Below are 46,013 nucleotides of genomic sequence, written 5' to 3'. Positions count from 1 at the left end.
GACCCCGACCACCGGCCCCTCGCCCCCCTCCAGGGCCTGCGCCACCCGCAGCGCCCCGGCCAACACCGGATCGCTGACCTGGGCGATCTCGCCCGGATCGTCGACCCGCCCGGGTCCGCCGTCGAGCACCGACGAGGCGCGCGCCGCCCGCAGCGCGGCTTCGGCGGCGGTGACCGGCCAGCCCCGCAGGTTGGCCCGGTGCCGGTGCGCCCGGCTCAGCGCGTCGCGGACGTGGTCGCTGGCCTCGGCCACACCGGGCAGCCCCATCAGCGGGGCCAGCGGGTCATCGGTCACGGGTTCTCAACCTAGCCGGGCCGCACGGGATGGCCTCCAGCAACTGCCGGGTGTACGCGTGGCGGGGCCGGTCGAAGATTTCGTCGGTGGGCGCACACTCGACCGCCCGGCCGGCCCGCATCACCAGCACCTCGTCGGCGATCTGCCGGATCACCGCCAGGTCGTGGCTGATGAACAGGTAGGCCAGGCCGAGTTCGGCCTGCAGATCGGCCAGCAGGTCCAGGATCTGCGCCTGCACCACGACGTCGAGCGCCGAGACCGCCTCGTCGCAGACCAGCACGTCGGGCCGAAGTGCCAGGGCCCGGGCGATGGCGACCCGCTGGCGCTGACCACCCGACAGCTCGCGGGGCAGCCGACCCAGCACCGACGACGGCAGCGCCACCTGGTCGACGAGGTCGCGCACCGCCCGCGCCCGCCGGGCGCGGTCGCCGATCCGGTGGATCCGCAGGGGCTCCTCGATGGCGCGGAACACGGTGTACCTGGGATCCAGGCTGCCGTAAGGGTTCTGGAAGACCGGCTGCACCCGTCGGCGAAAGGCGAGCTCGGCGTCGCGGGCCAGGGTGCCGTCGATCCGGGTGCCGTCGAACACCACCGTGCCCGCGGTCGGTGCCAGCAGACCGAGCACCATCCGCGCCAGTGTCGACTTGCCGGATCCCGATTCTCCGGCGATCGCGAGCGTGCCCGCCCGGCGTAACCGGAACGACACGGCGTCGACGGCACGGAACTCGCCCCGCCGCCACGGTGCCCCTTGCGACTCGCGGTAGACCTTCGTCAGCTCCGACGCGACGAGGATGTCGCCCCCGTCGCCGCCCGCCTTCCGGCGCGGGCTGCGGACCGTCAGCGACGGGGCCGCGGCCACCAGCCGCCGGGTGTACTCGTGCCGCGGATTTTGCAGGATCTGCGCTGCGGCACCGGATTCCACGACGGAGCCACGGTGCACGACGACCACCGACTCGGCGCGTTCGGCGGCCAGCGCCAGGTCGTGGGTGATCAACAGCAACGCGGTGCCCAGTTGCCCGGTGAGCCGCTGCAGGTGGTCGAGCACCTGGCGCTGGACGGTGACGTCCAGCGCGGACGTCGGCTCGTCGGCGATCAGCAGACGCGGTCGCCCGGTGAGCGCGATCGCGATCAGCGCCCGCTGGCACATGCCGCCCGAAAGCTGGTGTGGGTACTTGCCGGCCTGTTGCCCGGGGTCCGGCATCCCCGCCTCGGCGAGCAACTCCACCGCACGCCGGCGCGCCCCTCGGCTGCCGGTGTTGGCCCGCAACGCTTCCCGGATCTGGAAACCGACGCTCCAGACGGGGTTGAGGTTGGTCATGGGGTCCTGGGGCACGTAGCCGATCGAGCGGCCCCGGATCGACCGCAGCAGCCGGCGGTCGGCGCCGCGACCGGCCGACACGATGTCGCGCCCGTCGAAGACGATGCGCCCGGACGTGATTCGCCCACCGGGCGGCAGCAGCCCGAGGATGGCGGCGGCCGTGGTGGACTTCCCCGAGCCCGACTCACCGACGACGGCGACGGTCTGCCCGGGCAGCACGCTCAGGTCCAGCCCGTGGACCACCGGCCGGTCACCGAACGTGACCTCCAGCCCCTGCACCGACAACAGCGGCGATGCCTGGGCGCTCACGGTCGCCACGCCCGTGACGCCGGATCCAGCGCGTCGCGCAGCGCGTCGCCCATCATCATGAAGGCCAGCACCGTGACCGCCAGTGCGCCGGCGGGGTAGAACAAGATGGGCGAGCCCGACCGCAGCCGGGTCTGCGCGACGCTGATGTCGCCGCCCCAGGAGACCACCGACGCCGGCAGCCCGATCCCGAGGTAGGACAGCGTCGCCTCGGTGACGACGAACAGACCCAGGGCTATGGTGGCCACCGCCACCACCGGGCCCAGGGCGTTGGGCAGGGCGTGCCGCAGCAGTATCTGAAAGTTGTTCATTCCCAACGCCTTGGCCGCAAGAACATAGTCGGAGGCCCGGACCTCCATTACCGCGCCGCGGGCGATCCGGGCGACCTGTGGCCAGCCGAACAGAGCCAGGATCGCGATCACCGTCCACACCGTGCGCTGGCGGAGGACCTGCATCAGCACGATGGCGGCCAACAGCAGCGGCAGCCCGAAGAACACGTCGGTGACGCGCGAGACCACCGCGTCCACCCAGCCGCCGTAGAACCCCGCCAGCGCGCCCAGCGCGCCACCGACGACCAACACCACGAGGGTGGCCCCGAGCCCCACGGTGACCGAGGCCCGCGCCCCGTAGACGGTACGCGCGTAGATGTCGTGGCCCTGCAGGTCGGTGCCGAACCAGTGGGCCGCCGAGGGGGGCAGCAGGCTCTGGGCGGGGTCGGCATACTGCGGGTCGGCTCCGGTGAACAATCCCGGGAACGCGGCGACGGCGAGGATCAACAGGATCAGCGCGGCGGCGACCACGAACTTGGGACGCCGGCGCAGGCCGCCCCAGGTGTCGCGCCAGAGTCCGCCCTCACCCATACCGGATCCGCGGGTCCAGGACGGCGTAGAGCAGATCCACCGCCAGGTTGGTGACCAGGTAGATCAACACCAGCACCGTCACGATCGACACCACCGTCGGCGCCTCCTGCCTGGTCACCGCCTGGTACAGCACGCCGCCGACGCCGTGGATGTTGAAGATGCCCTCGGTCACCATCGCCCCGCCCATCAGGGCCCCCAGGTCGGCGCCCAGGAACGTCACCACCGGGATCAGCGAGTTGCGCAGGATGTGCACCGTCACGACGCGGGGCCGGGACAGGCCCTTGGCGGTGGCGGTGCGGACGTGGTCGGTGTGGGCGTTGGCCGCGACGGCGGAACGGGTCAACCGCAGCACGTAGGCGAACGACACGGATCCCAGGACCATCCCGGGCAGCAACAGGCGCGCGAACGTCGACCTCCCGCCCACCGTGACCGGTGCGATGCCCAGCCAGATGCCGAACACGAACTGGGCCAGGAAGCCCAGCACGAAGATCGGGATCGCGATCAGGATCAGCCCGCCCAGCAGCGCGGTGGCATCGAAGATGCCGCCCTGGCGCAGGCCGGCGACCACCCCGAAGCCCACACCCAGCACCGCCTCGACGCAGACCGCGATCAGCGCCAGCCTCAGGGTGACCGGAAAAGCATGCGCCAGAACGTCGCTCACCGGCAGGCCCGAGTAGGAGCGCCCCAGGTCGCCGTGCAGCACGCCGCCCAGGTAGCGCAGGTACTGCAGCAGGAAAGGGTCGTCGAGGTGGTAGCGGGCCCGCAGCTGCGCGGCCACCTCCGGTGTCAGCGGCCGGTCCCCGGCGATCGCGGCCACCGGGTCGCCGGGCAGCAGGAACACCATGCCGTAGATCAGCAGCGTGGCCCCGAGGAAGACGGGCACCATGGCGGCGATCCGGCGCGCGACGTACCAGCCCATCTCGTCAGGCCTTGACGATGCGCTCGTAGTCGGGCAGGCCGTTCCACGTGACCGCCACGCCGCGCACCTGCGACGACCACCCCACCACGCCGATGTAGTCCCACAGCGGGACGACGGGCATGTCGTGCAACAGGATTCGCTGCGCGTCGTTGGCCAGCGCGTCCGCCCGCCGCAGGTCGGGCGCGGCTTCGGCGGCCGCCAGCGCCGCGTCGAACCTCGCGCTGGAGTAGCCGACGTCGTTGGACCCCGCCCCGGTGGCGAACAGCGGCGCCAGGAACTCGATCATCGATGGGTAGTCGCCCTGCCATCCGGCGCGGAAGGCGCTGCCGATGGTGCGGTTGGTGATCTGGGTGCGGAACCCGGCGAACGTCGGCTGCGGCGCTCCGGCGGCGTCGATGCCCAGCACGTTCTTGATGCTGTTGGCCACCGCGTCCACCCACTCCCGATGGCCGGCGTCGGCGTTGTAGGCGATCGCGTAACGGCCGCGCCACGCCGACACCCGGTCGGCCTGTGCCCAGAGTTTGCGCGCCCGGTCCGGGTTGAAGTCCAGTGCGTCGTCGCCGGGCAGGTGCGGGTCGAATCCCGGCAACGATCTGGCTGTGAAATCGCTTGCCGGGCTGCGTGTTCCGACGAAAATCTGCCGGCAGATCTGCGGCCTGTTGATGGCGGCCGACAACGCCAGGCGCCGCAGCCGGCCCTCCTCACCGCCGAAATGCGGGAGCCACAGCGGGGTGTCGAGGGTCTGGTTGACCGCCGCGGGACCGGCGGCGACGCGGTCGCCCAGGTCGCGTGCGTAGATCGGCAGCGCGCTGGGCGGCATCGTGTCCAGGACGTCGAGGTTGCCGGAGAGCAGATCGGCGTAGGCGGTGTCGAGGTTGGAGTAGAACTCGAACCGCAGCCCCTTGTTGTGCGGCTTGCGGTTGCCGTGGTAGCCGGGGTTGGGCCGCAGGTCGATCCGGACGTTGTGCTCCCAGGCCGGGCCGCCCGGACCGTCGGCCAGTCGGTAGGGACCGTCGCCGACGGGGTGGCGGCCGAAGGCGGCCATGTCCCGGAACGCCGCGGCCGGCAGTGGATAGAAGGAGCTGTGGCCCAGCCGCAGTTCGAAGTCGATGGTCGGCGCCTTCAACCGCACGGTGAACGCCAGGTCGTCGACCACGTGCAGCCCCGACATGGTGGTCGGCCCCGTCGTGCCGGCTGCCCGGCCGGCGACCTCGTCGAACCCCTCGATCGGGCTGAAAAAGCTCTGTTGCAGTTGGGCGTTGGCGCCCAGTGCCCCGTAGTTCCACGCGTCGACAAAGGAGTGGGCGGTCACCGGGGAGCCGTCGGTGAACGTCCATCCCGGTTTCAGGGTGATCCGGTAGTTGATGGTGTCGGTGGTGTCGATCGAGGCGGCCACCTCGTTGGCCGGTGTCCCGTTGGCGTCGTAGGACACCAGCCCGGCGAAAATCCGGTCGATGATCCTGCCGCCGTTGCTGTCGTTGGTGCCGGTCGGGACGAGCGGGTTGGGTGGCTCACCGCCGTTGACCACCACCAGGTCGGGGCTCAGGATCCCGCCGCCACAACCGGCCAGCGAGCCCAGCGGCGCCAGCGCCAGCACTCCGGCGGCGACCAGAACCAGCCGTGCCCGCATCCGACGCATGACACCCGACCCTAAGCGAAGGGCGGCGGCGCACCCGTCACTCGGGGGTGAGGGGGTGCACCTGCAGCAGGCAGGCATCGATGCTGACCGGTATCGTCAGCACCTCGGTGGTGTCGGGCGGGTTGACGAGCAACTCGGTGTAAGTGGGGCACGGGCTGCCGTGCTCGTCGACGGCCAGGCTTTCCACGACGGCCCGGCCCCCACTCGACAGCGACAGGGTGACGGCGGGCGGCACGTCGATGCCGGACGGCAGGCCGCCCATGTACCCGCGCAGGGTGGGTTCGGCATGGACGAGCGGGCCGCCGGCGCCGGTGTCCACCCCGGGATAGCCGGTCAGGGTGCACGGGTCCGCCCCGCCGGCCAGGGTGAAGATCAGGGTCAGCGCCCGGTGGCCCACGGCGCCCTCGGCCGGGGTGCCGTTCACCGCGATCTGGTCCGACCAGCACGGCGGCGGCTCGTCGGTGCCCTCGGCCGGCGCGGCCCAGGCCGGGCCTCCCAGCTGGGTGGTGGCCGCGCAACCGGCGGCAGCCACGGCAAAGCTGGGAATCAGGCGGCGAGTGGGCCGCGCGTGGTGTGCCGGCACACCGGTGATTATCCGCTATCGGGGCCCCCTTTGACCTCGGAATGACGCGCGCGGCCGTATCATCGCGGGGCTAGGCTCACATGACGGTTGACGGGCCCGCCCACGCTGAGGCGAATCGCGAGCCCAGCAAACGGCCGTACCTCGACCCAGGAGTAAGCCAGTGACCGCCACCGGTACCGAAGGCCCGGCGTCGTATCCGCCACCACCGCAGTTCGCCGGGCAGGCCAACGCCCGCGCGCAGATGTACCGCGACGCCGAGGACGACCGGCTGGGTTTCTGGGCCGCGCAGGCCAATCGGCTGTCCTGGGCGGCCCCGTTCACCGAGGTGCTGGACTGGTCGGAGGCGCCGTTCGCCAGGTGGTTCGCCGACGGCAAGCTCAACGTGGCCTACAACTGCGTGGACCGCCACGTGGAGGCGGGTCACGGCGATCGGGTCGCCATCCACTGGGAGGGCGAACCCGGCGACAGCCGCAGCCTGACGTATGCCGATCTGCGCGCCGAGGTGTGCCGGGCGGCCAACGCGCTGACCCGCCTGGGCCTGGTCGCCGGCGACCGGGTCGCGATCTACCTGCCGTTGATCCCCGAGGCCGTGATCGCGATGCTGGCCTGCGCCCGGCTGGGCCTCATGCACAGCGTGGTCTTCGCCGGTTTCACCGCAAAGGCGTTGCAGGTCAGGATCGCCGACGCCCAGGCCAAGCTGCTGATCACCAGTGACGGGCAGTTCCGCCGCGGCAAACCGGCGCCGCTCAAGGACGCGGCCGACGAGGCGGTCGCGCACGGCCCGGACGGACCGACCCCGGTGCAGCACGTTCTGGTGGTGCGCCGCACCGGGATGGACGTGTCGTGGAGCGACGGCCGTGACCTGTGGTGGGACGAAGTCGTCGATTCTGCACCCGCCGAACACATCCCGGAGCCCTTCGACGCCGAGCAGCCGTTGTTCCTGCTCTACACCTCGGGCACCACGGGCAAGCCCAAGGGGATCGTGCACACCACCGGCGGCTACCTCACGCAGGCCTCCTACACGCACCACTACGTCTTCGACATCAAACCCGAGCGGGACGTGTTCTGGTGCACCGCGGACATCGGGTGGGTCACCGGGCACACCTACGGGGTCTACGGTCCCCTGTCCAACGGGGCCACCGAGGTGCTCTACGAGGGCACCCCGGACACGCCAACTCAGCACCGACACTTCGAGATCATCGAAAAGTACGGCGTGACAATCTATTACACCGCACCCACCCTGATCCGCACGTTCATGAAATGGGGACGCGAGATCCCCGACGCGCACGACCTGTCCAGCCTGCGGCTGCTCGGGTCGGTCGGCGAGCCGATCAACCCCGAGGCCTGGCGCTGGTACCGCAAGGTGATCGGCGCGGACCGCCTCCCGATCGTGGACACGTGGTGGCAGACCGAAACGGGCGCCGCGATGATCTCCCCGCTGCCCGGGGTCGCCGCGACCAAACCGGGTTCGGCGATGACGCCGCTGCCGGGCATCTCGGCCAGGATCGTCGACGATCACGGGGACCAACTGCCGCCCGGGGGCAGGCAGGGTGAGCACGCCACCGGCTACCTGGTCCTGGACCAGCCGTGGCCGTCGATGCTGCGCGGTATCTGGGGGGACCCGCAACGCTACGCCGAGACCTATTGGTCCAGGTTCGCCGAGCGCGGCTGGTACTTCGCCGGCGACAGCGCCTGGTACGACGCCGACGGTGACATCTGGGTGGTGGGCCGCATCGACGACGTGATGAACGTGTCGGGGCACCGGCTGTCGACCGCCGAGATCGAGTCGGCGCTGGTCGGCCACACGGCGGTGGCGGAGGCGGCCGTCGTCGGGATGACCGACGAGACCACCGGGCAGGCCATCTGCGCGTTCGTCGTCCTGTGCGCCGACGTCGCGGTGCACGACGGGATCGTCGACCAGTTGCGCGTCGAGGTGGCCCGGGAGATCTCCCCCATCGCCCGGCCGCGGGAGGTTCACGTGGTGCCGGAGCTGCCCAAGACCCGCAGCGGCAAGATCATGCGCAGGCTGCTGCGCGACGTCGTCGAGAACCGCGAGCTGGGCGACACCTCGACGCTGCTGGATCCGGGCGTGTTCGACGCGATCCGTTCCGACAAGTAGCTCAGGCCGCCGAGATCGGCGCGAACCCCGCGCCGGCCCGGTGTTTGGCGTTGATGTCGGCCATGATCGCGCTGAACGACTGCACCACCGCCGGGGTGTGCAGCGGGATGTATTTGATGACGCAGGTCGGCAGGGTGTCGGTGAAGGCTCCGTGGATCATTCCGACCAGCATGTTGTTGACGGTCACCGGTGCACCGGAGTCGCCGGGCCGGCCGCAGACCTGCATGACGATGGTGCCGGGGTCCTGCCCGGGGCCCCAGGTGACCCCGCAGGAGTTCCCGGTCGTGCGGCCCTGTTTGCACGCGATCTGGCCGAAGGCCGGGTCCTCGCCGATGCCGTCGATCGGGAACCCGTTGTAGTCGGCCACCGGTGTCACCTTCGCGGGATCGAACTTGATCACCGCGTAGTCGAGGTTGTCGTTGCCGGCGACCATGGTGCCCAGTTGGCCTCTGTTCTCGGCGGCCTCGGCGGCGACCTTGGCACCCGGACCGCCGCAGTGCGCGGAGGTGAAGCCGATCAGCTCGCCGGCGGCATCGTTGCCGATCGTCGTCAGGGTGCACATCGTGTCGCCGTTGATGACGATGCCCGCGCCGCCCCCCATCGGGACCTTGCCGTCGGCGATCGCCGGGCCGGCCGGCAAACCGATGGCCAGGAGCACGGCCACCACCGCCGCCGGGATGCAACGGTGCACCGTCTGCAAAGCAAAACTCCCATCAACCGGTCCCACATTTCGCGGGGCTGGGTCAGTCTAGTCTGCGGGCCGCCGGACCCGCGGCGTCGGCACACCCAGCAAACAGGACCCTAATTCGGTTCCTCCGCAAAGGGGTTCGGCGCCAACGCTGATGTCCTCGGCGAGGTCGTCGCTGTCCGCGCCGTGGTGCGGTACCCTTCGGCATCGAGGAAAGCCGAAACCCGAGGCGGACGAGTATCGAAGTAGGCGGTCGGAAGAGAATGAACGAAGGCGGAAGGCTTGGCAACCCGATGCATCGGACGGCGGAGACGTTCCTGCAGCATCGGCCCACAGAGTTCTCTCAGATTGAGCGCGGCGCAAGCGGGAATTTATTGAACATGAGTTCATCGCGCATCATGCAATTGCTGTCCGTTGCCGCCCTGGCGGCGTGCGGGCTGGTCGGCGCGCCCGCTCCGTCGGCGGCTGCCGCCACCTGCCCGGCCTCGCAGGTTGTGTTCGCCCGGGGCACCGGTGAGCCGCCCGGGATCGGCCCCGTCGGCGAGGCATTCGTCAACCAGCTGCGTTCCCGCGTCGGCGCACGGTCGCTGGGGGCGTACGCGGTCAACTACCCCGCCAGCGACCAGTGGGACACCGGCATCGACGGTGTCCGGGATGCGGGCGCGCACATCGTCTCGATGGCCAAGGACTGCCCCAACACCAAGATGGTGCTGAGCGGGTACTCGCAGGGCGCGGCCGTGATGGGCTTCGTCACCTCGCCGGCGGTGCCCGCCGGCGTCGACCCCGCCACCGTGCCCAAGCCGCTCTCGCCCGACCTCGCCGACCACGTGTCCTCGGTCGTGCTGTTCGGGTTGCCGAACGAGCGGGCCATGAACTTCCTGGGCGAGCCGCCGGTGACCATCGGCCCGCTGTATCAGCCGAAGACCCTCGAGCTGTGCGTCGACAACGACCCGGTGTGCTCCGAGGGGCTCGACTTCGCGCTGCACAACGTGTCCGCGTACCAGGACGGCATGGTCGCCAGGGGAGCCGACTACGCCGCGAGCCACCTCTGACCGCCGGCCCGGGGCCGCGGTCGTCGCGGCTCATCCGCGGTTCTCGCTGATCTCGGCTGACCTCGTCCGGCCGCGCGCCGCATGGCAACATAATCCGCGACGACGCACGCCGGGCGACCGAAGCAATGTGAGGAAAGAGGACCGTCTGTGAGCAGAGCCGATCGCAAGAACGGTGTGCCCAGCACGCTGACCACCATTCCGTTGACCGATCCGCACGCCCGGCCCGCCGAACCGTCGATCGGTGACCTGATCAAGGACGCGACCACCCAGGTGTCCACCCTGCTGCGCGCCGAGATCGAACTGGCCCGCGCCGAGATCACCCGCGACGTCAAGAAGGGCCTCACCGGCAGCGTGTTCTTCATCGCCGCCCTGGTGGTGCTGTTCTACTCCACGTTCTTTTTCTTCTTCTTCCTGGCCGAACTGCTCGACACCTGGCTGTGGCACTGGGCGGCCTACCTGATCGTGTTCGCGATCATGGTGGTGGTCGGGGCGGCGCTGGGGCTGCTGGGCTTTGTGAAGGTGCGCCGGATCCGCGGACCGCGCGAGACGATCGAATCGGTCCGCGAGACCCGCACCGCCCTGACCTCCGGCCACGACAGGGGCCACGACAAGGCGGGCGCCGAGCCGCGGGGCAGGCACGAGACGCCGCCCGGCGGCGCCCCCGCCGACACCTCGGGCTGGTAGGTGGCACCACCGGATCCGTCGATGACCCGAATCGACGGGCCGTGGCGGCATCTGGACGTGCACGCCAACGGCATTCGATTCCATGTCGTCGAAGCGCTGCCGGCCGGCCGGGACGCGAACACCCCGGCCACGGCGCGGCCGCTGGTGATGCTGCTGCACGGTTTCGGGTCGTTCTGGTGGTCGTGGCGTCACCAGCTGCGCGGGCTGACCGATGCGCGCGTCGTGGCGGTCGACCTGCGCGGCTACGGTGGCAGCGACAAGCCGCCGCGCGGCTACGACGGCTGGACGCTCGCGGGTGACACCGCGGGACTGATTCGCGCGCTGGGGCACTCCTCGGCGACCCTGGTCGGCCACGCCGATGGCGGGCTGGCGTGCTGGACCACCGCGCTGCTGCATGCACGCCTGGTGCGCGCCATCGCGCTGATCAGCTCGCCGCATCCGGCCGCGTTGCGCCGGTCCGCCCTGAACCGGCGGGACCAGGGTCACGCGCTGCTGCCCATGCTGCTGCGCTATCAGCTGCCGCTGTGGCCGGAGCGCCTGCTGACCCGGGACGACGCGGCCGAGATCGAGCGCCTTGTCGCCAGCCGTAGCAGCGCGAAATGGGTTGCCTCCGAAGACTTCTCCCAATCGATGCGCTATCTGCGGACGGCGATCCAGATTCCGGCGGCCGCGCATTGCGCCCTGGAGTACCAGCGCTGGGCGGTGCGCAGCCAGCTGCGCACCGAAGGCCGGCGGTTCATGGCCTCGATGTCGCAACAGCTCGGCGTGCCGCTGCTACATCTGCGCGGCGACGCCGACCCCTATGTGCTGGCCGACCCGGTCGACCGGACGCAGCGGTACGCCCCGCACGGGCGCTACCTATCGGTCGCCGGCGCAGGGCATTTCAGCCACGAAGAGCTGCCCGCAGAAATCAACAGGCACCTGATGCGCTTCCTCGAGCAGGTGCACGGGGTCAGCTGACGCAGGCCCCGGTGCCCACCGGCTGGGTGTCACCGATGCGGGACAGCTGCCCGGCCACCTCATCGGCCGTCAGCACGAAGCCGGTGTCGGGGTCGTCGACGGCCGCGCCGAACACCACGCCGAGCACATGGCCGTCGAGGTCGATCAGCGGGCCACCCGAATTACCCTGCTCCACATCGGCTCTGATGGTGTAGACGTCGCGGGTGACCGGTGTGGGATCACGATAGATGTCGGGGCCGGTGAGCTTGATGACCTCGCGGATCCTGGCCGGGGTCGCGGTGAAGTTGCCGCCACCCGGATACCCCAGCACGACGACGCCGGCGCCGGTCTTGGCCTGCGTCTGGGCGAAGGGCAGGGGCGGCGGCGGCAGGTGCGGGACGGCGAGGATGGCGATGTCGACCGAAGGGTTGTACGACACCACGGTGGCGTCGAGCGGATTCCCGCTGGCGTACACCTGGACGCTGTTGGACCCGGCCACCACGTGCGCGTTGGTCATCACCCGGTCGGGCGCTATGACGAATCCGCTACCCTCGAGCACCTTTTGGCAGCTGGGTGCCAGGCTGCGCACCTTGACGACGCTCGGCGCGTCGGCCGTCACCGCCGGATTGGTGGCCAGGGCGGGATCCGGTGACGCGACCGGGATGACCGGGGTGCGGCTGAACGGCTCGAGCACCGCGGGCAGCCCCGAGGTGTTCAGCAGGGCCGACAGCCGCTTGGGCACCGTCTTGAGCCAGGGCGGGGCGACCTCGTTGACCTGCGCGAGCACCCGCGAGCCCCGGACCGCGGCCGCCAGCTCCGGCTGGTCTTTCGACTGGGTCAGCGGCGTGGCCAGCAGCCAGGCCGCGGTCAGCACCACGACGAGCTGGACCCCCACCCCGATGACCGAGTCGACGGTGCGGATGACGCGGCTGTGGATGGCGCCCCGGACCGCCCGGCCCAGCACCACGCCGGCCACCTCGCCGACCACCACGAGCGCGAGGATCAAGAACAGCGCCGTGAACAGCTTGGCGCGGGGTGCGGCGATGTGGCTGACGATGTGCGGCGCCAGCAGCACCCCGGCGATCGCGCCGAGCAGCACACCGGCGAACGACAGGACGGAACCCAGTGCGCCCGAACGCCATCCCGAGACCGCCGCGATGAAGGCGACCGCCAGGACGGCGACGTCCAGCCACTGCGACGGGGTCATCGAGGTCAGGTTCATCGGGGCGGCTCGCCCTGCTCGCCGACCAGCGACATCGCCTCGTCCAACTCGCGCAGGTCGGTGGTCTCCCAGGGCCGGGCCCAACCGGCGACGTCGAGCAGCGCGGCGATCACCTGGCCGGTGAAGCCCCAGACCAGCATCTCGTTCAGCAGAAACGCCGGCCCGGCCCAACGGTGGCCGAGGTCGCCGCGGTACACCATCAGCCGGTTGGCCGGGTTGACGAACGCGCGCACCGGAACCCTGGCCACGACCGCGGTCTCGGCGCGGTCGATGACGGCCACCGGCCCGGGATCCGGCGAATAGGCCAGCACCGGGACCACGTGGAACTGCGACGGCGCGATGAACATCCGCTCCAGGGTGGCCAGCGGACGCAGCCTGGCCAGGTCGAGGCCCGTCTCTTCGCGCGCTTCACGCAGGGCGGTGGCCACCGGCCCGTCGTCGGCGGGGTCCGAGGCGCCGCCGGGGAACGCCGCCTGGCCGGCGTGATGGCGCAACGTCGCGGCCCGCACGGTGACCAGCAGGTCGGCCTCGTCGGGCACGCCGCCGTCGTCGGGTCCGGACTCCGGGCCGGAGAACAACACCAGCACGGCGGCGTCCCGCCGCTCGCCGGCCGCGGACGCCGCCCCGGAGGTCAGCATCGCCAGGACGTCGGGCGGCAGCCGGCGCCGATAGGCGTCGGGAATATGGCCGAGGTTGTCGAGCAGGGGGCGCAGCCAGCGCGGGCAGAGTTCGGGCGGCACGGGGTCCGACCCGTGCGCGCGGGCGGTACCCCATGCACTCACCGCCACCTCCACTGGCTCCCCTGGCCGCCCGTCCGTCTCGAGCTGCCGTCTCATTCCGCCTGGTCCCCGACCGCAGCGGCGATCTCGTCGGCGCTGGCGAAAGCGCGCGGCAGCGTCTGGGCAACGCTACCGTCCGGTCGCAGCACCACCGTCGCGGGCATCACGTTAACCACCCGCAGGGCCGCCGCCACCCGGCGGCGGCCGTCCTGCAGGGTCGGCAGCCGAACCCCCAGCTCGGCCAGCCGCAGCAGGGCGGCCGCCTCGTTCTCGTCCTGGTGCACGGTCACCACGGTCACGGCCGGGCCGGCCCGGCGCTGGTACTCGGCCAACGCGGGCAACTCGGCGGTGCACGAGGCGCACCAGTACGCCCAGAAGTTCAGCACCACCCGCCGCCCGGCCAGCGCCCGGCCGACGTCGACGACGGTCCCGTCGGCGGCGCATTCCACCGTGACCCCGCGCAGCGCCGCGGGGCCGGGACCGCCGGCCGGAGCGGGACAGGGCCGCAGGTTCGCCCGCTGCCGCGGGCCGGCCAGCGCGGCCGGGGTGTCGGCGTCGCGGTGCTCGCGTGCGGCGCCGATGCCGGTCGCCGCGGGCCCCGGGGCGTCGTCGCGCAGCTGGGCCACCAGCGCGGCCGCCAGCGCCACCACCACCGCCACGATCGCGACGGTCCAGCGCGTGCTGCGGGTCAAGGTCGTGCTTACAGCCCGGCCAGGGCCAGCAGGTGCCCGGCTTCGGGGCCCTGCACCAGCGGCGCGGCGAGCAGCGGTTCGGTGGGCCCGAGCCCGAAGGACGGGCAGTCCCTGGCGAGCAGGCAGACGCCGCAGGCCGGTTTCCGTGCGTGACACACGCGGCGGCCGTGGAAGATCACGCGATGGCTCAACATCGTCCACTCGGCGCGCTCGATCAGCTCACCGACCGCGTGCTCGATCTTGACCGGGTCCTGTTCGGCGGTCCAGCGCCACCTGCCCACCAGCCGCTTGAAATGGGTGTCGACGGTGATGCCCGGAACGCCGAAGGCGTTGCCGAGGATGACGTTGGCGGTTTTACGCCCCACTCCGGGCAGCGTCACCAGTTCGGCCAGCGTGGCCGGTACCTCACCGTCGAACCGCTCGACCAGGGCCTGCCCGAGGCCGATCAGGGAGGTCGCCTTGTTACGGAAGAACCCGGTGGGACGGATGAGGTCCTCGAGTTCGGCGCGGTCGGCCTGCGCATAGTCCAGCGCCGAGGAGTAGCGCGCGAACAGCGCCGGCGTCGTCAGGTTGACCCGTTTGTCGGTGCTCTGCGCCGACAGGATGGTGGCCACCGTCAGCTCCAGCGGCGTGGTGAAGTCCAGTTCGCAATGCGCGTCCGGAAAGGCCCGCGCCAGCGTGCGATTCATCCGGCGGGCCCGTCGCACCAGCCCGGTCCGGGTTTCTTCGGTCCACCGCCGCCCGGCCACGGCCGCCGTTGACCTGGTGCGCCGGGACGGCTCTGCCGCTGTCACCTACGACAGAGTACTGATTTCGTGACCTCGCCGAGACCTCGTGTTGAGGCAAGGCCATGTTTACTCTCGCTGTGTCATGGTTGCTGGTGGCCTGCGTTCCGGGGCTGCTGATGCTGGCGGCGTTCGGCCTCGGGCGGCTCGAACGCGACCTGTCGCACGGGCCGGTCGCGGCCGCCGCGGTCGACGAGTTCACGGAGTCCGCCGGGGCCATGGACATGCACACGCCGGCCCGCGAGGGCATGCCCGAGGCGCTGGAACACCTGCACGGGCGCCGGGAGCAGCGACGACCACAAGCCCCGGCGGCCGGGGCGCGTCACGCCGCGCCGACGTACGCCGCCGACTTCTCCCACATGGGCGAGGTGGTGTCGCCCACGCCGCGACACTCCGATCCACGCGGCAATCCGCAATTTACGACCCCTGGACGTGTCAAGCGTGTGTAGCGTTGGCACGTTGAACACTCCGGTGCGCCTCTAGACTCACGACGCGAGCAAGAGGTTAGCCTGTCTACATCACATCGTTGGAAAGCTGAAGAGGGCAACGTGGACGAGATCCTGGCAAGGGCAGGAATCTTCCAAGGGGTCGAGCCCGGCGCGGTCGCCGCGTTGACGAAGCAACTGCAACCCGTCGACTTCCCCCGCGGACACACGGTCTTCGCCGAGGGAGAACCCGGCGACCGGCTGTACATCATCATCGCCGGCAAGGTCAAGATCGGCCGCCGGTCACCGGACGGCAGGGAGAACCTGCTGACCATCATGGGCCCGTCGGACATGTTCGGCGAGCTCTCGATCTTCGACCCCGGGCCCAGGACGTCGAGCGCGACCACCATCACCGAGGTGCGCGCGGTCTCGATGGACCGCGACGCGCTGCGGGCGTGGATCGCCGACCGGCCCGAGATCGCCGAACAGCTGCTGCGCGTGCTGGCCCGGCGCCTGCGCCGGACCAACAACAACCTGGCCGACCTCATTTTCACCGACGTGCCCGGACGGGTGGCCAAGCAGTTGTTGCAGCTGGCCCAGCGATTCGGCACGCAGGAGGGCGGTGCCATGCGGGTCACCCACGACCTGACCCAGGAGGAGATCGCCCAGCTGGTGGGCGCGTCCCGCGAGACGGTGAACAAGGCGCTGGCCGACTTCGCCCACCGCGGCTGGATCCGCCTGGAGGGCAAGAGCGTGCTCATCGCGGATTCCGAGCGGCTGGCCCGCCGAGCGCGCTAGGGAGTCCGCAGGTAGTCCAGCTGCGCCTGGACGGACCATTCGGCCGCGTCCCACAGCTTCTCGTCGACGTCGACATAGACGTGTTCGACGACCCGGCGCGCGCTGGCGTCCTCGCCCAGCTCGCGCAACGCGGCGCGCACCTGCTCGAGGCGCTCCCGGCGATGCATCAGGTAGCCCGACGCGGCGGCTTCCAGGTCGGCCAGCTCCGGCCCGTGCCCGGGCAGCACCGTGCGCCGGCCCAGACCGCGCAGCCGCCGCAACGACTCCAGGTAGTCGCGCAGGCTGCCGTCCTCCTTGTCGATGACGGTGGTGCCGCGCCCCAGCACGCTGTCGGCCGTCAGCACCGCGTCGTCGAGCACGAACGTCAGCGAGTCGGCGGTGTGGCCGGGGGTGGCCAGCACCGTGATCCGCAGCCCCGCCGCGTCGATCACCTCGCCGTCGGTGAGCTCGCCGCCGAGCCCGCGCAGGAAGCCGCTGCCGGCCGAACGGACCGTCGCGCCGGTCAGCTCGACCAGCTTGTCGATGCCGTCGGTGTGGTCGCCGTGGCGGTGGCTGATCAGCACCAGCGCCACGCGGCCCAGCGCGGCGATGCGGGCGATGTGCTCGTCGTCGTCGGGACCCGGGTCGACGATCACCAGCTCGTCGCTGCCGGGGCCGCCCAGCACCCACGTGTTGGTGCCCTCGAGCGTCAGCGGCCCGGGGTTGTCGGCCAACAGCACCGAAGCCGTGTCGGTGACCGCCCGCAACCGCCGGTAGGCGGGATGGGTCAGCGGCTCGTGCGCCCCGGTCGCGGCCGTCAGGCCACCTCCACGATCAGTTCGACCTCGACCGGCGCGTCCAGCGGCAACTCCGACACGCCGACCGCCGAACGTGCATGCGCGCCGCTGTCGCCGAACACCTCGGCGAGCAGTTCGGAGGCCCCGTTGACCACGCCCGGCTGGCCGTTGAAGCCCGCCGCGGACGCGACGAACCCGACCACCTTGACCACCCGGGTCACCGCGTCGATGCCGGCCAGCGCATGCACGGCCGCCAGCGCGTTGAGGGCGCAGACCCGCGCCATCGCCTTCGCCTCCTCGGGGGTGACCTCGGCGCCGACCTTGCCGGTCCCGGCCAGCTTGCCCGCCTCCATCGGCAGCTGGCCCGCCGTGTAGACGAGGTTTCCCGTCCGCACCGCCGGTACGTAGGCGGCCAGCGGCGTCACCACCTCGGGCAGCGTGACGCCGAGTTGGTCGAGCCGGGCCGAGGCACTCATCCCTTGGGGCGCTTCAGATACGCGACATGCTGCTCGCCGGTGGGCCCGGGCAGCACCGACACCAGCTCCCAGCCGTCGGCGCCCCATTGGTCCAGGATCTGTTTGGTGGCGTGCGTCAGCAGCGGCACCGTTACGTACTCCCACGCGGTCGGTTGACTCATGGCGTGAGCCTATCGGTCCACCCCGATCTGCGGGGGGCCGGAGTCGCTCGGGCTAGCATGCGAAGGTGGCAACCACTTCCGGCGCCCCCGGTGTCCGCGGCGGTAGTTCCGTGGGCTGGACGGCGCGCCTGTCCAAGGCCCGCTTGCATTTCGTCACCGGCAAAGGCGGCACCGGCAAGTCGACGGTGGCGGCCGCACTGGCGCTGACCCTGGCCGCGGGCGGTCGCAAGGTGCTGCTCGTCGAAGTCGAGGGCCGGCAGGGGATTGCGCAGTTGTTCGACGTCCCGCCCCTGCCGTACCAGGAGCTCAAGATCGCGACGGCCGAGCGCGGCGGCCAGGTCAACGCGCTGGCGATCGACATCGAGGCGGCGTTCCTGGAATACCTGGACATGTTCTACAACCTCGGCATCGCGGGCCGGGCGATGCGCCGCATCGGTGCCATCGAGTTCGCGACGACGATCGCCCCCGGCCTGCGCGACGTGCTGCTCACCGGAAAGATCAAGGAGTCGGTGGTGCGCGTGAACAAGGGGGGCAGGACCCCGGTGTACGACGCGGTGGTGGTGGACTCACCGCCGACGGGCCGCATCGCGCGCTTCCTGGACGTCACCAAGGCCGTGTCCGACCTGGCCAAGGGCGGGCCGGTGCACTCGCAGGCCGAGGGCGTGGTCAAGTTGCTGCACTCCGACCAGACCGCGATCCACCTGGTCACCCTGCTGGAGGCGCTGCCGGTGCAGGAAACGCTGGAAGCCATCGAGGAGCTCGCGGAGCTGGCGCTGCCGATCGGCAGCGTGATCGTGAACCGCAACATCCCGGCGTACCTGGAGCCGCGCGACCTCGCCAAGGCCGCCGAGGGGGCGGTCGACGCGGACTCGGTTCGGGCCGGCCTCGAGATCGCCGGGATCACGCTCGGCGACGCCGACTTCGCCGGCCTGCTCACCGAGACCATCGAGCACGCGACCCGGATCAGCGCGCGCGCCGAGAGCGCCCAACAACTCGAAGCCCTTCACGTGCCCCGGCTCGAATTGCCGGCGATCTCCGACGGCGTGGACCTCGGCAGCCTGTACGAGCTTTCGGAATCGCTTGCCCAACAGGGGGTTCGATGAGCGTCACACCGACAGTCCTTGACATGAAGGCGATCCTGTCCGACATGTCGAACCGCGTCGTGGTGTGCTGCGGCGCCGGCGGCGTCGGCAAGACCACCACGGCCGCCGCGCTGGCATTGCGTGCGGCCGAATATGGCCGCAACGTCTGCGTTTTGACGATCGACCCGGCCAAGCGGCTGGCACAAGCGCTGGGCGTCAACGAACTCGGCAACGTCCCGCAGCGGGTGCCGCTGGCTCCCGAGTTCACCGGCGAGCTGCACGCGATGATGCTCGACATGCGCCGCACGTTCGACGAGATGGTGATCCAGTACTCCGGACCCGAACGGGCGCAGTCGATCTTGAACAACCAGTTCTACCAGACCGTCGCCACGTCGCTGGCCGGCACGCAAGAGTACATGGCGATGGAAAAGCTGGGGCAGCTGCTGGGCCAGGACCGCTGGGACCTGGTTGTGGTCGACACGCCCCCGTCGCGCAACGCACTGGACTTCCTGGACGCGCCGAAGCGGCTGAGCAGCTTCATGGACAGCAGGCTGTGGCGGCTGCTGCTCGCGCCCGGCCGGGGCATCGGCCGATTGGTAACCGGTGCAATGGGTTTGGCGATGAAAGCGCTCTCCACCGTGCTCGGTTCCCAGATGCTCGGCGACGCCGCCGCATTCGTGCAGTCACTGGACGCCACATTCGGCGGGTTCCGGGAGAAGGCCGAGCGCACCTACGCGCTGCTCAAACGGCGGGGGACGCAGTTCGTGGTGATCTCGGCGGCCGAACCCGACGCGCTGCGCGAGGCGGCGTTCTTCGTGGACCGGCTGTCACAGGAGAGCATGCCGCTGGCCGGGCTGGTCCTGAACCGCACCCACCCGATGCTGTGTTCGCTGCCCGTCGAGCGGGCCGTCGACGGCAGCGAGACGCTGGAGGCAGCCCTCGGTGCGGGGCAGGATTCGGAGGCTGCCGCGCTGGCGGCGGCCGTCCTGCGGATTCACGCGGACCGGGCGCAAACCGCCAAGCGCGAGGTGCGGCTGCTGTCGCGATTCACCGGGGCCAACCCGCACGTGCCGATCGTGGGAGTGCCGTCGTTGCCGTTCGACGTGTCGGACCTCGAGGCGTTGCGCGCGCTTGCCGACCAGCTCACCGCCGCGGCGGCGTGACGGTCAGCGCTCCCTGTTGGACCCGCGCACAGTTGGACCCGCGCACAGGGTCGGCCGGCAATGGAAGGGGTCAGCCGACGCTGCGGTTGCGGCGCTTGTCGAAGAATTCCGCCCAGGACACGACGTCGGGGTGCTGCCTGAGCAGAGCCCGGCGCTGACGCTCCGTCATGCCGCCCCACACGCCGAACTCGACCTTGTTGTCCAGCGCGTCCGCGCCGCACTCCTGCATCACCGGGCAGTGCCGGCAGATCACCGCGGCCTTGCGCTGGGCGGCGCCCCGGACGAAGAGTTCGTCGGGATCGGTGGTCCGGCACAGCGCTTTCGAAACCCAGGTAATCCGTTCTTCGGCATCGACACTGCGGAGTACGCCTTGTGCAGCCGCAATGTTCGTTCGACGCGCGGCGGGCCGTGTTCCTGACACGAGTCGTTCCCTTCCTGCCCGGCCGCCCTTCGCGACCGACCTCCTCGGGTGCAGACCCGACTGCGGTCTACGCCACACTGTGCACAGTGGTGTTAGCTGAATCTCACCGTGTGTATAAGTTAGGTGGTGAGGTGGCAATTGCGCAACAGTCTCATAACGCTTTTTTTGGGACGCGCGTGCCGTCCTGGTCGGTAGCCTAGGGCCCCACGTAGCATGGCGCACCCCGGCGGGCCCGGCCACCCGGTGAAGCCGGCGCGGATATCGCCCGAGGCGGGGACAACGTCGCTGGTCACGGGCCTGTTCGGTGGTTCTGCCGGCGCGACCGGGGGTCGGGGTGACCGCGGCCCGCTACTCTAGTACGCATGCCAGACCGCCCGCCAGCAGGCCTCACGGTTCTCAAGCTTGCCGGATTCTGCCTGTTGGCCAGTGTGGTCGCCACCGCCCTGATGTTCCCGGTGGCCGGCGGTGTCGGCCTGATGTCCAACCGCGCCTCCGAAGTGGTCGCCAACGGGTCGGCGCAGCTCCTCGAGGGTGAGGTGCCGGCGGTCTCGACGATGGTCGACACGAAGGGCAACACCATTGCCTGGCTGTACTCGCAACGCCGGTTCGAGGTGCCCGGCGACAGGATCGCCAACACGATGAAGCTCGCGATCGTGTCGATCGAGGACAAGCGCTTCGCCGAGCACAACGGGGTGGACTGGAAGGGCACGCTGACCGGGCTGGCCGGGTATGCGCGCGGCGACGTCGACACCCGCGGCGGCTCGACCATCGAGCAGCAGTACGTGAAGAACTACCAGCTGCTGGTGACGGCCCAGACCGACGCGGAGAAGCGCGCGGCCGTCGAGACCACCCCGGCGCGCAAGCTGCGCGAGATCCGGATGGCGCTCACGCTCGACAAGACCTTCACCAAGCCGGAGATCCTGACCCGGTACCTCAACCTCGTGTCGTTCGGCAACGGGTCCTTCGGCGTGCAGGACGCTGCGCAGACCTATTTCGGCATCAACGCCTCCGAATTGAACTGGCAGCAGGCGGCGCTGCTGGCGGGCATGGTGCAGTCCACCAGCACGCTCAACCCCTACACCAATCCCGAGGGCGCCCTGGCCCGGCGGAACCTGGTCCTGGACACCATGATCGAGAACATCCCGCAGGAGGCCGCCGCCCTGCGCGCCGCCAAGGCGACGCCGCTGGGGGTGCTGCCGCAGCCCAACGAGCTGCCGCGCGGCTGCATCGCCGCCGGTGACCGCGCGTTCTTCTGCGACTACGTCCAGGAGTACCTGTCGCGCGCCGGGATCAGTAAGGAGCAGGTGGCCCGCGGCGGCTACACCATCCGCACCACGCTGGACCCGGACGTGCAGACCCCGGTCAAGTCGGCCATCGACAAGTTCGCCAGCCCGAACCTGCCGGGCATCTCCAGCGTGATGAGCGTGATCAGGCCCGGCAAGGACTCCCACAAGGTGATGGCGATGGCCAGCAACCGCAAGTACGGGCTGGACATCGACGCGGGCGAGACCATGCGGCCGCAGCCGTTCTCGCTGGTCGGCGATGGCGCCGGGTCGGTGTTCAAGATCTTCACCACGGCCGCCGCACTGGACATGGGCATGGGCATCAACGCCACCCTCGAGGTGCCGGGCCGGTTCCAGGCCAAGGGCATGGGCAGCGGCGGGGCCAAGGGGTGCCCCAAGGACACCTGGTGCGTGATCAACGCCGCCAACTACCGCGGCTCGATGAACGTGACGGACGCGCTGGCCACCTCGCCCAACACCGCGTTCGCCAAGCTGATCCAGCAGGTCGGCGTGACGCCCACCGTCGACATGGCCATCAAGCTCGGGCTGCGGTCCTACGCCGAGCCGGGCACCGCACGCGACTACAACCCCGACAGCAACGAGAGCCTGGCCGACTTCATCAAGCGGCAGAACATCGGTTCGTTCACGCTGGGCCCGATCGAGGTGAACGCGCTCGAGCTGTCCAACGTCGCGGCCACCCTGGCCTCCGGCGGCGTGTGGTGCCCGCCGAGTCCGATCGACAAGCTGATCGACCGCCACGGCAACGAGGTGTCCGTCACCACCGAGACGTGCGACCGGGTGGTGCCCGAAGGGCTGGCTAACACGCTGGCCAACGCGTTGAGCAAGGACGCGCTGGGGGGCGGCACGGCGTCCGGTTCGGCCGGCGCGGCGGGCTGGGACCTGCCGGTTTCCGGCAAGACGGGCACCACCGAGGCGCACCGCTCGTCGGGCTTCGTGGGTTTCACCAACCACTACGCGGCGGCGAACTACATCTACGACGACTCCACCAACCCGACGGACCTGTGCTCGTCGCCGCTGCGCCACTGCAGCGAGGGCGACCTGTACGGCGGTAACGAGCCGGCGCGCACCTGGTTCACGGCGATGAAGCCGATCGCCACCATGTTCGGCGACGTGCACCTGCCGCCGACCGATCCCCGCTACGTCGACGGCTCCCCCGCGTCGCGGGTGCCGAGCGTGGCGGGGCTGAAGGTCGACGCAGCCCGCCAGCGCCTCAAGGACGCGGGTTTCCGCGTCGCCGACCAGACCGCCTCGGTGAACAGTTCCGCCGAGTACGGGGAGGTCGTCGGGACCACGCCCAGCGGCCAGACGATCCCGGGTTCGATCATCACGATCCAGATCAGCAACGGCATTCCTCCGGCGCCACCGCCGCCGCCGGAGGGCGCGCCCGTGCCGATCGGGTCGCAGGTCGTGGAGATCCCGGGCCTGCCGCCGATCACCATTCCGTTGCTGGCCCCACCGCCGCCGCCGGGCGCACCGCCCCCGTAGACGCCGCGGCCCCGGAATGCGCTGCCGTCCCGGGAGCGGCAGTAGGCTGCCTTCATGGCTGACGTTTTGCCCGTCCTGATACGCACCGGCGTCGCGGCGGTCGGCTCGGCGGTCGCCGGCATCGGTTACGCGGCGGTCGTCGAGCGCAACGCCTTCGTCCTGCGCGAGATCACTATGCCCGTGTTGAGCCCGGGCTCCACGCCGCTGCGGGTGCTGCACATCAGCGACCTCCACATGGTGCCGAACCAGCGCCGCAAGCAGGCCTGGTTGCGCGAGCTGTCCGGCTGGGAGCCCGACCTGGTGGTCAACACCGGCGACAACCTGGCGCACCCCAAGGCGGTGCCCGCGGTCGTCCAGGCGCTGGGGGACCTGCTGTCGCGGCCGGGCGTGTTCGTCTTCGGCAGCAACGACTACTTCGGGCCGCGCCTGAAGAACCCGCTGAACTACCTGGGGAACCCGTCGCACCGGGTCCGCGGTGAGCCACTGCCCTGGCAGGACCTGCGGGCGGCGTTCACCGAGCGCGGCTGGCTCGACCTCACCCACACGCGGCGCGAGTTCGAGGTGGCCGGCCTGCACGTCGCCGCCGCGGGCGTCGACGACCCGCACATCGACCGGGACCGCTACGACACGATCGCGGGCCCGGCCGGCCCCGCCGCCAACCTGCGGCTCGGTCTGACGCACTCCCCCGAGCCGCGGGTGCTGGACCGCTTCGCCGCCGACGGCTACCAGTTGGTCATGGCGGGCCACACCCACGGCGGGCAGCTGTGCCTGCCGTTCTACGGCGCGCTGGTGACCAACTGCGGCCTGGACCGCTCCCGCGCGAAGGGACCGTCCCGGTGGGGTGCCACCATGCAGTTGCACGTCTCGGCGGGGATCGGGACCTCCCCGTTCGCGCCCGTGCGCTTCTGCTGCAGGCCCGAAGCCACCCTGCTGACGCTGATCTCCGCCCCGATGGGAGGCCGGGACGCGACCAGCGACGTCGGGCGCTCCCTGCCCGCGGCCTCGATGCGTTGACCGAGCGGACCCGGATCGCGGTCCGAGCCGCTCCCGGCGCCGCCGCGGCGCTGGCCGAGTCCGGACGCTCGTCTCTGCGGGCGTGCGCCTCTGTTGGTTCCGCGGCAGGCCATTTGGCCAGCGGACGGGCCGGTGCGATACGCTGTCGTGGCTTCACACGGGGTGTGGCGCAGCTTGGTAGCGCGCTTCGTTCGGGACGAAGAGGCCGTGGGTTCGAATCCCGCCACCCCGACCAGGAAAACAGGGTTCCCACCGGCAGCAACACGGTCGGTGCTGCCCGGTATCAGGAACTGGCTCGCGCATCCGTCCGAAGCGCCGGCGGCTTGTGTACCGGCGTTGACGTCCACTACGGCCTGGCCGAGGCAGTCCGCGACAAGCGTGCCGACGTACTCGACGCCGCCTACGCCGCACACCCGGAACGGTTCGTCCGCAAACCGCCCGAACCGCCGACGATCCCCGAAGTCTCGTGGATCAACCGACCCGGACGACCAGAGGAGGACGCTCGGTAAATACCGCGCAACGGTGCCTCATTCAGGTTGACAGATTCAGCAGGCCCGGTCCGGGCCACTTTATTGGGTCCGATCGCGGCTTGCGCCGTGAGGACCACGTCGGCACAACGGATTACGAAATCGATGCGAAGAATGAGATCGCCTCGCCACCCTCGAACGCGAGCACTCTTGCCGGCGAGCCGTCGAGGTTGACCAGAGGAAGCGGCGTTGCTATAAGGCCTACGAACGGCTCCGCAATACGGTAAAGGTTTACAACGTATTCGATGTTGTAGATGTCGTTGCCCAAGATCGTGTGGTGGACAACAGCGTCCTTGCCGTCCCAGGGGTCCTTGCGGACGATCTCTTCCTCGGGGAAGTCATAGACAACCGCCTTAACACCATGGTCAACCAGCCAGCGCGCGCCATCGCCGGTCAGGAAGGGTGCTGCGGTCAAAAACTCCGGTGCTCCCCACATGCGGTCCGTCCAGTCGGTGCGCAGGATCGCGATGTCATTCGCCGCTAGTCCGGGGTCACGTTCAGCCAGGTTGTCAGCGTCGATCGGGCGGTAGTTCCGAAAATCGGAGAGGTCGAAGACGGCTCCACGGCCCATCAGTCGCTGAGGCGGTATCTCATCAATGGTGTCGCCACCTTGGATGAAGTGACGCGGCGCGTCCACGTGTGTCCCAAAGTGCGCAAACATTTTGAACGTCGAGGATTGAACGCCATGCTCCTCGAACGTATGCGGCTCGGGGTAGAAAGTATTTCGAGAGGTGTAGCGGCCGTCGTTTTCCCGAATTGGCATCGTCAGGTCGATCATGGTGCGGTCCTACACAAACCTAGAGAGGAACTCAACCGCCCGGGCGTGGCCCTTGCCGGGGATGCTCCAAGGATCGTCTGGCCTCCATCCGACCGATGACGCCACACGCTGCCACGGTAGTAACCAGCGATGACAGTTGAGCTTAAACAGATGCCCCGCCCGTTACTCAGCGGGGGTGTCGGAGAAGGGATCACTGACCTTCCGTGGTCGCTAGATGAGGCGCCCGCCACCGTACTACCGAAGTGCCAGGCCCCAGCGCCTTGGGGGGCCTTCGTGGTGTTCTCATTACTAGACAATCGGGACGTCTTCAGCTCCTGCGTAGAAGGTCAGAGGTGGTGGTCAACGTCCATACGTTGGTGCAGGATGCGCACGACGTCGATGACGTCCTCGGCGGTCACCCGGTAGAACAGCGTGTGTGAACCGGCGGCAAGCTTGCGGTAGCCGGGGCGGATCTCGTCGCAGGCTCGACCGATCCGCGGGTTTGCCGCGATGCGGTTGACGGCGCGTTGAAGTTCGCGCAAGTAGTCCTCGGCCTGGTCAACGCGCCAACGGTCGTGGGTGTAGTCCCAGATTTGTTCCAGATCTGCTTGCGCGGCAGGTGAGAGAAGGTATCGGCCTTTCACTGGCCATGCGGTACTTGAGCCCGCTTGCGATCGAGGAAGGCGTCGAAGTCGAACGGTGTCGAACTGCCGCTGCGTTCGCCGGCCTCGAGGGCATCGCGCAATGCCCGCAGCTGAGTTTCGCGGTCTTCAAGCAGCCGCAATGCGGTGCGGATGACGTCACTGGCCGACCGATAGCGGCCCGCGGCAATCTCGCCGGTGATGAAGGCGCTGTAGTGCTCGTCGAGACTGAAGGAGGTGTTCTTGCCCACGAACTCACTGTACCAACTATTGGTACCGTCCTCACCGCATGACCGTGCGCTGGGGCGGTCTCAAATCTCGCCGTCAGTGGACTGTCGGCGGGTGCGTCCGTCAAGATCACCGGGGTGCCGGCCTGCCTCGACAGCCGTTGTAAACAACCGGTTTCGCGTCGAGACCCCGCGACTGCCACGGACAGCTGTAACATGCCGTTGTGACGGCTGCACGGTTAGAGTGCGCGGAGTGCAGGACCACCTTCCCCGCCCGCGGCGACGCGCGCTATTGCTCCAACGCCTGCCGACAGAAGTCCCATCGGGTGCGTGCCGTCCAGCGCGCGGTCGAAACGTCAGTCGCACCAATGGAACTCGGCAATGCCATCACCCGCGCCCGCCAAAACCGCGACCTGGCCCGAACCATCCGTAAGCGCGCCGCGGCGGCCAGGCGGGAGGCCTTGCAGAACCGCCGGAACGCGGCGCACGCGCAACCCGACGGGGCATGAAAGGCGTTGCACGACTGAGTTTTCGGCTGCCCACCGGCCTACCCGCAGCGCTGCGGTTCGGCCTCACACAGCGGTGTGACCCCGCGGAAGCGGTAGCGATGGGCGGCGATCCAGCGATAGGCGGCGTCCTGCGCGGCGCCGATCCCCGGAATCCGGTAGACCCACAACGGTATCGGTGTCCCGAGCGCCGCGGACAGGGCCGAGTTGATGGCCCGGGCCCCCGCGGAGACGGCACCCGAGGAGTCCAGCCACCACGCCGACTCGGGCGGCCGGTCGCCGGGAACGCCCAGGCGCTCGGCCATGCCCGGAGCCTGAAACGGTTCGATCTGGAGCCGGCCGGTCCGGTCGAGGCGGGCCAGCCGCCCGGCCGCCCGGGTGCACATGCCGCACCGCCCGTCGAAAACCAGGATGCCGTCCATTGCCCCGAGTCTACGGCGATGCCGTCAGACGCAGTCGGCGCAGATCGCACCCCCCGGGCCGGAGTTGCGCAACCGGCTGCGGTGCTGCACCAGGAAGCAGCTGGAGCAGGTGAACTCGTCGGCCTGCTGCGGGATCACCGTGATCGACAACTCCTCGGCGGACAGGTCCGCGCCCGGCACCTCGAAGAAGTGCACATCGTTGGGATCCTGGTCGACGACGGCGGTCGACCTCTCCGGCAGGGTGGTTGCCAGCTCGCGGAGCGAGCCGATGTCGGAACTCTCGGTGTCTGTGACGCGACGCGCGTCGTAATCGCTTGCGATCGCCATGGCCATCCCCTTCTCGTCGCTGGCGGGTTGACGCACTTTCCTGTACTCACCACCCGTGGCTCATGCATTACCCCGTTGGACCACCGGTCACACCCGTGAATTCGAAAAATCTGCATGCCCTCCTCCGGCGGCGCGACGCGGCAGCGCCGGCGGTGCCCGTGCGACACCCGGGCCAGGGCCACCGATCCGCGTCCACCCGTCGGCGCGGGAGCCAAACACCGCGGGAGCCAAACAGGTTGCCCGGTCGCCGGTGTCAACCTGCGATGGGTATGCCAACGCCGCGGCGGGGGCGAACCTGCCCTGCGTCGGCGTGCTGTGTGGCGGCATCTCGCGCGCGGAGCTGCGAGAGGCCGGCGCCTCACCCGTCTTCGCCGACGCGCAGGACCTGCTGGACAACCTCGAATCCACCCGCGTCGCGGCCCTGGCCGAGGGTCGCCGAGGGCGGCCGGCAGTTCCGCGCCGCGACCGGCGCCATGGGGCCGCGCAGGTCGTTGTACTGCTGCGGGTGCGTCCGGACATAGTCGCGCAGGCTGACCGCGGCCTGCTCGTGTGGCCGCAGGTAGGCGGTGGTCACCCGCGGTGCGGCTGCCGCCGACGGGGCGCAGACCACACCTGCGAGCAGGCAGCATGTCACGGCGCCGACCGGCGGACCGTACGTGGCGAGACGGCGGATCTTCATGGTCTCCGGGCCCTTCCAACGTTCCGGCCCCCTGCCACGGCGGATAACCGCACACGCGGCCGTCCAAACGCCGCCGTTTCAGGGGTTGAGCTTGCCGTCCCGCACCGCGGTCAACGCGTCATCCAGCGTGGGATACAGGGGGAACGTCTTGTCCAGACCGGTCAGATGGATCGGCCGCCGGGTTGCCGGGCCGCGCGCGACCACACCGAAGTCGGCGGACTTGCCGAGCTTCTCGTAGGTCGCGGCGAGAATCTTCAGCCCCACCGAACCGAGGAACTCCACCGCGGAAAGATCGATGACGAGCGCCGTCGGACCCCCGGCAACCACCGCGCCGATGGCTCGTTCCAGGGCCGGAGCGGTGACCAGATCGACCTCGCCGCTCACACTGACCACGGACACCCCATCATGGTCCGCAACCATCGTGGTAATCGAATCAGGAGCTGACAATGGCGATCCTTCGTCCCGGGCCATAACTGTGGTGCAAGCGTAACCCCCCGCGCGAACAGCGAGAAGAAGGCGCCCTCAGCGCCTGCCCCGCAGCAATCCACGCTAGTCTCGCACGAGGATGCTCGCACCGCGGCGTGCGGCACTGGGAGGGCATCAGGAGGAAAGATGTCAGAATCTCCATCGGTTGTTCCCGGCCCCGCCACCACCGCCCCGCCGGTGAGCATCTCCAGCGACGGCCTGCTGCCGCAACTGGTCCAGCACCTGCGCCAGAACCGCACCATTCTGCGCGAGGAGTGGGCCCGCAGGATCACCGAGGCGGAACTGCTCACCGCGATGACACCGGACGAGCTGTTCGGCGAAGCGACCGCCGTCTACGACAACTACGTCGAGGTGCTCGAGACCGGCAGCGTCGAGGCGCTGCAGGCCTACGCGCGCGACCTGTCCGAACGCATCATCCCGCGGGGCGTGGAGACCGACGAGGTCATCGGCATCGTCCTGTTGCTGCGCGACGTGCTGGCCCGCTCCCTGTTCAAGAAGTACCAAAGCAACTTCGAGATGCTCAACCGGGTGCTCGACGCCTACGAGCCGGCGGCCAACCGCATCGCCAACACCGTGGCCGTCAGCTTCGTGCAGGAACGCGAGCGCATCATCCGCCAGCAGCAGGAGGCGATCCGCGAGCTTTCCACGCCGGTGCTGCAGGTTCGCGAACAGCTGCTGATCCTGCCGATCATCGGGGTGCTGGACAGCCAGCGTGCCCGCCAGGTCACCGAGCAACTGCTGCGAGCCATCCGCGCCAACCGCGCCAAGGTGGTGGTCATCGACATCACCGGTGTGCCCACCATCGACTCGACGGTGGCCAACCACCTGGTGCAGACCGTCGACGCGTCCGGCCTGATGGGGGCGAGCGTGATCATCACCGGGCTGTCCTCGGAGATCGCGCTGACGCTGGTGACGATCGGGCTGGACCTGTCGAAGATGAACGCCGTCGGCGACCTGCAGGGCGGCATCGAGGAGGCCGAACGGCTCCTCGGCTACGAAGTCACCCGCGCCGGGGAGCAGGCCGGGTGAGCCCGGCCGGCGCGAGGGGCCCATGCCGGTACCGATCCTGAAACAGGGGGCGATTCTCATCGCCACGGTGCAGGCGGCGCTGTCCGACTCCGACACCGAACGTCTGCGCCACGACCTGATGGAGCAGGTCAGCCGGTACCGCGCGCAGGGCATCATCGTCGACGTCACCGCCATCGACGTGATGGACTCGTTCGCGGCCCGGTCGCTGCAGACCATCGCCTTGATGACCCGGCTGCGCGGCGCCGACACCGTGATCGTGGGCCTGCAGCCCGAGGTGGCCTTCGCGATGGTCCAGCTGGGGCTGGCGTTCGACGACATGACCACCGCCCTCGACCTCGAGGAGGGTCTTTCTCTGCTGCATCGGCAGCTGCGGCCCGGCAAACCGGCGATCGGGCGCGACGGTGGCGGCTGACGCCAGCGACGTCGTCGTCACCGTCGACCATCCCGACGACATCGTGGCCGCCCGCAAAGCCGGACACCAGCTCGCGCTCGACCTCGGGTTCTCCCTGACCGACGTCACGATGATCGCCACGGCGATCTCCGAGATCGCGCGGAACATCACCAGCTACGCGGGTCGCGGCACCGTCCGCGTCACGGTGGCCGATCGGGAGGGCCGCAAGGCCCTGGTGGTCAGCGCCGAAGACCACGGTCCCGGCATCGCCGACGTCGAGCGCGCGATGGAGGACGGCTACTCGACCGGCCGCGGCCTCGGGTTGGGCCTGCCGGGCGCGCGCCGGCTGATGGACCGGCTGGTGGTGCAATCCGTGCTCGGCTGCGGCACGGTCGTCGAGATGTGGAAATGGGTTCCCCCCGGTGCATGACGACTGGCACCGCGGGGGCCGGCTCGGGCCGATCGAGTGGGCCACCGCGGGCCGCCCGCTGCCCGGAGAGACCATCTCCGGTGACCAGGCGGTCGCGATCGACATCGACGGTGAGGCCGCGTTGTTCGGTGTGATGGACGGCCTCGGCCACGGCCCGGCCGCCGCGACACCCGCGCTGCGCGCCGCCGAGGCGCTGCGGCGCGCCCGCTCCGAACGACTGGAGGTCCTGGTGCAGCTCTGCCATCGCGTGCTGGCCGGCACCAGGGGGGTCGCCATGACCCTGGCCCGGGTGGACTTCACGGCCAACACCCTGACCTGGACCGGGGTCGGGAACGTCACCGCCAATCTGATCGCCAGGTCCGCCCGCGGCGTCCAGGTGCGATCCTCGGCGCGCCTGGCCGCCGGCATCGTCGGCTACCGCATTTCGGAGATCCGGCCGGCGCAGGTGGTGCCCCTGCGCGCCGGCGACCTGATCGTGATCGCCAGCGACGGCATCACCCAATACGGCGTGGAGGGGATCGACTTCGCCGCGGGCGCCTCGGGCATCGCCGAACATATATTGAGGGAGCACGCCAAGGACACCGACGACGCGATGGTGCTGACTGCTCGTCACCGGGGAGCAACCAGATGAGCAAGACCGACGAGTTTCGCGCCCGTTACGTCGCCGCGCTGCGCACCTACCTCGACACCCGCGACGAGGACAGCCTGGCCGTGGGCCACGAGCTCGGGCGGATCGCCCTGCAGGAGCGGATCAGCGTGCTCGACATCGTCGAACACCACTTCGGCCTGGTCACCGAATCGGGGCGAACCGCCGCCGTCGACGGTGCGGGCGCCCTGGAGTTCCTGTTGCAGACGCTGGCGCCGCTGGACGCCGCGACCCGGGGATTCCTCGACGGCACCAGGCGCTATGCCGAACAACGGGCGCGTGCCGAGGATCTCGCCGACCGCGACAAGTTCCGCACCGCCCTGGTGAACGCCCTGCAGGAGGGGTTCTTCGTCGCCGATCACGAGGCGACCGTGATCGAGATGAACCACGCCCTGGTCGAGATCGTCGGGTACCCCGCCGAGGGTCTGCCGTACCGGTGGCCCCACCCCTGGCTGCTCGACAAAGAGACTGCCCTGCAACAACGTTCGGTGGTCCGCGACAGCGGCGGCAGCCATTACGAGACACCGATCCGGCACCGGGACGGCCACCTTGTCTGGGTCCTGGTGACCATCAACGCGGTCCGCGGCTCCGGCAAAGCCCCAGATGGGCTGGACATGTACGTCGGCACGGTGCGCGACGTCACCGCGGAACGGGCCTTCGCGGCCCGCGAGAGCGCGGTGCTGCGACTGGCCACGGCGGTGGCCGTGGCCAAGAGCGTGTCGGAGCTGCTGTCGATCACACTCGACGAATGCCGGGCGGCCCTCGACGTGCGTCGCGTGCTCGTCGTCGAATGGCCCAACGGGGAGGGCGAACCGAACGTCCAGGCGGCGGGCCGGCCGGCCCAGTCCTGGCGCCAGCTCGATCCGTGGCTCCGCCAGACCTTCCAGCAGGCGCGTCAGCAGCTGCCGCTGACGGCCAAGCCGATCGAACGGCCGGACCGGCCCGGCAAGGCACAGGGACTGGTCGCGGTGCTGTCCGGCTCCGCGGACCTGGCCCTGTGGCTTGAGCTGAGCTCGCCGCGCTGGGTCAGCGCGGAGGACCGGCTGCTGGTCACGGTGCTCATCGGCCACCTCAGCCTGGCCATGCAGCATGTCCGCCAGTTCGAGACCGCGCGCGAGACGTCCCTGACGCTCCAGCGCGCCATGCTGCCCCCGATCCAGCCGCCGCCCGGCTTCGCCGTGCGTTACGAACCCGCCGTCCCGCCGCTGGAGATCGGGGGCGACTGGTATGACGTGCTGCCCGTCGGCGAACACCGCATCGGCATCGTGGTCGGCGACTGCGTGGGCCGCGGGCTGCCGGCCGCCGCGGTCATGGGTCAGCTGCGCAGCTCGGCGCGCGCGCTGCTGATCAACGGCGCCCAGCCGGCCCTGCTGCTCGAACAGCTCGACCTGGCGGCGTCGCTGATCCCCAACGCGTACTGCACCACGGTCTTCGTGGCCATCCTGGACACCGGGTCCGGGATCATGGAGTACAGCAACGCCGGCCACATGCCCGCGGTGATCGTGGGCCCCGGACCGGGAACGACGACGATGCTGGCCGACGCCGCGTCGGTGCCGCTCGCGGTGCGCCGGGACACGCCCCGCCCGCAGGGCTTGCGGGCGCTGCCGGCCGGCTCGACGCTGATGGTGTTCACCGACGGCCTGGTCGAGCGCAAACATGAGTCGATAGACGTCGGAATCGCACGTGCCGCAGAGGTTTTGGCACAGAACGCGGCGTTGCCCCCGGACGCCGTCGGGGAGGCGGTGCTTCGCGAACTTGCCCCGGCACCGGGATTTGACGACGATGTGGCCATGGTGATCTACCGGCACCGGCAGCCACCGTTCCGATTCGAAACCAATTCCGGCGCAGACCAATTGGCCGGCGTCCGGCGCCGGCTCGGCGAGTGGCTCGAGGGCGCCGGCGTCCCGGAGTCGTTGGGCGCCGACATCGTGCTGGTCGCCAGCGAAGCGTGCACCAACTGCGTCGAGCACGCCTACCGCGGGCGGGCGGACGGGACGATACTGGTCGAGTCCGAGTCCGTCGAACGGGAAATCCGGCTGCGGGTCGTCGATTCCGGCTCCTGGAAGCAGCCCGCCGCCCACCCCGGGAACAGCGGGCGCGGCCTGCTGCTGATGCGGGCGATCAGCGACTCGATGGAGGTCCACGGCACGGCCGACGGGACCACCGTCGAGGCCAACTTCCGCCTGCCGGCGCCCGCCGCGGCGCAGGGTCACTGATCGCGTTGCAGATGGCGGGCGGTGTTGATCAGGCCCACCATCATCCCGATCGTATGCCCGGAGCCCCGGTAGTTTGCTCCGGCGGGTGACGGGTATCCGTCGACGTGACTCGCGCACCGATCATCGCCGAACCGGCCCTCCCGGCGGCGCACGGACCGTTGTCGACGGCAGTCCGCCTGGCACTGACCGGGCCACCCGCCTACGACCGCCTGGCGCGCATCGGTTCGGGGGCGCGCGATTCCGATCCCTACGGTCTGGACCTGCAGCTCGCGCTGTGCATGTGCTACGAGCTGCACTACCGCGGCTTCGCCGGCGTCGACCCCTGCTGGGAGTGGAATCCCGCGCTGCTGGGTTTGCGCGGCGAGCTCGAACGGGTCTTTCTGGCCGGCGTGCGCCGCGACGTCGGGCCGATCGAACCCGGCCGCACCGCGGCAACCGAGATGGAGGCGCTCACCGTGGAGCCCCCCGGCGGCACCGGCCCCTCATATCACCTGCGCGACAACGGAACCTGGCAGCAAATGCGCGAATACTTCGTGCACCGTTCGCTGTATCACCTCAAGGAGGGCGACCCGCACGCCTGGGCGATCCCCCGCCTGACGGGCGGCGCCAAGGCCGCCTTCGTCGCGATCGAATACGACGAGTACGGCGCCGGCCAGGGGCCGCGCCTGCATCAGCAACTGTTTGCCGACCTGCTGGCCGCCGCCGGCCTGGACGCGGCCTACCTGGGCTACCTCGACGCCGTCCCGGCCGAGTCGCTGGCGGTGGTGAACCTGATGTCGCTGTTCGGGTTGCACCGTGCGCTGCGCGGGGCCGCGGTCGGGCACTTCGCGTCGATCGAGATCACCTCACCGCCGGGGTCGCGGCGGATGGCCGAGGCGCTACAGCGGATGGGCGCACCCGCGGCCTGCGTTCGGTTCTACCGCGAGCACGTCGAGGCCGACGCGGTCCACGAACACGTGGTGCGCGTCAACGTGGTCGGCGATCTCGTGGCGCACCAACCGCAACTCGAGCCCGACGTCGTCTTCGGCATGCGGGCCAACGCGCTGCTGGAGGACCGCTTCGCCGCCGCCGTCACGGCGGCATGGGAGCAGGGGCGCTCGTCGTTGCGCATGCCGGTCGACTAGCCCCGCGCCGTGCGGCGGCATCTGCGATGGCTGGTGTCGCACAACGGATAGTCCTCGCTGCGCCGGCAGGTGCAGACCGCCACCATGAACCGGTCGGACTCGACGACGCCGCCGTCGGGCATCTCGATCCGCACCGGGCCCGACACCAGCACGGGCCCGCCCGGCACCACCTGCACCCGGGTGGCGCTCACCGCTTGTCCGCCCGGATCACGACCAGCTCCTCCTCGCGGCAGCCGCGCGGGATGCGCCCGGCGCCCTCCAGCCAGGCCGCCCTGGCCGCCAGAACCGGGCCGAACGGAATCCGTTCGGATGCAACGATTTCCGCATCCATACCAGCGGAGCGCAAAATGTCCAGCGACCGGCCGGCATCGGCGAAGCCGGACTGCACCATCAGCATCGACCCCCTCTCGCCCAGCAGCTCGGGCGCGGCCCGGCACAGCGGATCCAGGATCGACCGGCCATCGGCGCCGCCGTTCCACGCCCACGACGGCCCGGCGGCCGCGGGGATCGCCTCGGGTCCGGCGCGCGGCGGCGTCGGCACGTAGGGCGGGTTGGTGACGACGACGTCGAACGGGGCCAGGTCCAGCGCCCGCGTCCAGGAGCCCTCGCGGACGTCGACCGCCACCCCGGCGCCGGCGGCGTTGCCGCGCGAACACCGCACGGCGTGGGGGCAGATGTCGAACGCGGTGACGCTGGCACAACCCATCCCGGCCGCCGCGATGGCCACGAAGCCGCTGCCGGTGCACAGGTCGAGTACCCGCCGGCCGGGAATCAACCCCGTGCGCTTCATCGCGGCCACCAGCAGCCGAGAGTCGCACTGCGGCCGGTACACCCGCCCGGCTTCGTGCCCGGCTTCGGGGTCGGTCGGGTTCAGCGTGCCGGCCGGCGCGGGCAATGTGGTTGTCAAACTGGGCCTTTCGGAAGCTGTGCGCGGATCGCCGCGTCGATCACGGCAATGGCCTGTGTATTTCCCGGCCTGTGTATTTCCCGCAAACGGCGAGGCTCAAACGGTGCGGCCTTCATGCCTGCTCGGCGCTAGCCCCTCGCGGACCGAGCGAAGTGTTCGACGATTGCCGCGCAGAACGCGGGCAGGTCCTTCGGTGCGCGGCTGGTGATGAGGTTCGCCCGCCCCGGTCGGCGCCGCACGCGGCTCCTCGAGTTCGACCTTCTCCACGCCGTCGGCCGCCAGGATGGCGATCTTCTTGCCGTGCAACTCCTCTGGCATCGCGCGCTCCTTCAATGGTGGGGTGTGCTCGACGATGTCATGCCCGTACGGTCCGCAGCGCCTCCAGCAGCGGCTCGGCGGCCTCGGCCAGGAACCGGTCCTGGGTCTGGCCGCCGATCTGGACGAGCGCGACGTCGGTGAACCCGGCCTCCCGGTAGGGCCGCACGGCCTCCACGATCGCGTCCAGGTCCGGGCCGCACGGGATGGTCTCGGCGACGTCTTCGGGCCGCAGGTACTGCGTCGCGCCGGCGAAGCCGGCCGGGGTCGGCAGGTCGGCGTTGACCTTCCAGCCGCCGGCGAACCAGCGGAACTGGTCGTGCGCGCGCTCGACGGCGGCGTCGCGGTCGGGATCCCAGCTCACCGGTATCTGGCCGACGATGCGCCCGCTGCCGGCCATGTCGGCGGCCCGGCGGACGCCGTGCCACGCGTGGACGAGGTCGCCGTCGGGCTCGGTCGCGATCATGTGGTCGCCGAGCCTGGCGAACTGCTCGACGGCCCTGGCGCCCCCCACCGCCACCCCGATGCCGACCGGGACCTCGGGCACGTCCCACAACCGCGCCGAGTCGACCTCGAAGTAGTCGCCGCGCCAGCTCACCAGCTCGCCGGTGAACAGTTCGCGGATGATCTCGATGGCCTCGCACAGCATGTCCTGCCGGCGCTGCACGGTCGGCCAGCCCTCGCCGACGACGTGTTCGTTGAGGTTCTCCCCGCTGCCCAGGCCGAGCGTGAACCGGCCGTCGGACAGGATCTGCAGGGTGGCCGCCTGCTGGGCGACGATCGCCGGGTGGTATCGCATCGTCGGGCAGGTCACGTAGGAGTACAGGTCCACCCGTTCGGTGGCGTGGGCCACGGCGCCCAACACCGTCCAGGCGTGCGGCGCATGACCCTGCGAGACCAGCCACGGCGAGAAGTGGTCGCTGCACACCTCGAAGTCGAAGCCGCGCTCTTCAGCCGAAACCGCATATCGCACAAGATCTTTCGGTCCACTCTGCTCGGTCATCAGAGTGTAGCCAAAGTTCGTCATAGCGCCCTGGTTACCCCGGCCGGTCGGCGGCAAACCGGCACCGGCAGCCCAGACCCGCGCCCGCTCAGCGGACCACGATCGTGTGCTCCCCGCGTGCCACGAGTTCCCCGATGACGGGCGCGCCCGGGATCTCGGCCGCGACCAGCAGCCCGCCCGAGGTCTGCGCGTCGGCGAGCAGCAGCGCCTCGTCCCCGGTCACCGCCGACAGGTCCACGTGCGGGGCCACCCAGTCGAGATTGCGCCGGGTGCCGCCGCTGACGTAGCCGGCGGCGAGCGCCTCCCGGGCGCCCTGAAGGTAGGGCACCGCGGCCGAGTCGATCACCGCCGTCACACCGCTGGCCCGCGCCAGCTTGTGCAGGTGGCCCAGCAGGCCGAAACCCGTGATGTCGGTCGCACATTCGGCGCCCGCCGCCAGCGCCGCGGCGGCAGCGGCGGCGTTGAGCGTGGTCATCGCGTCGATCGCCTGCGGGAACCGTTCGCCGGTGGCCTTGTGCCGGCTGTTCAGGACGCCGACGCCCAGCGGCTTGGTCAGCGACAGCGGCGACCCGGGCCGGCCGGAGTCGTTGCGCAGCAACCGGTTCGGGTTCCCGATGCCGGTCACCGCCAGCCCGTACTTGGGTTCGGGGTCGTCGACGCTGTGCCCGCCGGCCAGATGGCAGCCCGCCAGCACGCACACGTCGAGCCCGCCGCGCAGCGTCTCGGTCGCCAGCTCGAACGGCAGCACGTCGCGCGGCCAGCCCAGCAGGTTGACCGCCACGACCGGCCGGCCACCCATCGCGTAGACGTCGGAGAGGGCGTTGGTGGCCGCGATGCGGCCCCAGTCGTAGGCGTCGTCGACGACGGGGGCGAAGAAGTCCGTCGTCAAGATCAGCGCCGTGTCGCCGTCGATGCGCACCACCGCGGCGTCGTCCCCGCTGTCCAGCCCGACCAACAGTTCGCCGACCGGGTCGCGCGGCGCGGCCCCGCCCAGCCCCCGGACCACCTCCTCGAGTTCGCCGGGTGGGATCTTGCACGCGCAGCCGCCGCCGTGGGCGTATTGAGTCAGCCGGTAGGACATGGCGTCCATAATTGTCCCCATGGTCCAGGGAGGTGTGCCCGGTCTGGTGACCGGCGCGGTCTTCAAAACCGTCGAGCGGCAGACGCTGCCGTTGGCGGGTTCGATTCCCGTCCGCCTCCGCCACCCTGGCACCTGAAGTGAGCGAAGTGACCGATCCCCGCCGCCGGGTGCCGCGCACCGATGCGCTGCTCGCCGATCCCCGCCTCGCCGAAGCGCAGCGGGTACTGGGCCGCGAGCTGGTCAAGTCGGTGATCGCCGCCGCCCAGCAGGCCGCCCGCGCCGGGGAGATCGCCCCGGAGCGCGTCGCCGATCACGCCGTGGCCACGCTGCCGCGCACCGCGTCGGGCCTGCGGCCCGTCCTCAACGCCACCGGCGTCGTCGTGCACACCAACCTGGGCCGGGCGCCGCTGTCGCCGGCCGCGCTGGACGCCGTCGTCGCGGCCGGCGGTGCCACCGACGTCGAGTTCGACCTGGCGACCGGCCGGCGCGCCCGCCGTGGCCGCTCGGCGCTGGCCGCGCTGGCCCGGGCGGTCCCCGCCGCCGGCGGCGTGCACGTGGTCAACAACAACGCGGCCGCGCTGCTGCTGACCGCGCTCGCGCTGGCCCCCGGCCAGGAGATCGTGATCAGCCGCGGCGAGATGGTCGAGATCGGCGACGGATTCCGCATCCCGGACCTGCTGGCCTCGGCCGGTGCGCGGCTCCGCGAGGTCGGCACCACCAACCGCACCGCCCTGGCCGACTACACCGGCGCGATCGGGCCCGACACCGGGTTCGTGCTCAAGGTGCACCCGTCGAACTTCCACGTCAGCGGGTTCACGTCGGCGGTCGCGGTGCGCGAACTGGCCGGGCTGGGCGTGCCGCTGGTGGTCGACATCGGCTCCGGGCTCCTGGCGCCGCATCCGTTGCTGCCCGACGAACCCGACGCGACGTCGGCGCTGCGCGACGGGGCCGACCTGGTCACCGCCAGCGGCGACAAGCTGCTGGGCGGCCCGCAGGCCGGGCTGCTGGTCGGCGACGCCGCGCTGGTCGAGCGGCTGCGCCGCCACCCGGCGGCGCGCGCCCTGCGGGTGGACAAGCTCACCCTCGCCGCGCTGGAGGCCACCCTCGTGGGCCCGCCGCCGCCGGTGGCCCGGGCCCTGAGAACCGACGTCGCGGCGCTGCGCGCGCGGGCGCAGCGGCTGGCCGCGGGGCTGCCGGACGCCGAGATGGTCGACTGCGTCGCGGCCGTCGGCGGCGGCGGCGCCCCGGACGTGGCGCTGCCCAGCGCCGGGCTGAGCCTGCCGGAGCGCTACGCGGCGGCGCTGCGCGCCGGCGACCCGCCGGTGGTCGGCCGCGTGGAGGCCGGCCGCTGCCTGCTGGACCTGCGCACCGTTGCCCCCGACGACGACGAGCTGCTGGCGACCGCCGTGCGGGCATGTTCGTCGCGGGCATGTTCGTCGTAACCACCGCCGGGCATGTCGACCACGGCAAGTCGACGCTGGTGCACCGGCTCACCGGCATGTGGCCGGACCGCCTGGCCGAGGAGCAGCGCCGCGGCCTGACCATCGACCTCGGCTTCGCCTGGGCCGACATCGGCGGGCGGCGGATCGCGTTCGTCGACGTGCCGGGCCACGAGCGGTTCGTCGCCACCATGCTCGCCGGCTTGGGGGCAATGCCCCCGGAAAGCCTCGTCGTGTTCGTGGTCGCCGCCACCGAGGGCTGGATGCCGCAGTCCGACGAACACCTCGCGGCGCTGCACGCCCTCGGCGTCCGCCACGGCCTGCTGGTGATCAGCAAGGCCGACCTGGCCGACCCGGCGGCCGCCGTCGAGCAGGCCCGGGAGCGGTTCGCCGCCACCTCGCTGGCCGGCCCGCCGGTGGTGCTCGGCACCGACCTGGACCGGGTGCGCGCCGGGCTGGTGGCGCTCACCGACCGGCTGCCCGCACCGGACCGCGACGCCGACGTGCGCCTGTGGGTGGACCGCGCCTTCACCGTCCGGGGCGCGGGCACGGTGGTGACCGGGACACTGGCCGCCGGCACCGTCCGGGTCGGCGACGAACTCGAACACGCCGGGCGGCGCGTCACCGTGCGCGGGCTGCAGTGCCTGGGCGAGGACCGCGCCGAGGCCGCCGCGGTGGCCCGGGTCGCGCTGAACCTGCGCGGCCTGGACCGCCGGCACATCGGCCGCGGCGACACCGTCCGCGCCCCGGGGGCGTGGCTGGACACCGCCGAGGTCGACGTCGCGCTGCGGGCGGCGCAGACGTTGCACCGCGAGCTTGTCCTGCACGTCGGGTCCGCCCGCCGGCGCTGCGCCGCCGCGGCGCGGCGCGGGCCCGCGCCGACGAGCTCGCGGCCGGCATGCCGCTGGACGCGCTGCGCCGGCAGCTCGGGCTGCCCGCCGCCGAGCTGGTGACCACGCTGCTCGAGGGCACCGGGCTGACGGTGTCCGACGGCCTGGTCGCACCGCCCGGCGCCGGCCTGCCGGCCCGCGTCGAGGAGGCCGTGCGCACCCTCGAGGAACGGCTGGCCGCCGCACCGTTCCGCGCCCCGGAGGCCGACGACCTGGCCGCCCTGGGGCTCGGCGCCCGCGAGCTGGCCGCGGCGGTGCGCGCCGGGCGGTTGACCCGCATCGCGGACGGGGTGGTGCTGGGTCCCGACGCGCTCGACCGCGCGGCCGGGATCCTGGCGGCACTGCCGCAACCGTTCACCGTGAGCGAGGCCCGGCGCGCGCTGGGCACCACGCGGCGGGTCGCCGTGCCGTTGCTGGAGCGGCTCGACGCGCGGCGACTGACCCGCCGCGGCGGCGACGGCACCCGGGAAATGGTTTGATCGAGACATGGATATCGGCAAGCTGATCCAGTCGTGGCCGGTCTACCGCCAGCTCACCGGCGCCGATCCGCTGGGCCGCGGCAAGGCCGCACAGTCCAAGCGCTCCGCGGGGCTGCAGCCCCGCACCGCCACCGCCGACGGCGTCGCGCACTCGGTGTGCCCCTACTGCGCGGTCGGCTGCGCGCAGCAGGTGTACGTCACCGACGGCGAGGTCGTCCAGATCGAGGGCAACCCGGACAGCCCGATCTCCCGGGGCCGGTTGTGTCCCAAGGGATCCGCCAGCAAGCAGCTGGTCACCGGGTCGCAGCGGGAGACCACGGTGCGCTACCGCGCGCCCTACGCCGCCGAGTGGACCGAGCTCGACCTGGACACCGCGATGGACATGGTCGCCGACCGGGTGCTCGACGCCCGCCGCAAGGGCTGGCAGGACTTCGACAAAGACCGCAACACCCTGCGCCGCACGATGGGCATCGCCAGCCTGGGCGGCGCGACGCTGGACAACGAAGAGAACTATCTGATCAAGAAGCTGTTCACCGCGCTGGGCGCGCTGCAGATCGAGAACCAGGCCCGTATTTGACACAGCGCCACGGTTCCCGGTCTGGGAGCCTCCTTGGGTCGCGGCGGCGCGACGAACCATCAGCAGGACCTGGCGAACGCGGACTTCATCGTCATCATGGGCTCGAACATGGCCGAGGCGCACCCGGTCGGGTTCCAGTGGGTGATGGAGGCCAAGGCGCGCGGCGCCCAGGTCGTCCACATCGACCCGCGGTTCACCCGCACCAGCGCGGTCGCCGACCGGCACGTGCCGCTGCGCGCGGGCACCGACATCGCCTTCCTCGGCGGGGTGATCAACTACATCCTGTCGGGTGAGCTGGACTTCCGGGAGTACGTGACCACCTACACCAACGCGTCGTTCATCCTGTCCGAGGGCTACCGCGACACCGAGGATCTCGACGGGCTGTTCAGCGGCTACGACCCCGACACCGCCTCCTACGACCCGGCGACCTGGCACTACGAGTCCACGGACGACGGCGGCCGGGGCGGGGCGGCCGACAAGCAGCAGGGGGCGCCGACGCAGCTGGGCTCCGGCGGGGCCCCGATCGAGGGCGGCGCCGGCGACATCCCCAACGACCCGACGCTGCAGCACCCGCGCTGCGTCTACCAGGTCCTCAAGCGGCACTACGCCCGCTACACCCCCGAGATGGTGGAGCGGGTGTGCGGGGTGCCGGCCGAGACGTTCGGCCGGATCGCGCGGGCGTGGACGCAGAACTCGGGCCGGGAGCGCACCGCCGCGCTGGTGTACAGCGTGGGCTGGACCCAGCATTCGACGGGCGCCCAGTTCATCCGCGCCGGGTCGATCATCCAGCTGCTGCTGGGCAACATCGGCCGCCCCGGCGGCGGGATCTTCGCGCTGCGCGGGCACGCCGGCATCCAGGGCTCCACCGACGTGCCGACGCTGTTCAACCTGCTGCCCGGCTACCTCGCGATGCCGCAGGCCGGCCAGGAGACCCTGTCGGACTACCTCGAGAAGATCACCAGCCACAACCAGAAGGGCTTCTGGCACCAGGCCGACACCTACATGGTGTCGCTGCTCAAGGAGTACTGGGGCGAGCACGCGCGGCCCGACAACGATTTCTGCTTCGACTACCTACCCAGGATCAACGGCGACCACGGCACCTACCGCACGGTGCTGGACATGATCGACGGCACCGTGTTCGGCTACTTCCTGCTCGGCCAGAACCCGGCCGTCGGGTCCGCCCACGGGCGGCTGCAGCGCCTCGGCATGGCCAACCTCGACTGGCTGGTGGTGCGCGACCTCGTCATGATCGAGAGCGCCACCTTCTGGAAGGACGCGCCCGAGATCGAGACCGGCGAGATCTCGCCGCAGACGTGCCGCACCGAGGTGTTCTTCTTCCCGGCCGCCTCCCACGTCGAGAAGGCCGGCACCTTCACCCAGACCCAGCGCATGCTGCAGTGGCGGGAGAAGGCGGTCGAGCGGCCCGGCGACGCCCGCTCGGACCTGTGGTTCTTCTACCACCTGGGCCGCAGGCTGCGCGAGAAGCTGGCCGGCTCGACCGACGACCGCGACCTCCCGCTGCTGCACCTGGCCTGGGACTACGCGACCGAAGGCCCGGAGGGTGCCGAGCCGTCGGGCGAGGACGTGCTGCGCCGCATGAACGGCCTCGACCTGACCACCGGCCGGGCGGTTGGCGGCTACACCGAGCTGAGGGCCGACGGCAGCACCGCCTGCGGCTGCTGGATCTACAGCGGGGTGTACGCCGACGAGGTCAACCAGGCGGCCCGGCGCAAGCCGCGCGACGAGCAGGGCCCCCACGACAACGAGTGGGGCTGGACCTGGCCGCTGAATCGCCGGGTGCTCTACAACCGGGCGTCGGCCGACGCGGCGGGCCGCCCGTGGAGCGAGCGCAAGAAGCTGGTCTGGTGGCACCCGGAGAACAACGAGTGGACGGGCCACGACGTCCCGGACTTCGAGCGGAACAAGCCACCGGACTACCGCCCACCCGAGGGCGCGGTGGGCGTCGAGGCGCTGCGCGGCGACGACGCGTTCATCATGCAGTCCGACGGCAAGGCCTGGCTGTTCGCACCCAATGGCCTGGCCGACGGCCCGCTGCCCACCCACTACGAGCCGCACGAGTCGCCGGTGCGCAACGCGCTGTACGCCCAGCAGGGCAACCCGGCGCGAATCGTATACGGCCGCAGCGACAATCCGTCCAACCCTGCGCCGCCGGAGGCGCACGGCGAGGTATTCCCGTTCGTGTTCACCACGGCCCGGCTCACCGAGCACCACACCGCCGGCGGGATGAGCCGCCAGCTGCCCTATCTCGCGGAGTTGCAGCCGGAGCTGTTCGTGGAGGTCTCCCCCGAGCTGGCGCGGATGCGGGGGCTGACGCACCTGGACTGGGCGCACGTGGTCACCAGCCGCACGGCGATCGACGCGAAGGTGTTCGTGACCGACCGGATGAAGCCGCTGCGCCTCGAAGACCGTGTGATCCACCAGGTGTGGATGCCCTACCACTGGGGCTACGCCGGACCGGTCCAGGGTGAGGTGGTCAACGACCTGCTCGGGGTGGTGCTGGACCCGAACGTGTTCATCCAGGAGAGCAAGGTCGCCACCTGCGACGTCCGGCCCGGGCGGCGGCCGCGCGGACCGCAGCTGCTGGCCTACATCGCCGACTACCGCCGTCGCGCCGGCATCACCACCGAAACGGGCACTCAGCTGGACACCACCCGGCCCGGCCCGGTGGTCCACCTCGAGCCGGAGGAAAAGCCTTGAGCGACAACAGCTTCTACGGGTCCCTCTACGGGCCGGATCCCGACCCCGCCGGCAACGCCGGATACGCGCGGGACCACCCGCCGCGGGTGGGGTTCTTCACCGACACCTCCGTGTGCATCGGCTGCAAGGCCTGCGAGGTGGCGTGCAAGGAGTGGAACTCCGTGCCTTCGAAGGCCGATGCCGGCTTCAACCTGCTGGGGATGTCGTTCGACAACACCGGCATGCTGGGCGCCAGCTCGTGGCGCCACGTCGCGTTCATCGAGCAGGACCGCCCGCTGGGGCGGCAGGATCCGGGCAGCGCCGGGTCACCGGCCGGCCCGTCGGGCAGCGGCGAGTCGGCGGGGGTCGCCGCGGCGGCGGTCGAGGCAATGCCGCGCGGCGGCGGGGAACTCGGCAACGCCCCGGTGGACCTGGACTTCCCGAAGTTCGCGCGCCCGGGGAATGGCACCGGCGAAAAGGCCCGCACCGACTTCCGTTGGCTGATGAGCTCCGACGTGTGCAAGCACTGCACGCACGCGGGCTGCCTGGACGTGTGCCCGACGGGCGCGTTGTTCCGCACCGAGTTCGGCACCGTCGTGGTGCAGCAGGACATCTGCAACGGGTGCGGCTACTGCGTGTCCGGCTGCCCCTACGGGGTGATCGACCGGCGCGAGGGCGACGGCCGGGCCTGGAAGTGCACGCTGTGCTACGACCGGCTGCGGGACGGCCTGGAACCCGCGTGCGCCAAGGCCTGCCCCACCGACTCCATCCAGTTCGGTGTCCTCGACGAGCTGCGCGAGCGCGCCGCCCGCCGCGTGGAGAAGCTGCACGAGGGCGGGGTGAGCGAGGCGCGGCTGTACGGTCACGACCCGAACGACGGCGTGGGCGGCGACGGCGCGTTCTTCCTGCTGCTGGACGAGCCCGAGGTGTACGGGCTGCCGCCGGACCCGGTGGTGCCGACCCGCGACGCGCCCGCCATGTGGCGTTACGCCGGGCTGGCGGCGTCGGCGCTCGTCGCCGCCGCGGTGTCGTCGTTCCTGGGGCGGGGCCGGCGGTGAAAGAGCGGCGCAGCGACGCGGGCGCGCAGGACATCCACGCCCAGATGTTCAGCCGCGGCCGGGACGGCGGCGGCGGGCGCGAACAACTGGCCGTGCCGCGCGCCGAATTCCGGTCGTACTACGGGCGGGCGGTGCTCAAGACACCGGTGTGGGAGTGGAAGATCGCCGCCTACCTGTTCGCCGGTGGCCTGTCGGGGGGCTCGGCGCTGCTGGCCGCCGGAGCCGACCTGACCGACCGCCCGACGCTGCGCCGCGTGGGCCGGGTCGGGGCGTTGGCCAGCCTGATCGCCGGCATGTACTTCCTGGTCGCCGATCTGGGCCGCCCGGAGCGGTTCCACCACATGCTGCGGGTGGCCAAGCCGAGTTCGCCGATGAGCGTGGGCACCTGGATCCTGTCCGCGTACGGTCCGGGCGCGGCGCTGGCCGGGGCGGCGGAGCTGATGCCGGCGCCGCTGCGGCGGTCCCGGCCCGGGCGGCTGCTGAGCTGGTCGGCGCGGCCGGCGGGGCTGTCGGCGGCCGCTTTCGCGCCGGGGGTCGCGTCCTACACCGCGGTGCTGCTGTCGCAGACCGCCGTCCCGGCCTGGAACGCCGCACACCCGTACCTGCCGTTCGTGTTCACCGGTTCCGCCGCGGCCAGCGGCGGTGGGCTGGGGATGCTGCTCGCGCCGGTCGAGGAGGCCGGCCCGGCCCGCCGGCTGGCCGTCCTGGGCGCCGGGCTCGAGGTCGCGGCGTCGCGGCTGCTGGAGCGGCGCATCGGCCTGGCCGCGCAGGCCTACACCAGCGGCACAGCCCACCGGCTGCGCCGGCGGGCGGAGTACCTGACGGTCGGCGGGGCGCTGGGCGCGGTGGTGGCCGGACGCCGCCGCCCCGCCGCGGCACTGTCCGGGCTGGCGCTGCTGGCCGGCAGCGTGCTGCAGCGGTTCGGCGTGTTCGAGGCCGGGGTCGAATCCACCCGCGACCCGAAGTATGTCGTGGTGCCGCAGCGGGAACGGCTCGACGCCGGCCGGCCGGCCCGCGGTGACGACCGGCAGCGGCCGCAGTTCCCACGACTGGTTGCGGGCGTGCGCACGATGCGCTCGGCTGCGGCGCGGGTGCTCGGCTAGGCCCGTTTTCCGCATAGTTGGGGGTTTAGGTTTGCGGTTTTGGGTGTTGTTGTGGTGCTGCGTGTTTCGGGC

General features: G+C 70.9%; 45 protein-coding genes, 2 tRNA genes and 4 pseudogenes. 24 read left to right on the top strand and 27 right to left on the bottom strand.

Annotated elements, in window-relative coordinates:
- The 6 genes and pseudogenes from FPZ47_RS09720 to FPZ47_RS09695 all read right to left on the bottom strand — a co-directional run.
- Positions 1-294: pseudogene (locus FPZ47_RS09720) on the bottom strand (oxidoreductase); the annotation flags it as partial.
- On the bottom strand, positions 284-1,921 hold the full coding sequence (locus FPZ47_RS09715) for a dipeptide ABC transporter ATP-binding protein (protein WP_144950746.1): 1,638 nt from the start codon (positions 1,919-1,921) through the stop codon (positions 284-286). The pseudogene FPZ47_RS09720 and the gene FPZ47_RS09715, both read right to left, overlap by 11 nt.
- Positions 1,918-2,778, bottom strand: a complete 861-nt coding sequence (locus FPZ47_RS09710) for an ABC transporter permease (RefSeq protein WP_144950663.1) — start codon at positions 2,776-2,778, stop codon at positions 1,918-1,920. Before FPZ47_RS09710 ends, FPZ47_RS09715 begins: the two co-directional genes overlap by 4 nt.
- Positions 2,771-3,697, bottom strand: a complete 927-nt coding sequence (locus tag FPZ47_RS09705) for an ABC transporter permease (protein WP_144950665.1) — start codon at positions 3,695-3,697, stop codon at positions 2,771-2,773. Before FPZ47_RS09705 ends, FPZ47_RS09710 begins: the two co-directional genes overlap by 8 nt.
- A gap of 4 nt (positions 3,698-3,701) precedes the next feature.
- Positions 3,702-5,327 (bottom strand): peptide ABC transporter substrate-binding protein, encoded by a 1,626-nt coding sequence (locus tag FPZ47_RS09700; protein WP_246133352.1) that lies wholly within the window; start codon positions 5,325-5,327, stop codon positions 3,702-3,704.
- A 46-nt stretch (positions 5,328-5,373) separates the two neighbouring features.
- Positions 5,374-5,868 (bottom strand): DUF4232 domain-containing protein, encoded by a 495-nt coding sequence (locus FPZ47_RS09695; protein ID WP_425461764.1) that lies wholly within the window; start codon positions 5,866-5,868, stop codon positions 5,374-5,376.
- A gap of 211 nt (positions 5,869-6,079) precedes the next feature.
- Here FPZ47_RS09695 and acs point away from each other — a divergent pair, with 211 nt between their 5' ends.
- Entirely contained in the window at positions 6,080-8,038 is a 1,959-nt protein-coding gene (gene acs, locus FPZ47_RS09690; RefSeq protein WP_144950671.1) for an acetate--CoA ligase, read from the top strand.
- A gap of 1 nt (position 8,039) precedes the next feature.
- On the opposite strand, the gene FPZ47_RS09685 is transcribed toward acs, so the two are convergent.
- Complete coding sequence (locus FPZ47_RS09685) at positions 8,040-8,738, bottom strand: S1 family peptidase (protein WP_144950673.1); 699 nt, start codon at positions 8,736-8,738, stop codon at positions 8,040-8,042.
- A gap of 368 nt (positions 8,739-9,106) precedes the next feature.
- Here FPZ47_RS09685 and FPZ47_RS09680 point away from each other — a divergent pair, with 368 nt between their 5' ends.
- The 3 genes from FPZ47_RS09680 to FPZ47_RS09670 all read left to right on the top strand — a co-directional run bounded on the left by FPZ47_RS09680 (position 9,107) and on the right by FPZ47_RS09670 (position 11,422).
- The gene (locus FPZ47_RS09680; RefSeq protein WP_144950675.1) at positions 9,107-9,778 is read left to right on the top strand and encodes a cutinase family protein; all 672 of its coding nucleotides are present in this window, start codon (positions 9,107-9,109) and stop codon (positions 9,776-9,778) included.
- Between the two features lie 147 nt (positions 9,779-9,925).
- Positions 9,926-10,462 carry a phage holin family protein gene (locus tag FPZ47_RS09675; protein ID WP_144950677.1) on the top strand — a complete coding sequence of 179 codons (537 nt, stop codon included), beginning with the start codon at positions 9,926-9,928 and terminating at the stop codon, positions 10,460-10,462.
- Positions 10,463-11,422 (top strand): alpha/beta fold hydrolase, encoded by a 960-nt coding sequence (locus tag FPZ47_RS09670; protein ID WP_144950678.1) that lies wholly within the window; start codon positions 10,463-10,465, stop codon positions 11,420-11,422. It begins immediately after the preceding gene.
- Here FPZ47_RS09670 and marP read toward each other — a convergent pair.
- The 4 genes from marP to nth are packed head-to-tail and all read right to left on the bottom strand — an operon-like array spanning position 11,415 to position 14,783.
- Complete coding sequence (gene marP, locus FPZ47_RS09665; RefSeq protein WP_144950681.1) at positions 11,415-12,608, bottom strand: acid resistance serine protease MarP; 1,194 nt, start codon at positions 12,606-12,608, stop codon at positions 11,415-11,417. The genes FPZ47_RS09670 and marP overlap by 8 nt on opposite strands.
- Before the next feature lie 11 nt (positions 12,609-12,619).
- Positions 12,620-13,405, bottom strand: a complete 786-nt coding sequence (locus FPZ47_RS09660) for an NUDIX hydrolase (protein ID WP_425461763.1) — start codon at positions 13,403-13,405, stop codon at positions 12,620-12,622.
- Positions 13,406-13,455: 50 nt separating this feature from the next.
- Positions 13,456-14,094 (bottom strand): TlpA family protein disulfide reductase, encoded by a 639-nt coding sequence (locus tag FPZ47_RS09655; protein WP_144950685.1) that lies wholly within the window; start codon positions 14,092-14,094, stop codon positions 13,456-13,458.
- 8 nt (positions 14,095-14,102) lie between these two features.
- On the bottom strand, positions 14,103-14,783 hold the full coding sequence (gene nth, locus FPZ47_RS09650) for an endonuclease III (protein ID WP_168209407.1): 681 nt from the start codon (positions 14,781-14,783) through the stop codon (positions 14,103-14,105).
- Positions 14,784-14,944: 161 nt separating this feature from the next.
- Between nth and FPZ47_RS09645 the strand changes: the two genes are divergently transcribed.
- Together FPZ47_RS09645 and crp are read left to right on the top strand one after the other, a co-directional pair.
- Positions 14,945-15,328, top strand: coding sequence for a hypothetical protein (locus FPZ47_RS09645; RefSeq protein ID WP_144950689.1), 384 nt, complete (start codon positions 14,945-14,947; stop codon positions 15,326-15,328).
- A 99-nt stretch (positions 15,329-15,427) separates the two neighbouring features.
- The gene (gene crp, locus FPZ47_RS09640; protein ID WP_144950691.1) at positions 15,428-16,102 is read left to right on the top strand and encodes a cAMP-activated global transcriptional regulator CRP; all 675 of its coding nucleotides are present in this window, start codon (positions 15,428-15,430) and stop codon (positions 16,100-16,102) included.
- On the opposite strand, the gene FPZ47_RS09635 is transcribed toward crp, so the two are convergent.
- The 3 genes from FPZ47_RS09635 to sp36 are packed head-to-tail and all read right to left on the bottom strand — an operon-like array spanning position 16,099 to position 17,515.
- Positions 16,099-16,902: an MBL fold metallo-hydrolase gene (locus FPZ47_RS09635; RefSeq protein WP_425461765.1), complete on the bottom strand. Its 804-nt coding sequence runs from the start codon at positions 16,900-16,902 to the stop codon at positions 16,099-16,101. The genes crp and FPZ47_RS09635 overlap by 4 nt on opposite strands.
- Positions 16,899-17,354 (bottom strand): RidA family protein, encoded by a 456-nt coding sequence (locus FPZ47_RS09630; RefSeq protein ID WP_144950695.1) that lies wholly within the window; start codon positions 17,352-17,354, stop codon positions 16,899-16,901. The genes FPZ47_RS09635 and FPZ47_RS09630 overlap by 4 nt, the downstream gene beginning before the upstream one ends.
- The gene (gene sp36, locus FPZ47_RS09625) at positions 17,351-17,515 is read right to left on the bottom strand and encodes a Sp36 family protein (protein WP_144950697.1); all 165 of its coding nucleotides are present in this window, start codon (positions 17,513-17,515) and stop codon (positions 17,351-17,353) included. Before sp36 ends, FPZ47_RS09630 begins: the two co-directional genes overlap by 4 nt.
- A gap of 65 nt (positions 17,516-17,580) precedes the next feature.
- Between sp36 and bagA the strand changes: the two genes are divergently transcribed.
- A complete protein-coding gene (bagA, locus tag FPZ47_RS09620) occupies positions 17,581-18,618 on the top strand; it encodes an ATPase BagA (protein WP_144950699.1) in 1,038 nt (345 codons plus the stop codon).
- A complete protein-coding gene (gene bagB / locus FPZ47_RS09615; protein ID WP_144950701.1) occupies positions 18,615-19,760 on the top strand; it encodes an ATPase BagB in 1,146 nt (381 codons plus the stop codon). The genes bagA and bagB overlap by 4 nt, the downstream gene beginning before the upstream one ends.
- Positions 19,761-19,830: 70 nt before the next feature.
- Here bagB and FPZ47_RS09610 read toward each other — a convergent pair whose 3' ends face one another.
- On the bottom strand, positions 19,831-20,181 hold the full coding sequence (locus FPZ47_RS09610) for a WhiB family transcriptional regulator (RefSeq protein ID WP_144950703.1): 351 nt from the start codon (positions 20,179-20,181) through the stop codon (positions 19,831-19,833).
- Positions 20,182-20,543: 362 nt separating this feature from the next.
- Between FPZ47_RS09610 and ponA2 the strand changes: the two genes are divergently transcribed.
- The 3 genes from ponA2 to FPZ47_RS09595 all read left to right on the top strand — a co-directional run bounded on the left by ponA2 (position 20,544) and on the right by FPZ47_RS09595 (position 24,219).
- Complete coding sequence (ponA2, locus tag FPZ47_RS09605) at positions 20,544-22,970, top strand: transglycosylase/D,D-transpeptidase PonA2 (RefSeq protein ID WP_144950705.1); 2,427 nt, start codon at positions 20,544-20,546, stop codon at positions 22,968-22,970.
- Between the two features lie 54 nt (positions 22,971-23,024).
- Positions 23,025-23,984 (top strand): metallophosphoesterase, encoded by a 960-nt coding sequence (locus FPZ47_RS09600; protein WP_144950707.1) that lies wholly within the window; start codon positions 23,025-23,027, stop codon positions 23,982-23,984.
- A gap of 158 nt (positions 23,985-24,142) precedes the next feature.
- Positions 24,143-24,219 (top strand) — tRNA-Pro (locus FPZ47_RS09595).
- 386 nt (positions 24,220-24,605) lie between these two features.
- Here the strand turns inward: FPZ47_RS09595 and FPZ47_RS09590 are convergent.
- From FPZ47_RS09590 to FPZ47_RS09570, 5 genes are all read right to left on the bottom strand, one after another.
- Positions 24,606-25,289: a cyclase family protein gene (locus tag FPZ47_RS09590; RefSeq protein WP_144950711.1), complete on the bottom strand. Its 684-nt coding sequence runs from the start codon at positions 25,287-25,289 to the stop codon at positions 24,606-24,608.
- A 326-nt stretch (positions 25,290-25,615) separates the two neighbouring features.
- The gene (locus FPZ47_RS09585; RefSeq protein ID WP_144950713.1) at positions 25,616-25,912 is read right to left on the bottom strand and encodes a type II toxin-antitoxin system RelE/ParE family toxin; all 297 of its coding nucleotides are present in this window, start codon (positions 25,910-25,912) and stop codon (positions 25,616-25,618) included.
- Positions 25,909-26,160, bottom strand: coding sequence for a type II toxin-antitoxin system ParD family antitoxin (locus FPZ47_RS09580; protein ID WP_144950715.1), 252 nt, complete (start codon positions 26,158-26,160; stop codon positions 25,909-25,911). Before FPZ47_RS09580 ends, FPZ47_RS09585 begins: the two co-directional genes overlap by 4 nt.
- Before the next feature lie 523 nt (positions 26,161-26,683).
- Positions 26,684-27,064: a thiol-disulfide oxidoreductase DCC family protein gene (locus FPZ47_RS09575; protein WP_144950716.1), complete on the bottom strand. Its 381-nt coding sequence runs from the start codon at positions 27,062-27,064 to the stop codon at positions 26,684-26,686.
- A gap of 24 nt (positions 27,065-27,088) precedes the next feature.
- The gene (locus FPZ47_RS09570; protein ID WP_246133354.1) at positions 27,089-27,385 is read right to left on the bottom strand and encodes a DUF4193 domain-containing protein; all 297 of its coding nucleotides are present in this window, start codon (positions 27,383-27,385) and stop codon (positions 27,089-27,091) included.
- Between the two features lie 277 nt (positions 27,386-27,662).
- Between FPZ47_RS09570 and FPZ47_RS29350 the strand changes: the two are divergent.
- A pseudogene (locus tag FPZ47_RS29350) lies at positions 27,663-27,824 on the top strand (HAD family hydrolase); the annotation flags it as partial.
- On the opposite strand, the gene FPZ47_RS28340 reads toward FPZ47_RS29350, so the two are convergent.
- Complete coding sequence (locus FPZ47_RS28340; protein ID WP_168209404.1) at positions 27,750-28,070, bottom strand: hypothetical protein; 321 nt, start codon at positions 28,068-28,070, stop codon at positions 27,750-27,752. The pseudogene FPZ47_RS29350 and the gene FPZ47_RS28340 overlap by 75 nt on opposite strands.
- Before the next feature lie 78 nt (positions 28,071-28,148).
- Positions 28,149-28,490: an STAS domain-containing protein gene (locus tag FPZ47_RS09560; protein WP_144950720.1), complete on the bottom strand. Its 342-nt coding sequence runs from the start codon at positions 28,488-28,490 to the stop codon at positions 28,149-28,151.
- 192 nt (positions 28,491-28,682) lie between these two features.
- Here FPZ47_RS09560 and FPZ47_RS09555 point away from each other — a divergent pair, with 192 nt between their 5' ends.
- From FPZ47_RS09555 to FPZ47_RS09530, 6 genes are all read left to right on the top strand, one after another.
- Positions 28,683-29,585 (top strand): STAS domain-containing protein, encoded by a 903-nt coding sequence (locus FPZ47_RS09555; RefSeq protein ID WP_144950722.1) that lies wholly within the window; start codon positions 28,683-28,685, stop codon positions 29,583-29,585.
- Positions 29,586-29,607: 22 nt separating this feature from the next.
- Complete coding sequence (locus tag FPZ47_RS09550; protein ID WP_144950724.1) at positions 29,608-29,997, top strand: STAS domain-containing protein; 390 nt, start codon at positions 29,608-29,610, stop codon at positions 29,995-29,997.
- Positions 29,987-30,406: an ATP-binding protein gene (locus FPZ47_RS09545; RefSeq protein ID WP_144950726.1), complete on the top strand. Its 420-nt coding sequence runs from the start codon at positions 29,987-29,989 to the stop codon at positions 30,404-30,406. Before FPZ47_RS09550 ends, FPZ47_RS09545 begins: the two co-directional genes overlap by 11 nt.
- Positions 30,407-30,464: 58 nt before the next feature.
- Positions 30,465-31,037 carry a SpoIIE family protein phosphatase gene (locus FPZ47_RS09540; RefSeq protein WP_144950748.1) on the top strand — a complete coding sequence of 191 codons (573 nt, stop codon included), beginning with the start codon at positions 30,465-30,467 and terminating at the stop codon, positions 31,035-31,037.
- Entirely contained in the window at positions 31,034-33,268 is a 2,235-nt protein-coding gene (locus FPZ47_RS09535; protein WP_144950728.1) for a SpoIIE family protein phosphatase, read from the top strand. Before FPZ47_RS09540 ends, FPZ47_RS09535 begins: the two co-directional genes overlap by 4 nt.
- Positions 33,269-33,372: 104 nt before the next feature.
- On the top strand, positions 33,373-34,392 hold the full coding sequence (locus tag FPZ47_RS09530) for an iron-containing redox enzyme family protein (protein ID WP_144950730.1): 1,020 nt from the start codon (positions 33,373-33,375) through the stop codon (positions 34,390-34,392).
- Here FPZ47_RS09530 and FPZ47_RS30605 read toward each other — a convergent pair.
- The 5 genes and pseudogenes from FPZ47_RS30605 to selD form a co-directional block, all read right to left on the bottom strand.
- Positions 34,389-34,514 carry a CDGSH iron-sulfur domain-containing protein gene (locus FPZ47_RS30605; RefSeq protein ID WP_425461766.1) on the bottom strand — a complete coding sequence of 42 codons (126 nt, stop codon included), beginning with the start codon at positions 34,512-34,514 and terminating at the stop codon, positions 34,389-34,391. The genes FPZ47_RS09530 and FPZ47_RS30605 overlap by 4 nt on opposite strands.
- Positions 34,515-34,579: 65 nt before the next feature.
- Positions 34,580-35,299 (bottom strand): HemK2/MTQ2 family protein methyltransferase, encoded by a 720-nt coding sequence (locus tag FPZ47_RS09520; RefSeq protein ID WP_144950734.1) that lies wholly within the window; start codon positions 35,297-35,299, stop codon positions 34,580-34,582.
- A gap of 216 nt (positions 35,300-35,515) precedes the next feature.
- A pseudogene (locus tag FPZ47_RS09515) lies at positions 35,516-35,617 on the bottom strand (peptidase C56); the annotation flags it as partial.
- 37 nt (positions 35,618-35,654) lie between these two features.
- Entirely contained in the window at positions 35,655-36,641 is a 987-nt protein-coding gene (locus FPZ47_RS09510) for an LLM class F420-dependent oxidoreductase (RefSeq protein ID WP_144950736.1), read from the bottom strand.
- Positions 36,642-36,705: 64 nt separating this feature from the next.
- Positions 36,706-37,698, bottom strand: a complete 993-nt coding sequence (gene selD / locus FPZ47_RS09505; RefSeq protein WP_144950750.1) for a selenide, water dikinase SelD — start codon at positions 37,696-37,698, stop codon at positions 36,706-36,708.
- Between the two features lie 28 nt (positions 37,699-37,726).
- Between selD and FPZ47_RS09500 the strand changes: the two genes are divergently transcribed.
- The 6 genes and pseudogenes from FPZ47_RS09500 to nrfD all read left to right on the top strand — a co-directional run bounded on the left by FPZ47_RS09500 (position 37,727) and on the right by nrfD (position 45,941).
- Positions 37,727-37,821: transfer RNA gene (locus FPZ47_RS09500), tRNA-Sec, on the top strand.
- Positions 37,822-37,844: 23 nt separating this feature from the next.
- Positions 37,845-39,140 (top strand): L-seryl-tRNA(Sec) selenium transferase, encoded by a 1,296-nt coding sequence (selA, locus tag FPZ47_RS09495; RefSeq protein ID WP_144950752.1) that lies wholly within the window; start codon positions 37,845-37,847, stop codon positions 39,138-39,140.
- Positions 39,128-40,506, top strand: a pseudogene (locus tag FPZ47_RS09490) (selenocysteine-specific translation elongation factor). The gene selA and the pseudogene FPZ47_RS09490 overlap by 13 nt, the downstream one beginning before the upstream one ends.
- Positions 40,507-40,513: 7 nt before the next feature.
- Complete coding sequence (gene fdh / locus FPZ47_RS09485) at positions 40,514-43,801, top strand: formate dehydrogenase (RefSeq protein WP_145039412.1); 3,288 nt, start codon at positions 40,514-40,516, stop codon at positions 43,799-43,801.
- Positions 43,798-44,838 carry a 4Fe-4S dicluster domain-containing protein gene (locus tag FPZ47_RS09480; protein WP_144950742.1) on the top strand — a complete coding sequence of 347 codons (1,041 nt, stop codon included), beginning with the start codon at positions 43,798-43,800 and terminating at the stop codon, positions 44,836-44,838. The genes fdh and FPZ47_RS09480 overlap by 4 nt, the downstream gene beginning before the upstream one ends.
- 44 nt (positions 44,839-44,882) lie before the next feature.
- A complete protein-coding gene (gene nrfD / locus FPZ47_RS09475) occupies positions 44,883-45,941 on the top strand; it encodes an NrfD/PsrC family molybdoenzyme membrane anchor subunit (protein ID WP_168209405.1) in 1,059 nt (352 codons plus the stop codon).
- Positions 45,942-46,013: the final 72 nt, after the last annotated feature.

This window comes from Mycobacterium helveticum (genome assembly GCF_007714205.1).
GTDB lineage: Bacteria > Actinomycetota > Actinomycetes > Mycobacteriales > Mycobacteriaceae > Mycobacterium > Mycobacterium helveticum.
This window is presented reverse-complemented; position numbering and strand designations above follow the sequence as displayed.

Coding starts and splice junctions, on each gene's coding strand:
- FPZ47_RS09710 (WP_144950663.1), bottom strand. CDS start 2,778: ATGGGTGAGGGCGGACTCTGGCGCGACACCTGGGGCGGCCTGCGCCGG.
- FPZ47_RS09705 (WP_144950665.1), bottom strand. CDS start 3,697: ATGGGCTGGTACGTCGCGCGCCGGATCGCCGCCATGGTGCCCGTCTTC.
- FPZ47_RS09700 (WP_246133352.1), bottom strand. CDS start 5,327: ATGCGGGCACGGCTGGTTCTGGTCGCCGCCGGAGTGCTGGCGCTGGCG.
- FPZ47_RS09680 (WP_144950675.1), top strand. CDS start 9,107: ATGAGTTCATCGCGCATCATGCAATTGCTGTCCGTTGCCGCCCTGGCG.
- marP (WP_144950681.1), bottom strand. CDS start 12,608: ATGACCCCGTCGCAGTGGCTGGACGTCGCCGTCCTGGCGGTCGCCTTC.
- nth (WP_168209407.1), bottom strand. CDS start 14,783: ATGAATCGCACGCTGGCGCGGGCCTTTCCGGACGCGCATTGCGAACTG.
- FPZ47_RS09645 (WP_144950689.1), top strand. CDS start 14,945: ATGTTTACTCTCGCTGTGTCATGGTTGCTGGTGGCCTGCGTTCCGGGG.
- FPZ47_RS09630 (WP_144950695.1), bottom strand. CDS start 17,354: ATGAGTGCCTCGGCCCGGCTCGACCAACTCGGCGTCACGCTGCCCGAG.
- sp36 (WP_144950697.1), bottom strand. CDS start 17,515: ATGAGTCAACCGACCGCGTGGGAGTACGTAACGGTGCCGCTGCTGACG.
- bagB (WP_144950701.1), top strand. CDS start 18,615: ATGAGCGTCACACCGACAGTCCTTGACATGAAGGCGATCCTGTCCGAC.
- ponA2 (WP_144950705.1), top strand. CDS start 20,544: ATGCCAGACCGCCCGCCAGCAGGCCTCACGGTTCTCAAGCTTGCCGGA.
- FPZ47_RS09600 (WP_144950707.1), top strand. CDS start 23,025: ATGGCTGACGTTTTGCCCGTCCTGATACGCACCGGCGTCGCGGCGGTC.
- FPZ47_RS09590 (WP_144950711.1), bottom strand. CDS start 25,289: ATGATCGACCTGACGATGCCAATTCGGGAAAACGACGGCCGCTACACC.
- FPZ47_RS09575 (WP_144950716.1), bottom strand. CDS start 27,064: ATGGACGGCATCCTGGTTTTCGACGGGCGGTGCGGCATGTGCACCCGG.
- FPZ47_RS28340 (WP_168209404.1), bottom strand. CDS start 28,070: ATGAAGATCCGCCGTCTCGCCACGTACGGTCCGCCGGTCGGCGCCGTG.
- FPZ47_RS09560 (WP_144950720.1), bottom strand. CDS start 28,490: ATGGTTGCGGACCATGATGGGGTGTCCGTGGTCAGTGTGAGCGGCGAG.
- FPZ47_RS09555 (WP_144950722.1), top strand. CDS start 28,683: ATGTCAGAATCTCCATCGGTTGTTCCCGGCCCCGCCACCACCGCCCCG.
- FPZ47_RS09550 (WP_144950724.1), top strand. CDS start 29,608: ATGCCGGTACCGATCCTGAAACAGGGGGCGATTCTCATCGCCACGGTG.
- FPZ47_RS09535 (WP_144950728.1), top strand. CDS start 31,034: ATGAGCAAGACCGACGAGTTTCGCGCCCGTTACGTCGCCGCGCTGCGC.
- FPZ47_RS30605 (WP_425461766.1), bottom strand. CDS start 34,514: ATGCCCGACGGCGGCGTCGTCGAGTCCGACCGGTTCATGGTGGCGGTC.
- FPZ47_RS09510 (WP_144950736.1), bottom strand. CDS start 36,641: ATGACGAACTTTGGCTACACTCTGATGACCGAGCAGAGTGGACCGAAA.
- selD (WP_144950750.1), bottom strand. CDS start 37,698: ATGTCCTACCGGCTGACTCAATACGCCCACGGCGGCGGCTGCGCGTGC.
- nrfD (WP_168209405.1), top strand. CDS start 44,883: ATGTTCAGCCGCGGCCGGGACGGCGGCGGCGGGCGCGAACAACTGGCC.